This is a genomic window from Curtobacterium sp. MCBA15_005 (assembly GCF_001864855.1).
In the GTDB taxonomy this organism is placed as follows: Bacteria; Actinomycetota; Actinomycetes; order Actinomycetales; family Microbacteriaceae; genus Curtobacterium; species Curtobacterium flaccumfaciens.
Map to the genome: position 1 here is coordinate 17303 of NZ_MJGL01000001.1, position 42955 is coordinate 60257.

The window sequence follows — 42955 nt, forward strand, 5'->3', positions numbered from 1 at the left end:
GGCGACCATTCCTGCTCACGGTGCTGCCTGGGCCGGGCTCGAAGGGTCAGGACACGTCGGCTGGTGGCTGCCGTGCGGTCACGGGTCGTCGCTGCGCGACGCGGCAGGTGACGGTCCGTGACCGGTCGAGGTTCGCCAGGCGGGGTGTCGTGACCGCTCGACGTCCAACGTCACCACCGGCGGGGCTGGGCGTGACGGTCTGGAGGGCCGGCGCCGGTCTCCGGGACCCGCGCCGGGCCTCCAGGCGGTCGCGTTCTCGACCCCCGAACGGTCAGGACACGTCGGCTGGTGCCTGCCGTGCGGTCACGCGTCGTCGCTGCGCGACGCGGCAGGTGACGGTCCGTGACCGGTCGACGTTCGTCCGGCGGGGTGTCGTGACCGCTCGACGTCCGACGTCACCACCGGCGGGGCTGGGCGTGACGGTCTGGAGGGCCGGCGCCGGTCTCCGGGACGCGGGACGGGCCTCCAGACGGTCGCGTTCTCGACCCCCGAACGGTCAGGACACGTCGGCTGGTGCCCGCCGTGTGGTCACGAGTCGTCGCTGCGCGACGCCGCAGACGACGGTCTGCGACCGGTCGGCGCCCACCCGGCGGGGTGCCGTGACCGAGCGGAGACCGCGTCAGACCGTGGCGCGCCAGTCGTCGACGTCGTCGGACTCGTCGGACCCGTCGGCGTCGTCGTCCAGCACCGGGATCGGCACGGTGATCGACGAGGTCGGCGGGTTGATGAGCAGGCGCTCGTCGCGACGGTGTCGGAGCACGTCGTTGATGTAGGCGGTCGTGGCCTCGGGCAGGGAGACGGAACGCTCTTCTTGCTGGGACATGAACCAGCGGTGCTCGAGCAGCTCGTGGAACACCTCGGCGGGTTCGAGCCGGCCGCGCAGGTCGCGGGGGATCGAGCGGACGACGGGCTCGAAGACCCGTGAGACCCACTCGTGCGCCACCATCTCCTCGTCGAGTTCGTCACGGCCGTTGCGGGCACGGTACGAGTCGAGGTCGTTGAGCAGGCGCCGGGCCTGGTTCTCACCGGCGTCGAGCCCGGTGAGCCGCAGCAGTCGGCGCTGGTGGTGCCCGGCGTCGACGACCTTCGGCTGGATCCGGACCTGCGAGCCGCCCTCGGTCGTGTGGATCGAGAGCTCCTCGATGTCGAAGCCGAGCTCGTTCAGGCGCTCGACGCGGTCGTTGATGCGCCAGCGTTCCTTGATGTCGAACTGCTCGGTGCCGGTGAGCTCGGTCCAGAGCGTCCGGTACTGGGCGACGATGCGGTTCGAGACGTCGACGGGGTCGGCGTTCTCGTCGAGTCGACCGCCGGCCTCGAGGTCGAGCAGCTCGCCGGCGATGTTCACGCGGGCGACCTCGAGGTCGTTCTCGCGCTGGCCGTTCGACAGCCCGCCGGGGTAGAGCTTGCCGGTCTCGGCGTCGACCAGGTACGCGGCGAAGGCCCCGGCGTCGCGACGGAACAGCGTGTTCGACAGGGACACGTCGCCCCAGTAGAAGCCGATGACGTGCAGGCGGACGAGCAGCAGCGCGAGGGCGTCGACCAAGCGGGTGGCGGTCTCGGGGCGCAGCGTCTGCGAGTAGAGCGCGCGGTAGGGCAGGGAGAACCGCAGGTGGCGGGTCACCAGCACGGGGTGCAGTGGTTCACCGTCGGCGTCGACGCGGTTCGTGATGACCGCGACCGGGTCCACGCACGGCACGTCCATGCGCTGCAGGGTCCGGAGCATCTCGTACTCGGACCGGGCGACCTCTTCGCCGGTCTCCTTCACCGCGGCGACGTACCCGCTCAGGTGCACGAACCGCACGAGGTGCCGCGAGATGCCCTTCGGCAGCGCGACGATCGTGTCGTCGGGCCAGTCGGCGAGCGGCAGGTCCCACGGCAGGTCGAGCAGGCCGGGGTCGACGGTGGCGGCGGTGATGGACATCGAGTCGGGCACGGTGGTTCCTCTGGTGTCGGGGACAGCCGAGAGCCCGCGTCCGCCCTTGTGAGGCGGGCGCGGGCTCTCGGGGGAGTGCGCTGGTTACGCGCTGACGACGGCCTTGTCGTCGAGGCGGTCGCCCGACTCGGTGTCGAAGGCGTGGACGTGGCCCTGCTTCGGCGTGATGACGATCGTGTCACCGATCGACGGGTGCGCACGACCGTCGACACGGGCGACGATGTCGGCGCGCTGGCCGTTCACGTCGGCGTGACCGTAGAGGTAGCCGTCGGCGCCGAGCTCCTCGACGACGTCGACCGTGACGGGCAGGCCCTCGCCGGACTGCGACACGATGACGTCCTCGGGGCGGATGCCGACCGTGATCTGTGCGGCACGGGCGTTCGACAGGGTGTCGCGGTCGATCGCGTGGTTGAGCGTGCCGAACTTGATGCCGCCCTCGATGACGTCGGCGGGCAGCAGGTTCATGGCCGGCGAACCGATGAAGCCGGCGACGAACACGTTGTTCGGCTTCTCGTACAGGTCGCGCGGGGTGCCGACCTGCTGCAGGATGCCGTCCTTGAGCACCGCGATGCGGTCACCCATGGTGAGCGCCTCGGTCTGGTCGTGCGTGACGTAGACCGTGGTGACGCCGAGACGACGCTGCAGCGACGCGATCTGCGTGCGGGTCTGGACGCGGAGCTTGGCGTCGAGGTTCGACAGCGGCTCGTCCATGAGGAACACCTGCGGCTGACGGACGATCGCACGGCCCATCGCGACGCGCTGACGCTGACCACCGGAGAGCGCCTTCGGCTTGCGGCCGAGGTAGTCCTCGAGGTCGAGGAGCTTGGCGGCTTCCTGCACGCGGGTGGCGCGCTCTTCCTTGCCGACGCCGGCGATCTTGAGCGCGAAGCCCATGTTCTCGGCGACGGTCATGTGCGGGTACAGCGCGTAGTTCTGGAACACCATCGCGATGTCGCGGTCCTTCGGCGGGACGTCCGTGACGTCGCGGTCGCCGATGCGGATCTGACCGGAGTTGACCTCTTCGAGGCCGGCCAGCATGCGGAGCGAGGTGGACTTGCCGCAGCCCGAGGGGCCGACGAGGACGAGGAACTCGCCGTCGGCGACGTCCAGGTCGAGGGAGTCGACCGCGGGACGGTTGCCTCCGGGGTAGAGACGGGTTGCCTTGTCATAGGTGACGGACGCCATGAGCGTTCGGTCCTTCCTTCACCGGCAGGTACGTGCCGGACGATCCGAGTGAAGCGGTGTGCCCGTACGGGCCCCGGACAGTCGCCGTCGACTGTCGAGGTTCATACAACACGAGTTCACCCGGGTGCGCCAGTGTTTTCCCCCTTGGTCGGCGGCTTCCCAGAGCGCCCCACTACAATCGCCGGGTCCGTCCGCCGAGCAGGGGAACGCCGAGCGGACACCGATCAGGAGGACGACGCACCGATGAACAACCGCCCCGAGGGTGCCGCCCGCGCCGCGCGGAACGAGCGCCGTGAAGCCGCCCGCCAGCGAGCCCAGCGTGCCCGGACCCAGCAGAAGCGACGCCAGCGTGGTGTCCGGCTCGGCCTGCAGATCGGGCTCGGGGTCGTGCTCCTCGCCGCCGCGACGATCGTCACGCTCGTGCTGGTCGACTCCGTGAAGCCCGCCGGCCCCGGCCCGTCGACCATGTCGCAGGGCGGGATCACCATCGGGCAGGGCCTGAAGCCCGTCGCGGCGTCCGCGTCCGGATCGGCCTCCGCGTCGCCGAGCAGTGCCGCGACCGACGGCGCCGGCACCGTCCGGATCACCCTGTACGTCGACTACCTCTGCCCGGGCTGCGGCCAGTTCGAGCAGGCGAACGGCGACTACATCAAGGACCTCGTCGATTCCGGTGCAGCCACGGTCGACATCCACCCCGTCGCGATCCTGTCGAACCGCTCGCAGGGCACGAAGTACTCCCTCCGCGCCGCGAACGCCGCCGCCTGCGTGGCCGAGCACTCCCCGAACCAGTTCTACGCGGTGAACCAGGCGCTCTTCGCGAAGCAGCCGGACGAGGGCACCGCGGGCCTGACGGACGCCGAGCTCACCGACGTCGTCACGGGCGTGCAGGGGCTGCAGGAACGCAGCGCCGTCCGGAGCTGCATCGCCGACCAGGACTACGCCAAGTGGGTGGACGAGCAGACGACGGCGGTGTCCGGGGGCACGATCCCGGGCTCGACGCTCAAGGAGTTCCCCGGCACCCCGCTCGTGCTCGTGAACGGGCAGCGCTACGAGCTGACCTCCCCGGTCACGAACGACGACTTCCGCACCTTCGTGGTGACGGCCGCCGGGGCGACCGACGCGACCCCGACGCCCACGCCCAGCGCGACCCCGTCTGCCACGCCGACCAAGCGCTGACAGCCGGACGAGCGCTGACGTCAGCACGGGCACTGACGCGCTGACCACGGACGGGAGGCCCGGTGCCAGCTGGAACCGGGCCTCCCGTCCGTCACCGGTGCGGCTACAGGGCCGAACCCGGGATGCTCAGCGTGTCGCAGCTCGTCGCGCCCTGCTGGTAGCCCCGCAGGAACCAGCGCTGTCGCTGCTCGCTCGACCCGTGGGTGAACGAGTCCGGGTCGACGCGGCCGGTCGCGCGCTCCTGGATGCTGTCGTCGCCCACGGCGCTCGCCGCCGACAGGGCGTCGGTGATCTGGGAGCGGGTGATCGGTTCGAAGAAGGTCTCGCCGTTCGCGTCCTTCGTCGTGGCGGCGTCGCCGACCCAGGCTCCGGCGTAGCAGTCCGCCTGCAGCTCGACGCGGACACTGCCCGACGACGCACCCGTGCCGGAGCGGTCGGTGTTCGCGAACGACCCCTGCAGCTGCTGCACGTGGTGGCCCCACTCGTGTGCGACGACGTACATCTGCGCGAGCGGACCGCCGGACGAGCCGTACTGCGACTGCAGGTCGTCGTAGAACGCGGTGTCCAGGAAGATCGCACGGTCCGGCGGGCAGTAGAACGGGCCGGTCGCGGCCGAGGCCTGCCCGCACGAGGTGTCGGTGGAGTCCTGGAACAGGAAGAACTCCGGTGACGTGTACGAGATGCCGAGCGACCGCGCCTCGGACGTCCAGTAGGCGTCGAGCGACTCGGCCGCGCCCTCCATCCGGCACTCGACGCGCAGGTTGGCGTCGCGCCCGGTCCGGCACTCGGGGGCGGCGTCGGCGGACTCGCCCTCCTGCTGGATCGTCGTCAGGCCGGTGCCGCCGCCGACGATCCCGCTCAGGTCGAAGCCGGTGAACTGCGCGATCAGGAACACCACGATGGCGCCGACGCCCACGGCGCCTCCGCCGATCGCCGTGGTGCGACCCCGCCGCTTGACCTTGCCGCCCCGGAGTTGCGAGTCGTCGTTGAACGTCATGATCCCGAACCTACCGATCAGCACCTCCCGATCAGTGGCCCCGCGTACCGTCGGCGGCGTCGGCCACCCCGACACCCGTCGTACACCTGTCGTACAACCGGAAGGAACCGCACAATGGCCACTCCCATCAGCACCGTGATGAGCCCCGCCCGCTACGTCCAGGGCAAGGACGCGATCACCCGCGTCGGCGAGTTCATCGCCCCGATCGGCAAGCGGCCCCTGATCGTCGCCGACGACGTGGTCTGGGGCATCGTCGAGACCGCCGTCACCGAGAGCTTCCGATCCGCCGACCTGGCCGTGGAACGTGTCGGGTTCGGCCGCTTCGCCACCCCCGAGGCCGTCGACGAGCTCGTCGAGCAGATCCGCGCGAAGGACGCCGACGTCATCGTGGGGCTCGGCGGTGGCTCCGCGATCGACGCCGCGAAGGCCGCTGGGCACCTCGCCGGCATCCGGTGGGCCAGCGTGCCGACGGCCGCGTCCACCGACGCCCCGACCTCGGCGCTCGCCGTCATCTACACCGCCGAGGGCGAGTTCATCGAGTACCGCTTCTTCCCGCACAACCCGGACCTGGTGCTCATCGACACCAGGCTCGTCGCCAACGCGCCGGTGCAGTTCCTGGTCGCGGGCATCGGCGATGCGCTGGCGACCTGGGTCGAGGCCCGTGCCGCGAAGCGCGCCAACGCCGACACCATGGCCGGCGGCCTGCAGACCCAGACCGGGGTCGCGCTCGCCGAGCTGTCGTGGAAGCTCCTGCACGAGAACGCCCTGCAGGCCATCGAGGCCGTCAAGGCCAAGGTCGTCACCCCGGCGCTCGAGAAGGTCGTCGAGGCGAACACGCTGCTGTCCGGCCTGGGCTTCGAGTCCGGTGGGCTCGCCGCCGCCCACGCGATCCACAACGGGCTGACCGCGGCTCCGCAGGCGCACGGCCTGGCGCACGGGCAGAAGGTGAACATCGGGACGATCGCACAGCTGGTGCTCGAGGGTGCCCCGGCCGAGGAGATCGAGGACTTCGTCGTCTTCACCACGAAGGTCGGCCTGCCGAACACCCTGACCGAGATCGGCCTGACGGTCGACGACCGTGATGTGCTGCGCGCCGTGGCCGAGGCCGCGACGGTGGAGGGCGAGACCATCCACAACATGCCGTTCCCGGTGACGCCGGAGCTCGTGGTCGACGCCCTGGTCGCCATCGAGGGCATCGCACGCAGCATCCGCGCCGAGCACGGTCTGCCGGAGCCCGTGCTGTACGAGCACCACTGACGGGCGAGGGGTCAGGTGCGGATCAGCGGCTCCGTCGTCGCCAGGTCCGCACCGATCCCGACGTCGACGAGTTCGATCCGCCCGGCGAGGGTGGCAGCGGGTCCGGTCAGCAGGCCGGCCTTCACACCGCCGAAGGTGACGGTGACGTCGGCGTGCAGGACGTGGTCGTCCGCGACCCCGCCGGTGTCCACGTCGATGCCGCTCGGCACGTCCACCGCGACGACGAACGGCGCACGCTGGTCGCGGGCGAGTTCACGGATGGCGTCCACGACCTCGCGTGCGGGGGACCGCAGCGCGTTCGCGCCCCGTGCCCCGATGCCGAGGATGCCGTCGAGCACCAGGTCGGCCTCGAGCGCCGCCTCGGTCGCGACGTCCGCCAGGCGTTCGCCGTCGCTCCGGCCGGCGGCCCGCAGGATGTCGGCCGCTCCGCCCGAGCTCGGTCCCGAGGCGCCGGACGGGCCGTCGAGCAGACGGGCGCCGGCGTCCAGCGCCGCTGCCAAGCCGGCCTCGTGGACACGGGAGCCGACGCGCAGGACCGCCACGTGCCTCCCGGCCGCTGCCAGGCGAGCGCCCGCGAACAGGGCGTCACCGCCGTTGTCGCCGCTGCCGGCGAGCACGAGGACGGATCCCGGCCCGTCGACCGGCCGCACGGCCGGGTCGTCCAGCAGGTCGCCGACGATGCGCGCGAGCCCGTCGGCGGCGCGCTGCATCAGGGGTTCCCCCGCGTCGAGGTGGGGGCGTTCCGCCGCCCGGATCTGATCGCCGCCGTAGCCGTCCATGGCCACCACACTGCCCCGATACGCTTGAGAGGACATGTCACTCGTCCCCGAAGCGCCCCGCCCCCGGTTCGTGATGTCGCCCGACGGGCTGCGACTCGCGACCTACGACTTCGGCGACCCCGACGCCCCGGCCGTCATCGCGGTGCACGGCTTCGCGTCCGGTGCGGTGCTCAACTGGCACGCCTCGGGCTGGACGCGGCACCTGGTCCGTGCCGGGTACCGGGTCCTGGCGCTCGACCAGCGCGGGCACGGCGCGAGCGCGAAGCCGCACGACCCGGGTGCCTACTCGATGGACCTGCTCGTCGCCGACGTCACCACGGTCATCGACACGTACCTGCTCGACGACGTCGCGTTCCTCGGCTACTCGCTCGGCGCACGGGTCGGCTGGCACACCGCCGAGCGGCTGCCGGGCCGGATCTCGCGCGCGGTGTTCGGCGGGATCCCGGACGCCGACCCGATGCGTCGCGTCCGAGTCGACCAGGCGAAGGCGTACATCGCCGACGGCACCCCGATCGAGGACCGCGTCACCAACGGCTACCTGACGATGGCGGGCAACGTCGAGGGCAACGACCTCGGCGCGCTCGTGGCCATGGTCGAGGGGATGCGGAACAGCATCGAGCCGACCCCGGAGAACGCCCCGGCGCAGCCGCTCCTGATCGCCGCGGGCAGCGAGGACGGCATCCGCGACAGCGCGGTCCGGCTCGCCGAGGCCGCGCCGGACGCCACCTTCTTCGAGATCCCGGGGCGCAACCACTTCAACGCCCCGACCTCGCGGCCGTTCCGCGAAGCGGCGCTGCGGTTCCTGTCCGCCCCGCGCTGAGGGGTACTCGTGGGTCCCCTCGGTCGGACGGCACCGGGCGTACCGTCCCCGCCATGGACTACAGACTCCTCGGCAACAGCGGGACATCGGTGTCGACGCTGACCCTCGGCACCATGACGTTCGGCAGCGAAGCCGACGAACCCACCTCACACGCCATCCTCGACGCCTTCGTGGCCGCCGGTGGCACGCTCGTCGACACGGCGGACGTCTACTCCGGCAACGAGTCCGAGCGGATCATCGGCCGCTGGCTCGCAGCACACCCCACCGAGGCCGCGCAGGTCGTCCTCGCCACCAAGGGCCGGTTCCCGCAGGGCGACGGCCCGAACGACCTCGGCCTGTCCCGACGACACCTGCGCGTGGCCCTCGACGCCTCGCTCGAGCGGCTCGGCGTCGACCACATCGACCTGTACCAGATGCACGCGTGGGACGCCCTGACCCCCATCGAGGAGACCCTGCGGTTCCTCGACGACGCCGTGTCCGCCGGCAAGATCGGCTCCTACGGGTTCTCGAACTACCTCGGCTACCAGGTCACCAAGGCCGTCTACGAGGCGAAGTCGCACGGCTGGGCACCGCCCGTCACCCTGCAGCCGCAGTACAACCTGCTCGTCCGCGACATCGAGCACGAGGTCGTGCCCGCCTGCCTCGACGCCGGGATCGGCCTGCTGCCCTGGTCGCCGCTGGCCGGCGGTTGGCTCTCCGGCAAGTACCAGCGCGACGAGGCCCCGTCCGGCGCCACCCGCCTGGGCGAGAACCCGCAGCGCGGCATGGAGGCGTGGGACGCCCGCAACGGCGACGAGCGCACGTGGGAGGTGCTCGACGCCGTCTCCGAGGTGGCCGACGCCCACGACGCGTCGAAGTCGCAGGTCGCACTCGCCTGGCTGCTGGCCCGGCCCGCGGTCACGAGCGTGATCCTGGGCGTCCGCACCCTGTCGCAGCTCGAGGACAACCTCGGTGCCGCGGACCTGGTGCTCACCGACGACGAGCTCGCCCGGCTGACCGACGCCAGCGCTCCCCGCATCGACGACTACCCCTACGGCACGGCCGGCGTCGCGCAGCGGGAGCGGAAGATCACCGGCGGGCGCTGAGCCGGCGGGCGCTGACCGGACAGGACCGCTGCGCGTTCGTGCACATCGTGCGGATTTCCGCGGATGTGGGGTCCGGGTGTGGACGTGCGGGTCGGTGAGGTGTCATCCTCGTCGCACGACCGGCTGGTTACCGCGTCCAGCGCCCGGAACGCCCCCTGATCCGCGTTCCGTGTGCCGATGCCCCGGGCGAGACTTCGCCCGGGGCATCGCTTCGTCTGGGGCCGGCAGCGGGACTTGAACCCGCAACCCCCGTATTACAAGTACGGTGCGCTACCAATTGCGCCATGCCGGCTGACGCCGCTCATCCTACCGCTGAGGGCGTCCGGGGCTCACTCGCCCGACTTCTCCGAGAAGTTCAGCGAGATCGAGTTCATGCAGTACCGGTCACCCGTGGGGGTGCCGAACCCGTCCGGGAACACGTGGCCCAGGTGCGAACCGCAGTTCGCGCACCGGACCTCGGTGCGGGCCATGCCGAGGGAGTTGTCCTCGATGAGCTGCACGGCGTCCGGGTTCACCGACTCGTAGAACGACGGCCAGCCGCAGCCGGAGTCGAACTTCGTGCCGCTCTTGAACAGCTCCGCGTTGCAGGCCGCACAGGTGTAGACGCCGGCGCGCTCCTCGTCGAGGAGTTCACCGGTCCACGGTCGTTCGGTCCCCGCCTGGCGGAGGACGGCGTACTGGTCCGGGGAGAGCTCCTCGCGCCACTGGGCGTCGGACTTGTCGACGTTGTATGCCATTGGTTCCTCCTGCTTCCGGCCGGGCTCTTCCGGGCACTCCCGACCACTTCACTAAACTCGCCACGATGTCCGAGCATTCCGTGCACCACGCCCGTTGGACCCGTCTGACGACGGACGAACTGTACGGCATCGTCGTCCTGCGCAACCGCGTGTTCGCGCTCGAGCAGCGGGTCACCGCCGAGGACTTCGACGGCCGTGACCGCGAGCCCGACACCGAGCACTGGTGGTTCGGCACGGACACCGATGCGGTTGGGTACCTGCGGCTCATCCGTCCGGCGGCCGACGAGGTCCACCCCGACGGCGCGGAGCCACCGGCGTGGGTGATCGGCCGGGTCGCGACCGACCCCGGACACCGTGGGCAGGGGATCGCCGGCCGGCTCGTCGCCGCCGTCCTCGACGAACACGGGCACGACCCGTTCGTCCTGCACGCCCAGGAGTACGTCGCCGCCCTGTACGAGCGGTACGGCTTCGTGCGGTTCGGGGAGCCGTACGACGAGGCCGGCATCCGTCACGTCGGCATGCACCGGCCCGGGCGCTGATGGACACCCGCGCCCGGTACGACGCGTACGCCGACCGCGTCCAGGCCGTCTCGCCGGCGTACGCCGCCTGGGCACGGTCGCTCGACGACTCCCTCGTCGCGCTCCTCGCCGAGGTCCCCGAGCAGCAGCGGCAGCCGGAACTGTTCTTCGCGGTCGCGCGGCGGCTGGGCGCCGACCCGTCGGATCCGGATGCGCTGCGCGCGCTCGGCCTGGAGGCCCGCCCCGCGCTGATCACGGCCCTCGCCTCCGCCACGGTGCAGGCCAACGACCCGCAACGGCTCGCACCGGTCGTCCCGCTGTTCGCGGCGCTCGCCGAAGGGTCCGCGCGTCCGCTCGGCCTGGTCGACGCCGGTGCCGCCGCCGGGCTGTGCTCGATCCCGGACCGGGTGACCCTGGACTACCGGGTCGGTTCCGGGGCCGCGGTCCTCCGGATGCACACGGCGGTCGCCGATCCCTCGGTCCGGCTGGTGGCGGACGCCTCCGGGGCCGTTCCCACACCCGCGACCGTCCCGATCAGGGTCGGCGCCCGGGTGGCCCTCGACCCGAACCCGATCGACCTGTCGGTCCCCGGCGCGTTCGACCGGCTGGTCGAGGCCGTCCCGCCCGAGGCGTCGTACCGGACCGCCCTGATGCGTCAGGCTGCGCGCGCGGCGCTCGCCGTGCCTCCAGACCGGCTCGTCGGCGCCGTGCCCGGCGACCTCGACCGTGCACTGGACGCGCTGCCGGACGACGTCGAACCGGTCGTCCTGACCACCGGGACCCTGGTCTACGTGCCGGGCGCGGACCGGCAGCGGTTCGTGGACCTGATCCGTGCGCGGGGCGTGCACTGGATCGCCCTCGAACGCACCGGGATCCTGCGCGGGGTGGCGGCGACGCTGCCCGACGACGTCGACGCGGCCGACCCGGACGCGTTCGCGACGGTCTCGCTCGACGGCGTCGCGGTCGCCGTCTCCGATCCGTTCGGCACACGTGTGCGCTGGTTCCGTGCGCCGAACCTGTGACCGGTGTTCGCGACAGTCCAGCGCCGTACCAGGGTCCGGATCGACTCCACCCCTACGATGTGCGAGACCCGTTACCCGATACGTGATCGGAACCGCCGTGACCAGCCCCACCGACGAACGCAGCGTCGACCAGCGCAGCGCTGATCAGATCGGTGCTGACCAGCTCGGTGCTGACCAGCTCAGTGAGCTCGCGAAGCACGTGCTGTCGTTCGAGCAGGACCGGGCACGGCACGACCGCACGAAGGAAGCGGAGATCCGGGTGGAGTTCGAGATGTCGGCGGCGCGCTACTACCAGGTGCTGAACCGCGTGATCGACTCACCCGCGGCACTCGCGTACGACCCGCAGCTCGTGACCCGGCTGCAGCGGCTCCGTCACGCGCGCACCAGCGCCCGGGCGACGCGCAGCTTCGTCGCGCCCGGTGCAGCTCCCGAAGGACGTGAAGAGGAACGATGAGCACGAGATTCCCCCGAGACCGGTTCGACGACGTCGCCGACGGCCCGCGGGTCGGTGCGCACCGCGGGGCACAGCGTCGCGGTCGTGGCTGGATCGTCTTCGCCTGGGCGGCGCTCGCCACCGGCGTGCTCGTCGGCGTCGCGGTGCTCGCCCTCGCGGTGCTGAACGGCAGCTACTCCTTCAACGGATCCGATTCGCCCTCCACGTCCACGTCGACGTCCGCGACGGCGAAGCCCTCGGCGACGTCGAAGCCGTCCGCGTCCTCGTCCGCCGGATCGGGTTCGGCCGGGGCGGGCAGCGCCGCGGCCGCGACGCCGGCACAGCAGGGCACCACCACCGTCGTCGTGCTGAACGGCACGACCACCACGGGCCTCGCCAGCCGGGCCAGTGCGGCGCTGACCGGCGCCGGCTGGCAGGTCGCCTCCACCGGAGACGCCGGCACGACGGGCTCCACGTCGACGATCGTCTACTACCAGCAGGCGTCGCAGGCGGCGGTCGCGCAGGGCATCGCGAAGCAGCTCGGCGTCACGGCCGTGCAGCAGTCCGCGGCGTTCCCGAACGCCGACGTGAGCGTCGTCCTCGGCGCCGACTACACCGGCTGATCCCGGTTCCACCGCGTTATTCGCGCATTGTGTGACGGCTGTGTTTCGGGCACGTTGATTTCTGACGGAATCGACGTGAAACAACGTCACACCTCTTGCCTGATCGGACCGGTTCGGTCAGAGTCCCATGCAGACGACGATCACGTCGTTCCGCACTGCAGTACCAGGGAGCAAGAGATCATGGCCAACGGAACCGTGAAGTGGTTCAACGCTGAAAAGGGCTTCGGCTTCATCACCGTGGATGGAGGGGGCCAGGACGTGTTCGTGCACTACTCGGCCATCGACATGTCGGGTTACAAGGTCCTCGAGGAGGGCCAGGCCGTCGTGTTCGACGTCGGCACCGGGTCGAAGGGCCCGCAGGCAGAGTCCGTCCGCCCCGCCTGAGCACGACCACTTCCAGAACGCGCCGTCCCGTCAGGGGCGGCGCGTTCGTCGTGTGCGTGGACGGTGACCGGTGCCGGGAGCGTGACGGCGGCGGTGGTGCGGGGTCCGCCGGACGCGACGTGTCCTGGGAAGTCGTCACGAGCCTCCCGACTGTGTTGCACTCACACCCGGCGAGTGCCAGAATCGGCGTTGGCACTCGCTCACGCTGAGTGCCAGCACGACCCCCAAGACGACGTCCGGGAGGGACGAAAAACCACATGGCTAAGATCATTGCTTTCGACGAGGAGGCCCGCCGTGGCCTCGAGCGCGGCCTGAACCAGCTGGCCGACGCCGTGAAGGTGACGCTCGGCCCGCGCGGCCGCAACGTCGTCCTCGAGAAGAAGTGGGGCGCCCCCACGATCACGAACGACGGTGTCTCCATCGCCAAGGAGATCGAGCTCGACGACCCGTACGAGAAGATCGGTGCGGAGCTCGTCAAGGAGGTCGCCAAGAAGACCGACGACGTCGCCGGTGACGGAACGACCACCGCGACCGTCCTCGCCCAGGCGCTCGTCCGCGAAGGCCTCCGCAACGTCGCCGCCGGTGCCGACCCCGTGTCGCTCAAGCGCGGCATCGAGAAGGCCGTCGCCGCCGTCTCCGACCAGCTCCTCGCCAACGCGAAGGACATCGAGACCAAGGACCAGATCGCCGCGACCGCGTCGATCTCGGCCGCTGACCCGACCATCGGCGCGCTCATCGCCGAGGCCATCGACAAGGTCGGCAAGGAAGGCGTCGTCACCGTCGAGGAGTCGAACACCTTCGGCACCGAGCTCGAGCTCACCGAGGGCATGCGCTTCGACAAGGGCTACCTGTCGCAGTACTTCGTCACCGACCCCGAGCGTCAGGAAGCCGTCTTCGAGGACGCCTACATCCTGATCGTCAACTCGAAGATCTCGAACATCAAGGACCTCCTGCCGGTCGTCGACAAGGTGATCCAGGCGGGCAAGCAGCTCCTGATCATCGCCGAGGACGTCGACGGCGAGGCCCTGGCCACGCTCGTCGTCAACAAGATCCGCGGCATCTTCAAGTCCGTCGCCGTCAAGGCCCCGGGCTTCGGCGACCGCCGCAAGGCCATGCTGCAGGACATCGCGATCCTCACCGGCGGCCAGGTCATCTCGGAAGAGGTCGGCCTCAAGCTCGAGAACGCGACGCTCGACCTGCTCGGTCGTGCCCGCAAGGTCGTCATCACCAAGGACGAGACCACGATCGTCGAGGGTGCCGGCGATGCCGAGCAGATCGCCGGCCGTGTCCGCCAGATCCGTGCCGAGATCGAGGCGACCGACTCCGACTACGACCGCGAGAAGCTCCAGGAGCGCCTCGCGAAGCTCGCCGGTGGCGTCGCCGTCATCAAGGCGGGTGCCGCGACCGAGGTCGAGCTCAAGGAGCGCAAGCACCGCATCGAGGACGCCGTCCGCAACGCGAAGGCTGCCGTCGAAGAGGGCATCGTCGCCGGTGGTGGCGTCGCCCTCATCCAGGCCGGTGCCGTCGCACTCGAGGCCCTCGAGCTCGAGGGTGACGAGGCGACCGGTGCGAACATCGTCCGCGTGGCCATCGACGCGCCGCTCAAGCAGATCGCGCTGAACGCCGGTCTCGAGCCGGGTGTCGTCGCCGCCAAGGTCCGCGAGCTCGAGTCGGGTTGGGGCCTCAACGCCGCGACCGGCGAGTACGTCGACCTGATCGCCGCCGGCATCATCGACCCCGCCAAGGTCACGCGTTCGGCGCTGCAGAACGCTGCGTCGATCGCCGGTCTGTTCCTGACCACCGAGGTCGTCGTCGCCGAGAAGCCCGAGCGCACCCCTGCTGCTCCGGCTGGTGACCCGACGGGTGGCATGGACTTCTAAGTCCGTCTGACGGAAGGGCCCCGCACGCTGCGCGTGTGGGGCCCTTCTGTGTGTGTGGGGGCGGGGGCGGGTCGGGAGGTCACAACACCCCGCTCAGGTCCGCCGAGCGGTCACGAATCGTCGGCTCGGTCCGTTCCAGTCGACACATCGTGACCGTCGGGCGGTGCAGGAGCGGGGAGTCGTGGCCGGCTCGTGCGTGCGGCTTGGGCGTGTCCGGGGGTCGTCTCTCCCGCACAGGAGGCCCGGTTCACCTCGTTCTCCACAGGTTGCGAGTGCGCGTGGTCGGCTCACGTGCCCCGCGACGACCATGACGGCATGTCAGCTCCCCGTCGCCTCCCTGCTCCGTTCGACCGCACCACCTTCCGCGTGGCCGATGCGGTCGGTCACGGCATCGATCCGGAACGACTCCGGCGCACCGACCTGGCAGCCCCGGTCCACGGTGTGCGTGCTCCGATCGACTCGGTGGACTTCATCGGCGCCGTCACCCTGGTCATGCGTCCCGACCAGTTCTTCAGCCACACGACGGCTGCCGCGATCTGGGGTGTGCCACTGCCGCAGTCGGTGCGCGCGGTCGTCCCGGTGCACGTCTCGACCGCGAGGGACGGGTGCCGGATGCGTCGGCCCGGCGTGGTCGCGCACCGGCTGGACCGGCCGAGGACCGTCGAACAACGCGGCTTCCCGGTCAGTGTCCCCGCGCAGATGTGGTTCGAGTGCGCCGGCGTGGTCGATCGGGACGCGCTGGTCGCGATCGGGGACCACCTCGTCGGACCAGCCGGGCTGGCGACGGCGGACGACCTCCGTGCGTCGATCCGCCCCGGCACACGCTTCGCGCTCGCTGCTCGGCGCGCTCTGGACCTCGTCCGGGCCGGGGCCGAGTCGCCGCAGGAGACCTGGCTCCGTCTGGCAGTGGTCGAAGCGGGGTTCCCCGAGCCGGAGCTGAACGTCGACGTGCACGATGGTGCGGGTCGGTTCCTCGGCCGCGTCGACATGGCGTGGTCGGAGTTCGGCATCGCGTTGGAGTACGACGGCGATCACCACCGCGAGCGCGACACCTTCCGACACGATCAACGACGGGACAACGGGTTCGTGGTGAACGACTGGCTCGTGATCCACGCGACGGCGTCGGACGCACACCGACCCGCGGTGTTGTTCGAGCGACTCCGACAGGCGTTCGAGGTCCGAGCGGTCGGAAGTCGTCGGCTGTCGGCGTGACGGCCGTGATCGCCACGCCGAAGATCTCGTCGCCGGGCGGTCACGACATGTCGACGGCCGCTCGCCGGCCGGTCACGAACTGTCGGTCAGCGGGCGCGCAGACGACAGATCGTGACCGCTCGGCGGCGTCGGACGGGGTGTTGTGACCGCCCGGGACGCCCGCGGGACGGGACAGACGGGACACCCGGGACGCCGCGGGACGGGACACCCGGGACGCCCGCGGGACGCGAGCGGCCGGGCCGCACGGCCCGCGCGGCTCAGGCGGAGAAGTCGCGGGGGAGCAGGGGGAGCCAGACGCGGAAGGTGGCGCCGCCGCCCTCGGTGTCGAAGACCTCGACCGAGCCGTGGTGCGCCGCGACGATGCCGGACACGATGGCGAGCCCGAGGCCCGAGCCGCCGGTGTCCCGGGCGCGGGAGGTGTCCGCACGCCAGAAGCGCTGGAAGATCTTCTCGCGCAGTTGCGGCGGGATGCCCTCACCGTGGTCGATCACGTCGAGGTGTGCCATGCCGCGCTCGTCGTCCACGCCGATGCCGATCTCGATCGGGTCGTCGTTCGCCGTGAACCGCATGGCGTTGCCCATCAGGTTCGTGACGATCTGGCGGATCTTGTTCTCCTCCGCCAGGACGATCGGCGGGCGCTTCGGCAGCACGACCGTGGGCAGCGGGGTGGTCTCGTCGGTCGGCGCGGCACCGGCGTCGATGTTCATGGCGCGGGTGCGACGGGCCCGGAGTCGGGCGATGGTCTGGCGCGAGAACGCGATCGGCCCGGTGGTGTTCGCCGAGGTGGGCGACACGGGCGGTGCTTCGCCGGAGTCCGGAGAGCCGATGGACGACGACGCCGACGGACGGACGGCCTGGGGCACGCTCTCGCCGGTCAGGGAGTCCTCGACGAGGACCTGGATCTCGCGGTCGGGGTTGGACGCCATCGTGTCGAGCGCCGAGTCACGGGCGATGGCGACGAGGTCGACCGGGCCGAGCTCGAGCGGCTTCGACTCGTCGATGCGGGCGAGCTGCAGCAGGTCCTGCACGAGCAGGCCCATCCGCTGCGCTTCCTTCTCGATGCGCTCCATCGCCTGCGCGACGTCCTCTTCCTTGCGCAGGGCGCCCATCCGGTACAGCTCGGCGTACCCGCGCAGGGACACCAGCGGCGTGCGGAGCTCGTGCGAGGCGTCCCCGACGAACCGGCGCATCTGGGCGATGGTGCGCTCGCGGTCCTCGAACGCGGAGTCGATCCGCTCGAGCATGACGTTGAGGGAGCGGTTGAGGCGGCCGACCTCGGTGTTCGGGGTGTCGGCCTCGAGGCGCTGGTTGAAGTCACCCGCGGCGAACCGGGCAGCGGTGTCCTCGACGTCGCGCAGCGGGTCGAAGGTCGCGGTGACGAGCAGCCGGGTGAGCATGGCGCCGAGCAGGATCACCGAGGCCCCGAACCCGAGGAAGATCGCGGTGAACTTGCCGATCGTCTCGTCGGTGCCGGCACTGGAGACGGCGATGAGCACGTAGCCGGTCTCGGTGGTGCCGTCGGACTGGTTCTGCAGCGACGCCGGGATGATCTGGGCACGCCACTCGTGGTTGTGCTGGCTGTCGTACAGCGAGATGCGCTGGTTCGACTGCGAGGCCTCGACCAGGGTGGCTTCACGGACGTCGGGTCGGCTCGACGCCTTCGTCTGGCAGATCCGGTCACCGTCGGCGTCGTACGCGGCGACGTAGGCGCTCTGCGACACCACGACGGACAGCTTGCAGTACTGCTCGCCGTCACTGATGTTCTGACCCTCGAGCTGCTCGGTCGTCTGCTTGACCGTGTTGTCGAGCTGCTGCATGAGGTAGGTGGACAGCACCGTCATCGTGCCGAGTCCGGCGACGAGCAATCCGAGCGCGACGAGCAGCACCGTGATCCCGGTGATCTTGGTGCGCAGGGAGATCCCGTCCCACCAGTGGTTCATTCGCGTGTGCATGCTGCCCCAACGATAGACAGCGGCCGCCCGGTGAAACCGGACGACCGCCGTGAAGAGGTGATGGTGCTACGAGGCCTTGGACGCCTTCAGCATGTACCCGAAGCCGCGCTTGGTCTGGATGATCGGCTCGGCGGAGTACTGGTCGAGCTTGCGGCGCAGGTACGAGATGTAGCTCTCGACGATGCCCGCGTCACCGTTGAAGTCGTACTCCCACACGTGGTCGAGGATCTGCGCCTTCGACAGCACGCGGTTCGGGTTGAGCATCAGGTAGCGGAGCAGCTTGAACTCGGTGGGCGAGAGCTCGATCTGCGCGTCGCCGATCGTGACCTCGTGCGTGTCCTGGTCCATCGTGAGCTCGCCGGCGCGGATGATCGCGTCTTCCTCGTCGTTCATGGTGCGACGGAGGATGGCCTTGATGCGGGCGACGATCTCGTCGAGCGAGAACGGCTTGGTGACGTAGTCGTCGCCGCCGACGGTGAGGCCGGTGATCTTGTCCTCGGTGTCGTCCTTCGCCGTGAGGAACAGGATCGGCGAGGTGTAGCCCGAGGAACGCAGACGCTTGGTCACGCCGAAGCCGTTCATGTCGGGCAGCATCACGTCGAGGATGATGAGGTCCGGCTCTTCTTCCAGCACGGCGGAGATCGCCTGTGCCCCGTTGCCCACCGCACGCACGGCGAAGCCGGCGAAGCGCAACGAGGTCGTCAGGAGGTCGCGGATGTTCGGCTCGTCGTCGACGATCAGGATCTTGGGGCCATCGCTCATGGTCCTATCTTCTGACTGTTCCCTCGGGGTTTCCTGGGAGCGGTTCGTACGTCAGCCCACGGGCGTCTGGACCTGGTCGGCATCCAGGATCGTGTACGAGTAGCCCTGCTCCGCCAGGAACCGTTGCCGGTTCTGCGCGAAGTCCTGGTCGACGGTGTCCCGGGCCACGAGCGTGTAGAACGACGCGGGCAGGCCGTCCTTGTTCGGGCGGAGGAGCCGGCCGAGCCGCTGCGCCTCTTCCTGCCGGGACCCGAACGAGCCGGAGACCTGGATGGCGACGGTCGCGTCGGGCAGGTCGATCGAGAAGTTCGCGACCTTCGAGACGACGAGCACGTCGACCTCGCCGGCCCGGAACGCGTCGTACAGCCGCTCCCGTTCGTCGACCGGGGTCGCCCCCGTGATCTCCGCGGCGTCGAGCGAGGCGGCTAGTTCGTCGAGCTGGTCGATGTACTGCCCGATCACCAGGATCTGCTCACCGCGATGCTTCTCGATGAGTTCCCGCACCACGGGGGTCTTGGCCGGGGACGTCGCGGCGAGCCGGTAGCGCTCGTCGTCGCTCGACGCCGCGTACTCCAGGCGGTCCTGGTGCGGCAGGTCGATGCGGACCTCGTAGCAGGAGGCCGGCGAGATGTAGCCCTGCGCCTCGATCTCCTTCCACGGGGCGTCGTACCGCTTCGGCCCGATGAGCGAGAAGACGTCGCCCTCGCGGCCGTCCTCGCGCACGAGCGTCGCGGTGAGGCCCAGGCGACGGCGGGCCTGCAGGTCGGCGGTCAGCTTGAACACCGGCGCGGGCAGCAGGTGCACCTCGTCGTAGACGATGAGGCCCCAGTCGAGGGCGTCGAGGAGCGACAGGTGCGTGTACTCGCCCTTCCGGCGGGCGGTGAGGATCTGGTAGGTCGCGATCGTGACCGGCCGGATCTCCTTGACACTGCCCGAGTACTCGCCGATGTCCTCCGGCGTCAGGGTCGTGCGCTTGAGGAGCTCGGTGCGCCACTGCCGCGCCGAGACGGTGTTCGTCACGAGGATGAGCGTGGTCGCCTTGACGGTCGCCATCGCGCCCGCGCCGACGAGCGTCTTGCCCGCACCACAGGGCAGCACGACGACGCCGGAGCCCTGGGCGAAGAACGTGTCGACGGCCTGCTCCTGGTACGGCCGCATGTGCCACTCGGCCGTGTCCAGGTCGATCGGGTGGGGCTGGCCAGGGGTGTAGCCCGCCAGGTCCTCCGCCGGCCAGCCGAGCTTCACGAGCTCCTGCTTGATCTGTCCCCGCGCCCACGGCTGCAGCTCGACCTCGGTCGAGGACCGCATGTCACCGAGCAGCGGCTTGATGCGCTTCGACCGGATGACCTCGGCCAGCACCGACGGGTCCTCGGCGGTGAGGAGCAGGAGCGGCAGGCGCTCGAGTTCCTCGGTGGGGGAGTTCGCGATCACGGGCGCGTCGGGTCGTTCCTCGCGACGGATCACGAGCCGTCCGTAGCGCGAGACCGTGTCGCGGATGTCGACCGTGACGCTCTGCGGTACGGGGAACTTCGCGAAGCGTTCCAGGGTGTCGATCATCGCCTCGGCGTCGTGGCCCGCGGCGCGCGCGTTCCAGAGTCCGAGGCGGGTGATCCGGTAGGTGTGCACGTGCTCGGGAGCGCGTTCGAGCTCGGCGAAGGCCGCGAGCTCGTGGCGTGCGTCCTCGGCATCGGGGTGCGCGACCTCGAGGAGCACGGTGCGGTCGCTCTGCACGATCAGCGGTCCGTTCATGACCTGCCAGCCTAGCCGTCGGCACCTGCGTGCGGGTGACCGCGCGGCTCAGGCGTCGCTCTCGACCGACACGACGAGCGACAGTGGCAGGGTCCGCTCGACGTCGACGGCCGTGTCCCGCCCGCGGACGCGTCCGGCCGCGACCGAGGTCGGCACGATCGAGAACGGCCGCTCCGAGCCGTCCGGCATCCGGACGGTCACACGGATCGGCGTGCGACCGCGCACGGCCAGGTCGATCTGCCGACCGAGCCACTCCTGCTCCGGCTCCGCGTCGCCGCGCTGCGTCGTCAGACGGAGCCGTTCGACGAGTGCGTGCGCCGACTGTTCCGGCGAGCGTCCGGTGGGGCTGCGCCGGCCGGGAGGCCCGTGGTGCGCCTCGGGGCGGGCTGCGGTCGTCAGGACGGCCGGGTAGCGCTGGTCCTCGAGCGCGGTGTGCACGACGTGCGGCGGGTAGCGCGTGGTCAGCGTCGTCAGGTCGGGCCGCTCCCACGCGAGCTGCCGGAGCTCGGCGTCCACCCCGACGAGGTCGAGCTGGTCGGCGGTGCCGCGGACCTCGGTCCCGACGCCACCCGGCCCCCGGTCGACGACGATGCTGCCGTCGCGTCCGGCCACCTGGTCGATCAGGTAGGCGAGGGGCTGCGGGATCCCGGTGGCCGACAGCCGTCCGAGCAGGGACAGCAGGTCGTCGCGGGAGTGTCCGGCCCGGAACGCCGCGCGCAGGGTGTCCTCGGAGATGCGGTAGCGCGCCGCGAGGCCCGGCGCCTCGAGCACGGCGACGGTGCGCAGGGCGTCGTCGTCCACCGGCGCGAGCGGCCCCGGTGCGATGACGGTGAGGTCGTGCTGCAGGTAGACCCGCTCGACGGTGCCCGGCAGGTCGTCGGCGGCCTGCTCGGCGTCGCCGTCGAGGAGCGCCCGGCCGGTGCTCGTCACGATGCCGTCGACCGCCAGGCCGAGCGACGCCGCAGTGCCGGCGACGTCGAGCAGCAGGGCATCGAGCCAGCGGGACCCCGCCGGGTACGCCCAGCGCCCGAGCGGCACGAGGTCGCGCAGGTCCCCGTCGGCCAGGTCGAGCACCTGGTGCACGGCGGGCGGGAGCGTGTCCGACCACGCGGCCACCAGCGACACCCAGCGCTCCGGCCACCCGGCGAGCAACCAGGCGTGCCCGGCGTCGGTGACGATCCAGCGTCCGGTGTCGGGGTCGGCGAACCCGATGCCGTCGAGCAGCGCCAGGCGACCGGCGACGAGTTCGGCGTCGGTGCCGATGCGCTCGGCGAGGGTGCGGGCGAGCGGCATGCCGATCCCGCCCTTGACGAGTTCGCGGACCGCGCCGGCGTCGACCGCCCGCAGCAGTTCGGCGAGCACGGTCATCGTCGCGAACGCCTGCTCCGCACCGGTGGTGCGCGCACGCTCGAGCGCCGCGGCGTCGAGGGCGGGAGCAGCGGGGCGGACCTGCTCCGGGCCTCCAGGCTGCTCGTCGAGCGAGGTGAGGTCGGGGTGGGCGGCCACGCGAGCGGCGACCGCGTCGTCGACCGCGCCGTCCTCGTCGGCGAGGCCGAGCTCGATCGCGGGGCCGAGCGCGTCGACGGCGCCGCCGTCACGCAGTGCGAGGATCGTCGCGCGCGGCAGGTGCTCGACGGCGGCGTCCACGGCGTCGTCGCTGCGGAGTGCCTCGGCGAGGTCGAAGAAGTCGGTGATGCGCTGCGGGCCCGTCTCGGCGAGTGCAGCGGTGGGGAGTCGCCTCGCCGCGACGAGGCGCTCGAGCGCATCGTCCGGCATCGCCCGGAGTCGGGCGGCGAGGTCGGCGGTGGTCGTCATCGTCCGGTGCCAGCGTCCGGGGCGGACGTCAGCGAGCCGTCCGGTTCGCTCGTGCGCGACGTGTCCAGGTGATGCCGAGGAGCGTGAAGACCAGCACCATGGCGATCGGGAAGCCGAAGAGCGGGATCGCCATGACCACCGGCCACGGCATCGCACCCTGGGCAGCCGGTGCGGTGAGCCACATGATGATCATCGCGACGAAGCAGAGCAAGCCGAGGATGATGATCCCACCGATCATGAACGCCAGAGCGCGTTCGGTACGATTGAACGTCACCGGGGGTTCTGCGGAGTCCTGCGGGTTCCCGGTTGATCGGGTCGGCTTGGCCATCGACCCAGGATATCCGACGCACCACGGCCGTACCACGACCTCGAGGAGTCCACGCATGCCCACCGGCAAGGTCAAGTTCTACGACGACGACAAGGGCTTCGGCTTCATCACCGGAGACGACGGCGACCAGGTGTTCCTGCACGCGTCCTCGCTGCCCGACGGCGTCGTGACCGTCAAGGCCGGCACGCGGCTGGAGTACGGCGTCGTCCAGGGCAAGAAGGGGTCGCAGGCGTTGTCCGTGCGGCTGCTCGAGCCCCAGCCGTCGCTGTCGCGGATGACCCGTCGCTCCGCGGACGACATGGCCGTGATCGTCGAGGACCTGGTGAAGGAACTCGACCGGATCAGCGGAGACCTCCGCCACGGCCGCTACCCGAAGAACGGCGATCGCATCGCCGCCATCCTGCGGCACGTCGCAGACCAGTTGGAGGCGTGACCCCATGACCGAGTCCGAGACAGCAGGGGCCGAGACGGCTCCCGACGCAGCGTCGACCGACGCAGCGCCGACCGACGCAGCGTCCGTTGACGCAGCGCCCATCGACGCAGCGTCCATCGACTACACCGACCTGGCGCGCGAGGCGTTGCTCGAGGTCACCCCGGAGTCGACCGTCGGTGCACCCGTCGGCACCGTGGACGAAGGGGACGGCGTCGTGTCCGTCCTGTTCGCCAACCGGCTGCCCGGCTACCCCGGGTGGCGGTGGACCGTCAGCGTCGCCAAGGTCGGCGACGACGAACCGACCGTGCTCGAGGTCGAGCTGATGCCCGGGGACGGCTCGCTCGTCGCGCCCGAGTGGGTGCCGTGGTCCGAGCGACTGGCCGAGTACCGGGCCGCGCAGGAGCACGAGGGCGAGGACGGCGCCGAGGACGTGTCGGACGAGGACTCCGACGAGGACTCCGACGACGAGGACTACGACGACGAGTCCGACGACGACGAAGACGACGACGAGTCGGACGACGAGGACTCGGACGAGGACGACGACTACGACGACTCGGATGACGACGAGGACGACGACGAGTCGGACGACGACGACGACGATGACGACGAGTTCGACGCCGACGAGGACGACCTCGACGAATCGGACGACGATGACATCGAGGGTGTGGACGTCGATGCGCTCGCCGATGTGAGCGACAGCGACACTGATACCTCCGCCGCCGAGGACGAGGCCCCGCAACCGCCCCGTCGCCGCCGTGCCCGCCGCGTGCAGCCGTTCGAGCCCGACGCCGATCTCGAGGTCGACCAGCTCGACGCCGGCGAGGCCGACCCGGGCTTCCACCGCGCCTGACCCACCCGGACCGACGAACGGGCCCGGCACCACCGATCCGGTGGTGCCGGGCCCGTCCTCGTTCCGGCGGGTGTCCCCGAGGTCAGCGCAGGGCGTCGATCGTGAAGTCGATCGCGCGCACGAGCTTCGCGACGTCGTCCGGGTCGATCGCGGTGAACGTCGCGACGCGCAGCTGGTTGCGGCCGAGCTTCCGGTACGGCTCGGTGTCGACGATGCCGTTCGCACGCAGGGTCGCGGCCACGGCCTTGGCGTCGATCGAGTCGTCGAGGTCGATCGTGGCGACGACCTGGGAGCGAGCGGCGGGGTCGGTGACGAACGGGGTCGCCCAGTCGCTGGCCTCGGCCCAGTCGTAGATCGTCGACGACGAGGTCTTCGTGCGGAGGTCCGCCCACGCCAGGCCACCGGACTCGTTCATCCACCGCACCTGCTCGTCGAGGAGCAGCAGCGTGGAGATCGCCGGGGTGTTCAGGGTCTGGTTCAGGCGCGAGTTGTCGACGGCGTTCTTGAGCGACAGGAACTCCGGGATGTACCGGTCGGAGGCGGCGATCCGCTCGACCCGCTCGATCGCGGCGGGGGAGAGCAGCGCGAGCCACAGGCCGCCGTCCGAGGCGAAGTTCTTCTGCGGGGCGAAGTAGTAGACGTCGGTGGCGCTGACGTCGAACAGGGCGCCACCGGCGGCGCTGGTCGCGTCGACGACGGTGAGGGCGCCGGCGTCACCGGTCGCGCGGACCACCGGGGCCATGACACCCGTCGAGGTCTCGTTGTGCGGGTAGGCGTAGACGTCCACGCCCTCGACCGGTTCGAGTGCGGCGAGGGAGCCACCCGGTGCCTCGACGACGTGCGGAGCCTCGAGCCACGGGGCCGCTGCGGCCTTGGCGAACTTCGACCCGAACTCGCCGAAGGACAGGTTCTCGGCACGGCGCTCGATGAGGCCGAACGCGGCGGCGTCCCAGAACGCGGTCGAGCCGCCGTTGCCGAGGACGACCTCGTAGCCCTCGGGGATCTGGAACAGGTCGGCGAGGCCGGAGCGGACGCTGCCGACCAGGTCCTTCACGGGCTTCTGGCGGTGCGAGGTGCCGAGGATCGTGGCACCGCGCGTCACGAGGGACTCGAGCTGGGCGCCGCGGATCTTCGACGGACCGCAGCCGAAGCGACCGTCGGTGGGGAGGAGTTCGGCCGGGATGACGATGTCTGCCATGCACCGATCCTACCGACGACGATCCGCCTGCTCGAGCCCGTGTACCGGCCGGACGGGGAGGGTTCGACCCGCTCGTCCACCGCGTCGGATGACCCTTTCTCACGTGCACCCGGGCGCCGGTCGGTGTTCGTCGGTGCGAACAAGTAGTGTGGTCGGCGCTGGGCCCAGACATGAGAGGCGGACCGTGACCGATCTCGTCGACACCACGGAGATGTACCTTCGCACCATCCTCGACCTCGAGGAAGAGGCGATCGTGCCGCTGCGCGCGCGCATCTCCGAGCGCCTCGGACACTCGGGCCCGACGGTCTCGCAGACCATCGCCCGCATGGAGCGCGACGGCCTGGTCGTCGTCTCCGGTGACCGCCACCTGGAGCTCACCGACGAAGGTCGTTCCCGTGCCACCCACGTGATGCGCAAGCACCGTCTGGCCGAACGCCTGCTGGCCGACGTCATCGGACTCGACTGGGCCTTCGTGCACGATGAGGCCTGCCGGTGGGAGCACGTCATGAGCGAGCAGGTCGAGGTCCGCCTGCTCGAGATGCTCGGCAACCCGACGGAATCGCCGTACGGCAACCCGATCCCCGGACTGGCCGAGATCGGTGGCCCCGCGGCCGCCGGGTTCCTCGACGGTGTCCAGAACATCGTCGCCGCGACCGAGGGCACCGACGCCGTCACGACCGGGGTCGTCCGACGCCTGGGCGAGCCCGTGCAGTTCGAACCGGAGCTCCTGCACCAGCTCCGCACCGCCGGGGTCATGCCCGGGCGCGTGGCGAGCGTGCAGCGTGCGGGCGCCTACGTCGCGGTCCGCGTCGAGGGCGAGGACTCGGGCATCGAGCTGCCCATCGAGGTCGCGCAGCACGTCTACATCGAGCGGGACTGACCGTTCCTGGTCCTCCCTGAGAGTCTTTACCGTTTCGTTACACACGGGGCGTTTGGTCTCGACACGGTAACGACGCCTCCGTACACTCGTCCGAGTCGCCGCGCTGCCCCTGAGCCGGAGACCCGTGGCAGGACGTCTCGAACCCGTCTCCTGCCTCGATCGGAAACGATGACGAACGGATGGGGTTGCACACCGCCGGACACCCACGGCGGCGTGATGACGAGACGTTGGAGACCCACCTCTTGACGCAGACCGGTACCGCCGCGGACGACCAGACGCCCGCGAACCCGACGAACACCGAGAACGCCACCACCGCCCCGCTCACCCGGCGGGCCGTGCGCGAGACCGAGGGCCGCCCGGTCCGCAAGGTCGTGCCGGTGCGCTCCGCCCCGCTGCCCGGTGGTCGTCGTGCCGCGCAGGCCGCCGCAGCCGCGAGCACCGCGAAGGCCAGCTCGTCGTCGCGCAAGCGCAAGTTCCTCGCGCCGGTCGTCCTCACCGTGGCCGCCGGCATGTTCGGCACGGTCGCGGTCGCCCCGGCCTTCGCCGCGACGACCTCGAGCAACTCGACCGCCGCCGCCGACGCCCAGCGTCAGGTCCGTGCCACGCAGAGCCAGGAACTGTCGGTCTCCGACGCCGTGGCGCTCGCCGACACGAGCCGTGACGGCTTCGGCGCGACCTCCACCGCGACGCTCGACGCCGAGAAGGCCGCCAAGCAGGCCGCCGCCGACCAGGCCGCCGCAGCCAAGGAAGCCGCCGAGCAGGCCGAGCAGACCCAGTCCGCCCGGGCCGCGACGGCGAAGCAGTACTCCTCGTACACCGGGCCCACCGCCGCCGAGTACGCGGCCAGCTCGTCCGCCGCCGACACCCCGTTCTCGCTGCCGGCCGTGGTCGCCACCGGCAAGCAGTACATCGGCACCCCCTACGTCTTCGGTGGCGCGGACCCGTCGGGCTTCGACTGCTCGGGCTTCATCATGTTCGTGTACGCCCAGTACGGCATCAACCTCGCGCACTCGGTGCCGCTGCAGGACCAGGCCGGCACCACGATCCCCGAGTCCGAGGCGCAGCCCGGTGACGTCGTCATCTTCAACAACGAGGCGCACGACGGCTTCTACATGGGGAACGGCATGATCATGGACGCCCCGAAGCCCGGTGGCACCGTGCAGATCCGCCCGATCTGGACCAGCGACTACCACATCGTCCGTTTCGGCATCTAGCGACCACTGCCCCTCCGGCGTGTGAACTTCACCGGAACCGGCCCGCGCACCCTCGTGCCGGGCCGGTTTCTGGGTTAACCTGACGCTGCACCGGTCCGCACCGGCGCGAACAGGAGACCCTCATGTCGATGTTCCGCACGACCCGCACCATGGGTCGGCGCGCGCGCGTCGACATATGGTCGAGCACAGCCTGCGTGCACGAGCACGCCCCTGCATGACGAGAGCACTGCCCATCCGGGTGGTGCTCTTCGTGGTTCCAGGGGTGTGAACAGGTCGTCCTCACCCGTTCGCGTCGTCGGTCCGACGCACCCGCAGCGCCTGGAAGCCGTCCAGGCACGTCGGAAGGGAACCCATGCGCACTCTCGTCCTCAACGCCGGTTACGAGCCCCTCGCGGTGATCTCGTTCCGACGAGCCCTCGTGCTGGTCATGAACCAGAAGGCCGCCATCGTCGCCGCCGACGTCGAACACCCGGTCACCGGGTCGACGTCGAGCTACGACCGTCCGTCCGTCATCATCCTCACCCGCTACGTGCGCATCCCGCACTCCAGGCTCGTGCCGGTGTCCCGTCGCGGTGTGCTGCGTCGGGACGGCAACCACTGTGCCTACTGCGGCCGCCACGCCACCACGATCGACCACGTGCAGCCGCGGTCGCGCGGTGGGCAGGACTCGTGGGAGAACCTCGTCGCCTGCTGTCTGGCCTGCAACAACACCAAGGGCGACCGCACCCCGCAGGAGATGGGATGGCGCCTCCGGTTCCCGCCGAAGGTGCCGCACGGGTCCTCGTGGGTCGTGCGCGGCATCGAGCGTCCGCAGGCGGAGTGGGACGAGTACCTCGTGGCCGCGTAGCGGCCGTCTGCGCACCACGAGACGGACTGGAGGTCCGTGGCGACGCCGCCACGGGCCTCCAGTCCGTTGCCCGGCGCGACCAGTGCCCGACCCGCCCTTGGCAGGTCGCGCCGCTTCCGCCATCCTGGGCTCGACGCCAGCGGCGTCGGTCGGAGCCCCGACCGACGGACCGGCGACACGAGGGAAGAGCAACGATGCGCAGCGAGATCTCCGGAACGACCATGCCCGTCCTGACGCTCGCGCTCGACGCGGGTGAACGCATCGTGGCCGAGGGCGGTGACGTCGCCTGGCTGACCCCCGGGTTCGGCATGGACACCTCGACCGCGCACGGCGGCAGCGGCGGGTTCCTCGGGGGCCTCAAGCGTGCGCTCGGCGGCGGGCAGCTGTTCCTCACCGAGTACACGGCGTCGGCCGCGGGCGGACGGATCACGTTCGCCGCGAGCCTCCCCGGCACGATCCGCGAGATCACGGTGGACCCGGCGGACCAGTTCCTGGTGCAGTCGGGTTCGTACATGGCGAGCACCGCCGACGTCGACGTGTCCGTCGGGTTCCAGAAGCGTCTGGGAGCAGGGATCTTCGGCGGCGCGGGTGTGGTGTTCCAGGCGCTGTCGGGCTCGGGGACGGCGTGGGTGCAGCTCGCCGGCGAACTCACCGAGGTCGAGCTCGCCGCGGGGGAGTCGCTGCTGGTCCACCCGGGGCACCTGGCGATGTACCGCGCGGGCACGTCGGTCGAGTTCGCCACGGTGAAGGGCATCAAGAACAAGGTGTTCGGGGACTCGATGTTCCTGGCCGAGGTGCACGGTCCGGGTCGGATCTGGCTGCAGTCGATGACGCCGGCGGCCCTCGCGGCGGCGATCCAGCCGTACCTGCCGAAGCCGCAGGGCAGCGACCGCGACTGAGCCTGCCACGCCCGGCCGCACCCGGTCTGGCCGGAGGACGCGGCGTCCGGGCATACTTCCCCTGAGACCTGAGGGGGCTTCATGCTCCGGCCGGTGTCGTCCTGGTCCTCCGGTGCGCTGACGGCGGGCCGCCCGCAGTCCCACCGACTCGAGAGCAGGACCCGTGACCGACATCCGCAGCACCCGGACGATCCCGAAGAGGATCTGGGTTGGCCTCGCCGCCGTGGCGTTCTACGTCCTCCTCTCCGCCGTGGGCGGGAACCTCTTGAGCGCCTTCGCGCACGGTGACGACACCCTCGACTTCGTCCTCGGCCACTACATCACGGTCCCGGTCCTCATCGTGGTCGGCCTGCTCTTCACCCGGCAGGCTGGTTGGACAGCCGAGGCGTGGACCGCTCCGTCACCGTTCACGGAGCGGCGTCGGTGGTGGTTGCTCGCCATCCCGATCGTCCTCGTGGTGCAGCTGATCGGGCTCCTCGTGGAGGTGCCCTGGTCGGAGCAGACGGTCTCCGTGGTGCTCATCTACCTGGTTGGTTCGTTGCTGATCGGGTTCGGCGAGGAGCTGTACTTCCGCGGGATCCTCCGTGTCACCGTGCTCGGGCACCACCGCGAGATCACCGCGCTGCTGATCACCTCGTTCGCCTTCGGGTTCGCCCACACGGTCGGCTACCTCTTCGACGGGACCGGACTCGCCTCGATCCTCTTCAACACGCTCTACCTCGCAGTCGACGGGGCGCTCTTCTACGGTGCGCTCCGTGCGACGGGGACGCTGTGGGTGCCGATCCTCCTGCACGGGCTCGGCGACTTCGCCCGCTTCCTGCAGTCCGGCGACAACGACTCCAACCGGTCGGACATGTCCGGCGCCGACATCATCTCGTCCCTGTCGGTGTTCGTCACCGCAGCGCTCGCGATCGCCCTCGTGGTGAGCATCGCCCGGCAGGACCGGAAGACGCGACGAGCAGCGCAGCCCGGATCGGCGGACGTCGCATGACGCTCCCGATGGAGACCACCGGTCGGCGGCATCGGTGGGTGCCGGCTGACCGACGCTGGTGGGGGCTGGACCGCCGGACGGTCCTCCCCGCGGTGATCGTGCTGGCGACCGCCGCGATCATGCACTGGGGTGTGCCGTGGCTGAACGACCAGGTGTCGTTCACCGAGACGGTCCCGGCGGGGGGCACGATGTCGCTGAAGGAGGACGTCGAGTTCACGCCGCCAGCGGGGTGGGGCATCAGCGACGGTGTCCTCACCGGGGATGCCGAGGCGGGCGGCACCTACCCGGCATCCGCGACCGTGTTCGACGGCACGACGTCGATCACGCTCCGGACCGGCACGTTCGAGGGCACGCCGCGCGCACTGCTGCGGCAGATCGAGTCCACCAACGCGGCCACCGGTACCCAGGCCCTCCGGTCGACGGTGACCCCGGTCACGACGGCGTCCGGGGTGCGCGGGGTGATCAGCGAGTTCCGTGACGTCCGGAACGACGGTGCCATCGCCGCGTTCGTCGCGGACGGCGTCGGTGTCGAAGTCGTCATCAGCACACCGAACAGCACACCGTCGAGGACGGCCACCCTGATCGGACAGACCCTGTCGTCGATCACCGTCGAAGGAGCCGGATCATGAGGCTGAACCTGTTCCGACGGGGTCCCGAGCGCACCACCGGGACGGGCACGGCCTCGTCGGTGCCGACCGAGCTGGAGCAGGCACGGACGGCGGTCTTCGAACGGTCCGGGTGGGGCCTGCGGATGGAACTCTTCCAGCCGCGGAACGCCGCGTTCTGGGTGTTCTGGGGGCTGGTGATCGCCGGCGCCTGGAACGCGGTCACGATCCTGCAGTCCGCTGTGGCGCCGTTCGCCTCGGCGGTCGCCACCAACAGCCTGGCCCTGGTCCTGTACGCGGCCCTGTTCTGGTGGGCGACCCGTGCCATGGACCGGTACTCGACCCTGCCGATCAGCCTGGTGGTCCACGCGTTCCTCTGGGGTGCCACCGCGGCGACGTTCTTCATGGCGATCTACGCCAACGACGCGATCCTCGGCCTGTACGGCAAGACCTTCGGGCAACGCTGGGCCGCCGACTGGGCAGCCGGGCTCACCGCGCCCTTCACCGAAGAGGTCTCGAAGGGCATCGGTCTGGTGCTCCTGATCACCCTGGCACCGCGGATCGTCCGGACCACGTTCGACGCGTTCATCCTGGGTGCGTTCCTCGGGCTCGGGTTCCAGGTCGTCGAGGACGTGCTCTACGTCGCGCAGACCTCCGGTGCGAACTTCGGCGCGCACCCGTTCCTCGCGGGGGCGGAGACCCTCGTGGTGCGGATGGCGACCGGGGTCGCCGGGCACATCGCGTACTCCGCGATCTTCGCGACCGGGCTGTTCCTGCTCGCCGGCAGTCCCGTCCAGCGCCGACGGGTGGGGCTGGGCGTCGGGCTGATGGTCCTCGCGATGGCCATGCACGGCCTCTGGGACGACCTCGGCGCGCTCGTCGGCCCCTTGCAGGCCTTCAACCTGGTGTTCATCGCGATCCTGACGGTGATCGTCGTGTTCGTGGTGTTCCGCGTCTTCCGGTTCGCCGTCCGCCCCGAGCAGGAGGACCTCCGTACGGTGCTCGCGCCCGAGGTGGCGGCGGGGCTGCTCTCGACGGACGAACTCGACGCCGTCGTCGGCAGCCGGAAGACTCGGCGGCGGTACGTCAAGGCGGCCGGATCCCGGCAGGAGCGCCGACGACGCCGCGTGCTGCTGACCGCGATCCACGACCTCGCCGAAGCGCTCCCGCACTTCGACGACCCGGACCACATCGCGTTCACCCGACAGGAGGTCACCCGGGTGCGGAACGGCGGTCAGCAGACCGCGTAGGTCTGCCGTCTCGCGCCTGAGCGTGCCCAGCGACCGACGGGAGGCCCGTGGCGGACCCGCCACGGGCCTCCCGTCCGCTCGTCTGCCGCTTCCGGACCGGACACGATCTGACGACGCCGGGGAACGTCCGCCGAACGGCGCGTGAACGCGCGTCAGCGCCTGTCCGGACAGGTTGGCGGCGGCCGCCTCGGCGGTGTTAGCGTCCCCGTCGACAGCGCCTAGGGTTCCGGGACTCCCCGTCCGACTGGTCCGAGCGGCGCCACGGTCCGCCACCGAACGCGGGCCGTCATCTGAACGGACAAAAGCCTGGAGGACCTCGCCCGTCGCGCCGCGCGCCGGGCAGAAGGTCCTGCCGTGACACCGCTCGCCGTCCTCCTCGTCCTGTCCGCCGCGGTCGCCCACGCGGGGTGGAACGTCATCGCCCACGGGGTGAGCCGGATCGGGATGCCGTTCCTGTGGCTCGGCGCGGTGTCGAGCGTGGTGGCCTGGATCGGTGTGGTCCCGTTCACCGGGGGACTCGGCGACGCGGACCCCGGCGGGTTCGTGCTCGGCGTCGCCGCATCCGGGGTGCTGCACGTCCTGTACATGCTGGTGCTGCAGCGGGGGTACCGGGTCGGCCGGCTGTCGACGGTGTACGCCACGGCGCGGGGGACCGGGCCGACGATCAGCGTCGTCCTGGCGATCGTGCTCCTGGGTGAGCGCCCCCACTGGATCGCCCTGGTCGGCGGGCTCCTGGTGCTCGTCGGTGTGGTCGCCGTCGGGCTCGCCGACCGTGGGACGACGTCGACGGAGCTCCCGCGGAGGCGGATCGACCCAGGGCTCGTCGCGGGTCTGCTCACCGGGGTGGCGATCGCCGCGTACACGATCTGGGACGCCTACGTCGTCCGCGACCTCGGCGTCGCGCCGGTTGCGTTCATGGTCGGGTGCACGGCGGTCGAGGTCGTGTTCTTCGGACTGGCCCTCGGGTCGCGGCGGCGCGAGGTCCTGCCCGTGCTGCGGCAGCACTGGCCGCGGGTGCTCGCGTTCGGGGTGCTGTCGCCGCTGTCGTACATCCTCGTGCTGGTCGCGATCGGCATGGCGCCCGTGGCGCTCGTCGCGCCGATGCGCGAGGTGAGCGTCGTGCTCGTCAGCCTGTTCGGGGTGCTGGTGCTCCGCGAAGGCCGTGCGCTCGCCCGGGTCGGTGCCGCGGTGGTCGTGCTCGGCGGCATCGCGCTGCTCGCGCTCTGACGACGACGGCGACGGCGACGGTGATTGCTGCGACGGCGGCGACGGCGGCCTGTCCGGACAGGTGCCAACCGAGTTCACCTGCCGTCCACGCCGCGTGTACCGGGACGGAACTCCGCTCCACCGGTCGGCTGCGACAGTTGCGGTCGTCCGCACCGGACCCGCCCCCCGAACCGCCCGAAAGGTCATCATGCCCATCTCCGCACGCAAGTCGCTCGTCGCGCTGGCCGGCGCCCTGGCCCTCGTCGCCACGCTCAGCTCCTGCTCCGCAGGCTCCACCGCCGCGACCGGTGACGGCAGCCCCGCAGGCGGCTCCGACGCCGTGCAGTACGCCGCGGACGAGAACACCATCGTGTTCGGCGTGGTCCCCGACTCCGTGGACACCGAGACGAACTACCAGCCGCTGATGGACTACATCGCCAAGGAGACCGGCAAGAAGGTCGAGTACCACGAGTCGACCGACTACGCCGCGCTCATCGAGGCGTCCGTCGCGGGCAAGATCGACGTCGCGTCGTTCTCCGGGTTCACCTACGTCACGGCGAAGAACAACGGCGCGAAGATCACCCCGATCTCCTCCATCATCACCGCCGAGGGGCAGAAGCCCGGGTACTACTCCGAGGCCATCGTGCCGAAGGACAGCGACATCGACTCGCTGAAGGACTTCGCCGGCAAGAAGGTCTGCTTCGTCGACCCCTCGTCGACCTCGGGCTACCTGTTCCCGAGCTACAACCTGCTCAAGGCGGGCGTCGACCCGAAGACCGACGTCACCCCGGTGTTCGCCGGCAAGCACGACGTCAGCGTCCAGAAGGTCGCGGCGGGCACCGAGTGCGACGCCGGGTTCGCCGAGGACAGCGAGGTCGAGAAGAACGACGACGTGCGCGTCATCGCGAAGACGATGGTCCCCGGCGCCCCGATCGTCGTCTCCGACACCCTGCCGTCGGCCGAGAAGGAGACGCTGACGAAGGCACTGTCCGACGTCACCATCGACCAGATCATCGACGCCGGTGTCACCAGCGCCGACAGCGACGGCTTCCGCAGCGTCTTCTACGGCACCAAGCCCGTCGACGACGAGTACTACGACCTGATCCGCGACATCTGCAAGACGACGAAGTCGACCACCTGCCAGGCCTGACCCGGCGACCCCGAGACGGCAGCCCGAGGAGCACCATGACGAACCACGCACCGGTCGGCACCCCGGCCGTCGAGATCACCGGCCTGACGAAGCGCTTCGGCGACACGACGGCGTTGCGCGACGTGTCGCTGCGCGTCGGGCAGGGCGAGGTCGTCGTGCTGCTCGGGCTGTCGGGCTCCGGCAAGAGCACCCTGCTCCGGCACGTCGACGCGCTCGAGCTCCCGACGTCCGGCAGCGTCCGGGTGAACGGCCCCGAGGTGCACCGCCTGACCGGGCGTCGTCTGCGCGAGCTGCGGAGTCGCGTCGGGTTCGTGTTCCAGCAGTTCGAACTCGTGCCGGCGCTCACCGTGCTCGAGAACGTGCTCACCGGAGCACTCGCGACCCTCCGCGGCCCGCGGCTCGGCCTCTGGTCGTACCCGCGCGGCCTCCGTCGCACCGCACTCGGGCACCTCGACCGCGTCGGACTGCTCGACCGCGCCTACCAGCGGGCCGACACCCTGTCGGGCGGGCAGCAGCAGCGCGTCGCGATCGCCCGGGCCCTCATGCAGGACCCGACGGTGCTCCTGGCCGACGAACCGGTCGCCTCGCTCGACCCGGAGTCCAGCGGGCAGGTCATGCGCCTCATCCGCGAGATCGCAGCCGACCGTGGGCTGACGGTGCTCTGCAGCCTGCACCAGGTCGACCTGGCCCTGTCGTGGGCGGACCGGATCATCGGGCTCCGGCACGGCGAGGTCGTGCTGGACACCAGGACCGACGGCCTCGGCAAGGCGGAGGTCATGGAGATCTACGGGCAGGTCGCGACGAGCACCGACGAGTTCGCCACCATCGAGGCCGAGCTGCACGCACTCGACGCGGGGGAGCGGACCTCGTGACGACGCTCGACACCCGACCCGGAACCGCGGCGGCGCTCGCCGAGGACGTGGCCCGTCGGGCACCCCGCCGCCGGGTCTCGCCGGAGCGCACCGCTGCGGTGCTGACCCTCGTCGCCCTCGGCGTACTGGCGTGCGTCGCGGTCGCGCGGGTCGACATCTCGATCCCGAACATCATCGCGTCGTGGTCGAACGCCGAGCACTTCTTCCAGCGTGTGGGGACCATCCGGTTCCCGGACGCCCCGGTGCTGCTGCAGCAGACCGCGCTCACCGTCGGGCTCGTCCTGCTCGGCACCCTGCTCGCCGCCGCGCTGAGCGTTCCCGTGGCGTACCTGGCGGCAGCGAACACCAGCCCGGGCCGCGGGTGGGTGGCCGCCGCGCGGTTCGTGAGCGTCCTGACGCGGGCCGTGCCGGACGTCGTCCTCGCGATGGTGTTCGTCCTGGTCTTCACGATCGGTCCGCTGCCCGGGATCCTGGCGATCGGCATCCACTCCGTCGGGATGATCTCGAAGCTCTTCGCCGACGCCATCGAGCAGATCGACGAAGGGCCGCGCAACGCGATCCGGGCAGCCGGGGGGAGCCGTGCGCAGCAGTTCACCGCCGGGGTGCTCCCGCAGGTGCTGCCGTCGTGGGTCGCGACGATCCTGCACCGCAACGACATCAACCTGCGCGGGTCGGTCATCCTCGGGTACGTCGGCATCGTCGGCCTCGGCCGCGAGATGTCCTTCGCGTTCAAGTCGCTCGACTACTCACTCGGCATCGGGTACGCCATCGTCATCTTCGGCCTGTGCGTCCTGATGGAGATCGTCTCCAGCTCGGTTCGCGCCGCCATGCTCGGTGTGGCCCCGGCCGGGCGCGGCATCGGTGCCACGGCTGCCCGTCGGTGGATGCGTCGGCGGGACCGCCAGCGAGCCGAGGCCGTACCGGCCACGCAGCGACCGGTCGCCGCGACGGTCGAGGGCACCCTCCGTCGTCCGTGGACCCCCGTCCGGGTCCGGAACGCGATCTGGTGCTGGGTCGCCCTGGCCGTCGTCGTCGGCAGTGTCGTGGTCTGCGACATCGCCTGGGGTGACCTGGTCACCGTGTGGGGCAAGATCCCCGCCGTCGCCGTGCAGTTCTGGCCGCCGTCCTTCGGCAGCTACGGCGCCGGCATCATGTTCGGCGCGATGTTCGACACCGTCGCGATCGGCCTCGCCGCGACCGTCCTCGCGCTGCTGCTCTCGCTCGTCATCGGGTCCCTCGCTGCCCGCAACGTCGCTCCTGGGCGCGGGGTCCGGGGCGGCGCACGGCTGCTGCTCGTCGTCGTCCGCGGGATCCCGGAGACGATCCTCGCGGTCGTGCTCATCGTCGTGACGGGGCTCGGTGCGCAGGCGGGGACCCTCGCCCTGGCCTTCGGCGGCATCGGGCTCCTCGGCAAGCTGATCGCGGACTCGCTCGAAGAGGTCGCTCCCGGGCCCGAGCGCGCCGTCACGGCCACCGGCGCGGGTCGCCTGCAGCGCTACGCCTCGGCGACGGTGCCGCAGGGGTTCCGCGCGATGCTCGGGCACACCTTCTACCTGCTCGACACGAACATCCGTGCGGCGACGATCCTCGGCATCGTCGGAGGTGGCGGCATCGGCTACTACCTCCTCAATGCAGCGCAGGGATCGAACTACGCGTCCGTCACCGCGATCGTCCTGCTCATCCTGGTCACGGTGCTCGTCACCGAGGGCCTGGCCATGTGGCTGCGGCGGGTGTTCCGGTGAGCGCGACGGAACGGTACGACGTCGTCGTGGTCGGCGCGGGCATCGTCGGGCTCGGCATGGCCTACGAGGCACTCCGGCAGGGCGCCCGCGTCGCGGTGGTCGACCGTGCGGCCGCGGTCGTCGGTGCGAGTGTCCGGAACTTCGGGCACGCCTGCGTCACCCCGCAGACCGGGGAGGCAGCCGGCTACGCGCAGGAGGCACGCCGCCGCTGGCTCGCACTCGCGCAGCTCGCCGGGTTCACGGCGCGCGAACGCGGTGCACACGTCGTCACCCGTCGCCCCGAGGAGCTGGCGGTGCTCGAGGAGTACCGCGACTCCGGCGCGGACCTGCGGCTGGCCGACGCGGCCGAGATCGCCGCGGCGGTGCCGGTCGATCCCGCTACGGCCCTCGGCGGCGCGCACCTCGCGCACGACCTGCAGGTCGACCCCCGGGAGGCGGCACCCGCGATCGCGCGCTGGCTCGCCGGGCAGGGGGTCACCTTCCACTGGCGCACCCCCGCGCTCGAGGTCACCACCGGCGCCGTCCGCACCGGTCGTGGCGTCGTGGAGGGGACCCGGATCGTCGTCTGCACCAACCACGACCTCGACCAGCTCTTCCCGGAGCTCGCCGAGTCGATCGGTCTGGTCCGCTGCCGGCTCCACATGCTGCGTGCGACGATCCCGCTCGCCTTCCCGCTCGCCACACCGCTGCTGACCGGGTGGTCGCTGCTGCGCTACTCGGGGTTCGCCGCGATGCCCGGAGCGGGTGCCCTGCGGGACCGGCTCGCCGCCGACCTGCCCGAGGGGATCCGCTGGGACCTCAACCAGATGTACACGTCGCCGCCGGACGGCAGCGTCATCGTCGGGGACACCCACGAGCGCGAGGTCGACGCGCCACCGTTCCAGGACGAGGACGGCTTCCGGCTGCTCGTCACCGAGACCGAGCGGCTGTTCGGTGCGCCGGTCTCCGTGGTCGACCGGTGGCAGGGCGTCTACGCCTCGGCCCCGGGGCGGGAGTTCCTCATCGACCGGCCGGTCCCGGGCGTCGACGTCGTGACGGTCACCACGGGCATCGGTATGACGACCGGCCTCGGCATCGCGCCGACGGTCCTCGGCTGACCCCGGCGGTCCTCGGCTGACCCCGGTGGTCTTCGGCGGGGGAGACCGTCAGTCGCGGAACAGCCGCTGCCGGCCGTCGCGCCAGACACCGACCACACGGTCCTCGCGCACGGCGACGAAGTCCGCACGGCGACCCGGTGCCAGGAGCCCCCGGTCCGGAAGCCCGACGTGTTCCGCGGGGTTCCGGGTGACCGTCGCGACGAGCTCGGCGAACGGTGCGACCCCGGCGGTGGCGGCCGCTCGCAGCCCCGGCAGCAGCGACCCGAGCTGGTAGTCCGACGCCACCACGTCGGCCCGACCGGCCGCGATCGCCGCGCGAGCGGACAGCCCGGAGCCGTGCGACCCGCCCCGCCAGAGGTTCGGGGCACCGACGACGACCCCGAGCCCGGCGTCGATCGCCGCGGCCGCAGCGCGCTCGGTGACCGGGAACTCCGAGATCCGGGCGCCGAGCCGCCTGGCCTCGAGGACGGCCTCGGGCGTCTCGTCGTCGTGTGCTGCGATGACGACACCGGCCCGGTTCGCGAGTTCGGCGATGGCCGCTCGTCGGCGGCCGATGCCCTCGGCACCGGCGTGGAACGCCGCAAGGCGGGCATCGAGCACCTCGTCGTCGGCGCGGTCGAGTGCGCGGTAGGCCCGTCTCCAGGCGGCGACGGTCGAGTACTGGCCGCGTCCGGGGGTGTGGTCCATGTACGAGACCAGGGTGACCCGATCCGGATGCGCCGCCACGAGCCTCCCGGCCGCCGCCACGGCGTCGTCGTGGGTGACGTCGACGCGCAGGTGCACGCGGACGTCGACCGGCAGGTCGGACGCGGCGACCGCGTCGAGGACGGCGGCGGCGTGCTCGGCGCTGCGCGCCGGAGCCGTCGCGTGCTCCACCGAGCAGCACAGCAGGGCGGTCGTCACGCCGGCGAGCAGGGCGTCGGCGGCGAAGGACTCGAGCGCGTGCCTGAGCGGCACCGGGACGCCGGGGCGCGGCTGCTCGAAGCGGGACAGCGAGTCGGCGTGCAGGTCGACCAGACCCGGCAGGACGTCGACGTCGCCGAGGTCGACCACCGGTCCGTCCGATGCCTCGACGACCACGCCGTCGCGCACGGCGAAGGACGAACCCGGGGTCCCGCCGTCGCCCCGGTGGACACGGGCAGCGGTGAAGGTCGTCACGCAGCCATCACACCACGGCGACCGCGGGGTCGACCCCGCGGCGCAGGAACCCGTCCGACGGCGGTGTCGTGACGGCGTGCCCGACCGCGTCGAGGCCGACCGACCGCTCGACCAGGTCCGCGAAGGGCAGCTCGCTGCGCGCGAGGAAGGCCACCGCGGTCGCGAGGTGCCGGGGCGCGTAGTTGTGGACCCCGACGATCCGGTTCAGCCGCCGCACGATCTGCTCCGGGTCGATGGTCACCGCACGGCTGGTCGAGACCGCGCCGACGAGCACGGCGACACCGTCGACGTCGAGGGAGTCCACCGCCGCCTCGACCGCATCGGGGTGGCCGGACAGCTCGACCGCGACGTCGAAGGACCCGATCGCGTCACCCGGGGCGACGGCCCGCGCCGCACCGAAGCAGACCGCCCGGGCACGTCGGCCCGCGTTCGGGTCGGAGACGGTCACGGTGGCACCCGCGTCGACGGCCATCGCGACGGCGGTGATCCCGAGCATGCCGGCACCGGTGACCAGGACCCGCGCGCCGTCGAGCGGTCGCTGTACCGCGTCGAGAGCCGCGGCCACCGTAGCCGTGGCGCAGGCCGCCGGCGCGGCGACGGCCGCCGGCACGTGCGCGGGGACGACCGCGATCGCCGTGCCGGGGAGCAGGACGCAGTGCGTGGCGAAGCCGCCGTTCAGCGTCCAGTCCGCGGTGACGGCCTCGTGACCGTACTTTCGCAGGGAGCGGCACTTCTGCGGGATGCCCGACACGCACCGGTCGCAGTCGCCGCACGACGCGGCGACCGACCACACGACGCGGTCACCGACCCGGACCGGCTGTCCCTGGACGGTGGTCGGCGGCACGGCGTCGACCGCGACGACGCGGCCGACCTGTTCGTGGCCGAGGACACTCGGTGTCGGACCCGGACGGTGGCCGAGCGCGGTGTGCAGGTCGCTGCCGCACACGGTGGCCAGCTCGACCTCGACGAGCACACCGCCGTCCGGCAGCGTCGTCGACGGCAGCGACTCGACGGTGACCGGGGCGCCGACGCCGTGCCACAGGGCGTACCGGGCGTCGGCGCGCACCGGCGTCACGCCAGGACCCGGGCGGCGTCCTCGACCTCGGCGAGCACCGACGGCACCTCGGTGACCGAGTCGAGGACATGGGTGTGCTGGACGGTCGCGAAGTCGGCATCCTGGTGCGTCCCGGTCCGCACGCCCGCCACGACGGAGGCGCCGGCACGGTGTCCCGTGAGCAGGTCGGCGACGGTGTCCCCGACGACCGCCACGTCACGGACGTCGTCGGTGCCGGTCCGGAGCACGGCGGCGAGCACCATGTCCGGGTACGGGCGCCCGCGGCCGGCGTCGGCGGGGGAGAGCGCGAGGTCGATCAGCGGCCGCCAGCCGAGCAGGTCGAGCACCGCGTCGCGCGTCGCGGGCGAGAACCCGGTGGTCAGCGCGATCCGCCGCCCCGCTGCGCGGAGTGCGACGAGCGTCTCGACGGCGCCGTCCACCGGCCGCACGCCGCGGTCGAGGGTGCGGGCGTACGCGCGCTCGAACGCGGTGTTCGCAGCCTCGGCACGGTCGCCGTCCCCGTCGAAGAGTGCCGTGAACACGGCGATCTTCGACTGGCCCATGGTGTCGACCGCGTACTGCACCGCACGGTCGTGCTCCGAGCTCCCGTGCTCGAGGCCGACGTCGGTGAGCGCGGTGCGGAAGGCGTCGAGGACGACGCCGCCGTCGTCGACGGTGGTTCCTGCCATGTCGAGGCAGACGAGCGAGATCATGGGACTCCTGGGTTCGTGCCGTCACGCCGGGACCGGCGCGGTCCGACCAGCGTCGGAGCGCCCCGTGGCGGGCAGACGGTGCGCAGGTGTCCGCCAGGTGAACGACGCCGGGAGGCTCGTCACGGCCTGTCCGGACAGGCATGCGGTCCGCCAGGGGGACCGGCTACAGTCCGAGCGTGCCGGAGACCCGATACCTCGACATCGCCGCCGCCCTGGAGGGCGAGCTGGCCGATCTGCCGATCGGCTCGCGGGTGGCCAGCGAGGCTGAGCTGGCGGCGCGCTTCGGCGTCGGGCGGTCCGCCGCCCGGGCAGCGCTGCAGCACCTGCAGCGGCGCAACCGCATCCGCCGGGTGAAGGGCGTCGGCAGCTTCGTCGCACGCCGCATCGACTACCTGATCGGTTCGCGGGCGGCACCGTCGTGGAGCCACACCGTCCGCGCCGCCGGTGGCAAGCCGTCGAGCGTGACGCTGTCGTGTGCACTCGTCCCCGTCCCACCGCGCATCGCCGAGTCCCTCGACCTGCAACCAGGCGCGCCCGTGCACCGCCTGACCCGGCGCTCACTGGTCGACGGGCTGCCGGCTGCGTGGGGCGTGGAGTGGGTCCCGCCGGCGATCGTGCCCGAGCTCGCCGAGGCGCTGCAGGTCAGGGACTCGCTGTACGAGGTGCTCCGGCAGGTGGGACGATCCACGCCGCACCGCCGATGGGTCCGTGCGACCGCCGACGTGGTGTCCGAGGACGTCGCCCGGCACCTGGACCTCGACGAGGTCACGCTCGGCTGGTTCATCGAGAGCCTGACGTCGGACCGCGACGACGAGCGACCGTTGTGCCTGAGCGAGCGGTGGATCCGGGCGGACGCCATCCGGGTGTTGTTCGAGGCCGGTCGGGACGCACCGCTGACCTGATCGGCTGCGGTCTTCCGTTCGTCGGTGGCGCTGACTAGCGTCGCCGACATGGGCGAGACACCGCACATCGAGGACGCGACCATCGACGACCTGCGCGCTCGGCTGCGTGCCACGCGCTGGCCGGACGCGCCCGCCGGGGTCGGCTGGTCGCTCGGCGTGGACCTCGACGTCCTGCGCCCGCTCGTCGAGTACTGGGCCGACGGGTTCGACTTCGACGCACACCGTGCCGAGCTCGCCGCGCTGCCCTCGCGCCGTGTCGTCATCGATGGCATCGGCGTCCACGTGCTGCACGCCCGTGCCGAGCGGTCCGACGCCCTGCCGGTCCTGCTCGCGCACGGCTGGCCGGACTCCGGGTGGCGGTACCGCAAGGTGCTGCCGATGCTCGTCGCCGCCGGGTACGACGTCGTCGTGCCGGACATGCCCGGCTACGGATTCTCGGATGCACCGCCGCAGGTGCTCGACGCCCGGCAGGTGGCCGGCATGTGGGCGACGCTGATGACGGACCTGGGGTACGAGCGGTTCGCGGTGTCCGGAGGCGACATCGGCACGCACGTCGCCCGCTACCTGGCACTCGACCACCCCGACCGGGTGGTCGCGGTGCACCGCATCGACGGCGGGCTCGCCTGGCCGGGCCTCGATGCGTCGACGTTGTCCGCCGCCGAGCGGGAGTTCGTCGCCGCGACCGATCGGTGGCGCACCGCCGAGGGTGCCTACGCGATGCTGCACCGCACGAAGCCGCAGACCGCCGCCGTCGGGCTGAACGACTCGCCCGCGGGTCTCGCCGCCTGGATCCTCGAGAAGCTCCGGGCGTGGAGCGACTGCGACGGGGACCCGTGGTCGGTCTACACGCGCGACGAGGTGCTAGCGCTGCTCACCGAGTACTGGGCCACGGGCACGATCGGCTCGGCGATGCGGATGTACCACGCGAACGCGGCGATCCCGGCGGAGCAGCTGGAGCGACGGGTCGAGGTGCCGTCCGGGTTCTCGATCTTCCCCGGCGACATCGTGCGGGCGCCGCGCGAGTGGCTCGAGCGAACCACGAACCTCGTGTTCCACCACGAACTCGACCGCGGCGGGCACTTCGCGCCGTTCGAACAGCCCGACCTGTTCGTCGACGAACTGCACGCGTTCCTGCAGGGCTTCCGCCGCTAGAGTGGACGAGCCAGCCTCTGTAGCTCAATGGAAGAGCAGTTCCGTCCTAAGGAAACGGTTGGGGGTTCGAGTCCCTCCAGGGGCACCAGCAGGTC

General features: G+C 71.2%; 41 protein-coding genes and 2 tRNA genes. 28 read left to right on the forward strand and 15 right to left on the reverse strand.

What is annotated here, in order from left to right:
* Window positions 1-619 precede the first annotated feature (619 nt).
* Window positions 620-1933: a DUF4032 domain-containing protein gene (locus BIU89_RS00090; protein ID WP_139178705.1), complete on the reverse strand. Its 1314-nt coding sequence runs from the start codon at window positions 1931-1933 to the stop codon at window positions 620-622.
* Window positions 1934-2017: 84 nt separating this feature from the next.
* Window positions 2018-3118 (reverse strand): ABC transporter ATP-binding protein, encoded by a 1101-nt coding sequence (locus BIU89_RS00095; protein WP_071244017.1) that lies wholly within the window; start codon window positions 3116-3118, stop codon window positions 2018-2020.
* A gap of 243 nt (window positions 3119-3361) precedes the next feature.
* Between BIU89_RS00095 and BIU89_RS00100 the strand changes: the two genes are divergently transcribed.
* Window positions 3362-4294: a DsbA family protein gene (locus BIU89_RS00100; RefSeq protein WP_071244019.1), complete on the forward strand. Its 933-nt coding sequence runs from the start codon at window positions 3362-3364 to the stop codon at window positions 4292-4294.
* Between the two features lie 103 nt (window positions 4295-4397).
* On the opposite strand, the gene ypfJ is transcribed toward BIU89_RS00100, so the two are convergent.
* Window positions 4398-5291: a KPN_02809 family neutral zinc metallopeptidase gene (gene ypfJ / locus BIU89_RS00105; RefSeq protein WP_071244142.1), complete on the reverse strand. Its 894-nt coding sequence runs from the start codon at window positions 5289-5291 to the stop codon at window positions 4398-4400.
* A gap of 114 nt (window positions 5292-5405) precedes the next feature.
* On the opposite strand from ypfJ, the gene BIU89_RS00110 reads away from it, so the two are divergent.
* Window positions 5406-6548 carry a glycerol dehydrogenase gene (locus tag BIU89_RS00110; RefSeq protein WP_071244021.1) on the forward strand — a complete coding sequence of 381 codons (1143 nt, stop codon included), beginning with the start codon at window positions 5406-5408 and terminating at the stop codon, window positions 6546-6548.
* Window positions 6549-6559: 11 nt separating this feature from the next.
* Here BIU89_RS00110 and BIU89_RS00115 read toward each other — a convergent pair whose 3' ends face one another.
* Window positions 6560-7327 carry an NAD(P)H-hydrate epimerase gene (locus BIU89_RS00115; protein WP_139178707.1) on the reverse strand — a complete coding sequence of 256 codons (768 nt, stop codon included), beginning with the start codon at window positions 7325-7327 and terminating at the stop codon, window positions 6560-6562.
* A gap of 34 nt (window positions 7328-7361) precedes the next feature.
* Between BIU89_RS00115 and BIU89_RS00120 the strand changes: the two genes are divergently transcribed.
* Complete coding sequence (locus BIU89_RS00120; protein WP_071244025.1) at window positions 7362-8147, forward strand: alpha/beta fold hydrolase; 786 nt, start codon at window positions 7362-7364, stop codon at window positions 8145-8147.
* A gap of 53 nt (window positions 8148-8200) precedes the next feature.
* Entirely contained in the window at window positions 8201-9232 is a 1032-nt protein-coding gene (locus BIU89_RS00125) for an aldo/keto reductase (RefSeq protein WP_071244026.1), read from the forward strand.
* 216 nt (window positions 9233-9448) lie between these two features.
* Here BIU89_RS00125 and BIU89_RS00130 read toward each other — a convergent pair.
* Window positions 9449-9524 (reverse strand) — tRNA-Thr (locus BIU89_RS00130).
* A 37-nt stretch (window positions 9525-9561) separates the two neighbouring features.
* Window positions 9562-9969, reverse strand: a complete 408-nt coding sequence (gene msrB / locus BIU89_RS00135) for a peptide-methionine (R)-S-oxide reductase MsrB (RefSeq protein ID WP_027466599.1) — start codon at window positions 9967-9969, stop codon at window positions 9562-9564.
* 65 nt (window positions 9970-10034) lie between these two features.
* On the opposite strand from msrB, the gene BIU89_RS00140 reads away from it, so the two are divergent.
* From BIU89_RS00140 to BIU89_RS00170, 7 genes are all read left to right on the forward strand, one after another.
* On the forward strand, window positions 10035-10508 hold the full coding sequence (locus BIU89_RS00140; RefSeq protein WP_071244028.1) for a GNAT family N-acetyltransferase: 474 nt from the start codon (window positions 10035-10037) through the stop codon (window positions 10506-10508).
* A complete protein-coding gene (locus BIU89_RS00145; RefSeq protein ID WP_071244030.1) occupies window positions 10508-11509 on the forward strand; it encodes a DUF2332 family protein in 1002 nt (333 codons plus the stop codon). Before BIU89_RS00140 ends, BIU89_RS00145 begins: the two co-directional genes overlap by 1 nt.
* A gap of 97 nt (window positions 11510-11606) precedes the next feature.
* Window positions 11607-11963: a DUF3263 domain-containing protein gene (locus BIU89_RS00150; protein WP_071244144.1), complete on the forward strand. Its 357-nt coding sequence runs from the start codon at window positions 11607-11609 to the stop codon at window positions 11961-11963.
* A complete protein-coding gene (locus BIU89_RS00155) occupies window positions 11960-12565 on the forward strand; it encodes a LytR C-terminal domain-containing protein (protein WP_027466596.1) in 606 nt (201 codons plus the stop codon). Before BIU89_RS00150 ends, BIU89_RS00155 begins: the two co-directional genes overlap by 4 nt.
* Before the next feature lie 180 nt (window positions 12566-12745).
* Entirely contained in the window at window positions 12746-12949 is a 204-nt protein-coding gene (locus BIU89_RS00160; RefSeq protein WP_017888049.1) for a cold-shock protein, read from the forward strand.
* 257 nt (window positions 12950-13206) lie between these two features.
* Window positions 13207-14829: a chaperonin GroEL gene (gene groL / locus BIU89_RS00165; RefSeq protein WP_017888048.1), complete on the forward strand. Its 1623-nt coding sequence runs from the start codon at window positions 13207-13209 to the stop codon at window positions 14827-14829.
* 315 nt (window positions 14830-15144) lie between these two features.
* Window positions 15145-16041 carry a hypothetical protein gene (locus BIU89_RS00170; protein WP_071244031.1) on the forward strand — a complete coding sequence of 299 codons (897 nt, stop codon included), beginning with the start codon at window positions 15145-15147 and terminating at the stop codon, window positions 16039-16041.
* A gap of 257 nt (window positions 16042-16298) precedes the next feature.
* On the opposite strand, the gene BIU89_RS00175 is transcribed toward BIU89_RS00170, so the two are convergent.
* The 5 genes from BIU89_RS00175 to BIU89_RS00195 form a co-directional block, all read right to left on the reverse strand.
* Window positions 16299-17993 carry a sensor histidine kinase gene (locus BIU89_RS00175; protein WP_071244033.1) on the reverse strand — a complete coding sequence of 565 codons (1695 nt, stop codon included), beginning with the start codon at window positions 17991-17993 and terminating at the stop codon, window positions 16299-16301.
* A 66-nt stretch (window positions 17994-18059) separates the two neighbouring features.
* Complete coding sequence (locus BIU89_RS00180) at window positions 18060-18755, reverse strand: response regulator transcription factor (RefSeq protein WP_017888045.1); 696 nt, start codon at window positions 18753-18755, stop codon at window positions 18060-18062.
* A 51-nt stretch (window positions 18756-18806) separates the two neighbouring features.
* On the reverse strand, window positions 18807-20504 hold the full coding sequence (locus BIU89_RS00185; protein ID WP_071244035.1) for a DNA repair helicase XPB: 1698 nt from the start codon (window positions 20502-20504) through the stop codon (window positions 18807-18809).
* A 48-nt stretch (window positions 20505-20552) separates the two neighbouring features.
* On the reverse strand, window positions 20553-22319 hold the full coding sequence (locus BIU89_RS00190; protein ID WP_071244037.1) for a helicase-associated domain-containing protein: 1767 nt from the start codon (window positions 22317-22319) through the stop codon (window positions 20553-20555).
* Window positions 22320-22347: 28 nt separating this feature from the next.
* On the reverse strand, window positions 22348-22647 hold the full coding sequence (locus BIU89_RS00195) for a hypothetical protein (protein WP_071244038.1): 300 nt from the start codon (window positions 22645-22647) through the stop codon (window positions 22348-22350).
* Between the two features lie 55 nt (window positions 22648-22702).
* On the opposite strand from BIU89_RS00195, the gene BIU89_RS00200 reads away from it, so the two are divergent.
* Window positions 22703-23080: a cold-shock protein gene (locus BIU89_RS00200; protein WP_017888041.1), complete on the forward strand. Its 378-nt coding sequence runs from the start codon at window positions 22703-22705 to the stop codon at window positions 23078-23080.
* Window positions 23081-23084: 4 nt separating this feature from the next.
* Window positions 23085-23930 (forward strand): DUF3027 domain-containing protein, encoded by an 846-nt coding sequence (locus BIU89_RS00205; protein WP_071244040.1) that lies wholly within the window; start codon window positions 23085-23087, stop codon window positions 23928-23930.
* Between the two features lie 82 nt (window positions 23931-24012).
* On the opposite strand, the gene serC is transcribed toward BIU89_RS00205, so the two are convergent.
* Window positions 24013-25128, reverse strand: coding sequence for a phosphoserine transaminase (gene serC, locus BIU89_RS00210; protein WP_071244042.1), 1116 nt, complete (start codon window positions 25126-25128; stop codon window positions 24013-24015).
* A 184-nt stretch (window positions 25129-25312) separates the two neighbouring features.
* Here serC and BIU89_RS00215 point away from each other — a divergent pair, with 184 nt between their 5' ends.
* From BIU89_RS00215 to BIU89_RS00270, 12 genes are all read left to right on the forward strand, one after another.
* On the forward strand, window positions 25313-26008 hold the full coding sequence (locus BIU89_RS00215; RefSeq protein WP_071244044.1) for a metal-dependent transcriptional regulator: 696 nt from the start codon (window positions 25313-25315) through the stop codon (window positions 26006-26008).
* 227 nt (window positions 26009-26235) lie between these two features.
* Entirely contained in the window at window positions 26236-27222 is a 987-nt protein-coding gene (locus BIU89_RS19010; RefSeq protein ID WP_176709426.1) for a C40 family peptidase, read from the forward strand.
* Window positions 27223-27574: 352 nt separating this feature from the next.
* A complete protein-coding gene (locus BIU89_RS00225; RefSeq protein ID WP_027466591.1) occupies window positions 27575-28069 on the forward strand; it encodes an HNH endonuclease in 495 nt (164 codons plus the stop codon).
* A gap of 194 nt (window positions 28070-28263) precedes the next feature.
* Window positions 28264-28968, forward strand: coding sequence for an AIM24 family protein (locus BIU89_RS00230; protein ID WP_071244046.1), 705 nt, complete (start codon window positions 28264-28266; stop codon window positions 28966-28968).
* A 163-nt stretch (window positions 28969-29131) separates the two neighbouring features.
* Window positions 29132-29959, forward strand: coding sequence for a CPBP family intramembrane glutamic endopeptidase (locus tag BIU89_RS00235; protein WP_071244048.1), 828 nt, complete (start codon window positions 29132-29134; stop codon window positions 29957-29959).
* Window positions 29956-30588, forward strand: coding sequence for a hypothetical protein (locus BIU89_RS00240; protein WP_071244050.1), 633 nt, complete (start codon window positions 29956-29958; stop codon window positions 30586-30588). Before BIU89_RS00235 ends, BIU89_RS00240 begins: the two co-directional genes overlap by 4 nt.
* Window positions 30585-31814, forward strand: coding sequence for a PrsW family intramembrane metalloprotease (locus BIU89_RS00245; RefSeq protein ID WP_083404077.1), 1230 nt, complete (start codon window positions 30585-30587; stop codon window positions 31812-31814). Before BIU89_RS00240 ends, BIU89_RS00245 begins: the two co-directional genes overlap by 4 nt.
* A 354-nt stretch (window positions 31815-32168) precedes the next feature.
* Entirely contained in the window at window positions 32169-33041 is an 873-nt protein-coding gene (locus tag BIU89_RS00250) for an EamA family transporter (RefSeq protein WP_071244051.1), read from the forward strand.
* Window positions 33042-33228: 187 nt separating this feature from the next.
* Complete coding sequence (locus BIU89_RS00255) at window positions 33229-34170, forward strand: phosphate/phosphite/phosphonate ABC transporter substrate-binding protein (protein WP_071244054.1); 942 nt, start codon at window positions 33229-33231, stop codon at window positions 34168-34170.
* Between the two features lie 35 nt (window positions 34171-34205).
* A complete protein-coding gene (gene phnC, locus BIU89_RS00260) occupies window positions 34206-35042 on the forward strand; it encodes a phosphonate ABC transporter ATP-binding protein (RefSeq protein ID WP_071244056.1) in 837 nt (278 codons plus the stop codon).
* A complete protein-coding gene (locus BIU89_RS00265) occupies window positions 35039-36784 on the forward strand; it encodes a PhnE/PtxC family ABC transporter permease (protein WP_083404078.1) in 1746 nt (581 codons plus the stop codon). The genes phnC and BIU89_RS00265 overlap by 4 nt, the downstream gene beginning before the upstream one ends.
* A complete protein-coding gene (locus BIU89_RS00270) occupies window positions 36781-37881 on the forward strand; it encodes a TIGR03364 family FAD-dependent oxidoreductase (protein ID WP_071244057.1) in 1101 nt (366 codons plus the stop codon). The genes BIU89_RS00265 and BIU89_RS00270 overlap by 4 nt, the downstream gene beginning before the upstream one ends.
* 48 nt (window positions 37882-37929) lie before the next feature.
* Here BIU89_RS00270 and BIU89_RS00275 read toward each other — a convergent pair whose 3' ends face one another.
* The 3 genes from BIU89_RS00275 to BIU89_RS00285 are packed head-to-tail and all read right to left on the reverse strand — an operon-like array spanning window position 37930 to window position 40806.
* Entirely contained in the window at window positions 37930-39039 is a 1110-nt protein-coding gene (locus BIU89_RS00275) for an alpha-D-ribose 1-methylphosphonate 5-triphosphate diphosphatase (protein WP_071244059.1), read from the reverse strand.
* A 7-nt stretch (window positions 39040-39046) separates the two neighbouring features.
* Window positions 39047-40114 (reverse strand): alcohol dehydrogenase catalytic domain-containing protein, encoded by a 1068-nt coding sequence (locus BIU89_RS00280; RefSeq protein WP_071244060.1) that lies wholly within the window; start codon window positions 40112-40114, stop codon window positions 39047-39049.
* Complete coding sequence (locus tag BIU89_RS00285; RefSeq protein ID WP_071244062.1) at window positions 40111-40806, reverse strand: HAD family hydrolase; 696 nt, start codon at window positions 40804-40806, stop codon at window positions 40111-40113. Before BIU89_RS00285 ends, BIU89_RS00280 begins: the two co-directional genes overlap by 4 nt.
* Before the next feature lie 176 nt (window positions 40807-40982).
* Between BIU89_RS00285 and BIU89_RS00290 the strand changes: the two genes are divergently transcribed.
* From BIU89_RS00290 to BIU89_RS00300, 3 genes are all read left to right on the forward strand, one after another.
* Window positions 40983-41708: a GntR family transcriptional regulator gene (locus BIU89_RS00290; protein ID WP_217642806.1), complete on the forward strand. Its 726-nt coding sequence runs from the start codon at window positions 40983-40985 to the stop codon at window positions 41706-41708.
* Window positions 41709-41756: 48 nt separating this feature from the next.
* Entirely contained in the window at window positions 41757-42860 is a 1104-nt protein-coding gene (locus BIU89_RS00295) for an epoxide hydrolase family protein (RefSeq protein ID WP_071244069.1), read from the forward strand.
* Window positions 42861-42873: 13 nt separating this feature from the next.
* A tRNA-Arg gene (locus BIU89_RS00300) sits at window positions 42874-42948 on the forward strand.
* The last annotated feature ends 7 nt before the right edge of the window (window positions 42949-42955 follow it).

Bases quoted from the DNA above. Each gene is read 5' to 3' on its own strand.
- BIU89_RS00095 (WP_071244017.1), bottom strand. From the start codon at position 3,118: ATGGCGTCCGTCACCTATGACAAGGCAACCCGTCTCTACCCCGGAGGC.
- BIU89_RS00100 (WP_071244019.1), top strand. From the start codon at position 3,362: ATGAACAACCGCCCCGAGGGTGCCGCCCGCGCCGCGCGGAACGAGCGC.
- ypfJ (WP_071244142.1), bottom strand. From the start codon at position 5,291: ATGACGTTCAACGACGACTCGCAACTCCGGGGCGGCAAGGTCAAGCGG.
- BIU89_RS00110 (WP_071244021.1), top strand. From the start codon at position 5,406: ATGGCCACTCCCATCAGCACCGTGATGAGCCCCGCCCGCTACGTCCAG.
- BIU89_RS00115 (WP_139178707.1), bottom strand. From the start codon at position 7,327: ATGGACGGCTACGGCGGCGATCAGATCCGGGCGGCGGAACGCCCCCAC.
- BIU89_RS00120 (WP_071244025.1), top strand. From the start codon at position 7,362: ATGTCACTCGTCCCCGAAGCGCCCCGCCCCCGGTTCGTGATGTCGCCC.
- BIU89_RS00125 (WP_071244026.1), top strand. From the start codon at position 8,201: ATGGACTACAGACTCCTCGGCAACAGCGGGACATCGGTGTCGACGCTG.
- msrB (WP_027466599.1), bottom strand. From the start codon at position 9,969: ATGGCATACAACGTCGACAAGTCCGACGCCCAGTGGCGCGAGGAGCTC.
- BIU89_RS00140 (WP_071244028.1), top strand. From the start codon at position 10,035: ATGTCCGAGCATTCCGTGCACCACGCCCGTTGGACCCGTCTGACGACG.
- BIU89_RS00145 (WP_071244030.1), top strand. From the start codon at position 10,508: ATGGACACCCGCGCCCGGTACGACGCGTACGCCGACCGCGTCCAGGCC.
- BIU89_RS00155 (WP_027466596.1), top strand. From the start codon at position 11,960: ATGAGCACGAGATTCCCCCGAGACCGGTTCGACGACGTCGCCGACGGC.
- BIU89_RS00160 (WP_017888049.1), top strand. From the start codon at position 12,746: ATGGCCAACGGAACCGTGAAGTGGTTCAACGCTGAAAAGGGCTTCGGC.
- groL (WP_017888048.1), top strand. From the start codon at position 13,207: ATGGCTAAGATCATTGCTTTCGACGAGGAGGCCCGCCGTGGCCTCGAG.
- BIU89_RS00170 (WP_071244031.1), top strand. From the start codon at position 15,145: ATGTCAGCTCCCCGTCGCCTCCCTGCTCCGTTCGACCGCACCACCTTC.
- BIU89_RS00175 (WP_071244033.1), bottom strand. From the start codon at position 17,993: ATGCACACGCGAATGAACCACTGGTGGGACGGGATCTCCCTGCGCACC.
- BIU89_RS00180 (WP_017888045.1), bottom strand. From the start codon at position 18,755: ATGAGCGATGGCCCCAAGATCCTGATCGTCGACGACGAGCCGAACATC.
- BIU89_RS00185 (WP_071244035.1), bottom strand. From the start codon at position 20,504: ATGAACGGACCGCTGATCGTGCAGAGCGACCGCACCGTGCTCCTCGAG.
- BIU89_RS00190 (WP_071244037.1), bottom strand. From the start codon at position 22,319: ATGACGACCACCGCCGACCTCGCCGCCCGACTCCGGGCGATGCCGGAC.
- BIU89_RS00195 (WP_071244038.1), bottom strand. From the start codon at position 22,647: ATGGCCAAGCCGACCCGATCAACCGGGAACCCGCAGGACTCCGCAGAA.
- BIU89_RS00200 (WP_017888041.1), top strand. From the start codon at position 22,703: ATGCCCACCGGCAAGGTCAAGTTCTACGACGACGACAAGGGCTTCGGC.
- BIU89_RS00205 (WP_071244040.1), top strand. From the start codon at position 23,085: ATGACCGAGTCCGAGACAGCAGGGGCCGAGACGGCTCCCGACGCAGCG.
- serC (WP_071244042.1), bottom strand. From the start codon at position 25,128: ATGGCAGACATCGTCATCCCGGCCGAACTCCTCCCCACCGACGGTCGC.
- BIU89_RS00225 (WP_027466591.1), top strand. From the start codon at position 27,575: ATGCGCACTCTCGTCCTCAACGCCGGTTACGAGCCCCTCGCGGTGATC.
- BIU89_RS00230 (WP_071244046.1), top strand. From the start codon at position 28,264: ATGCGCAGCGAGATCTCCGGAACGACCATGCCCGTCCTGACGCTCGCG.
- BIU89_RS00240 (WP_071244050.1), top strand. From the start codon at position 29,956: ATGACGCTCCCGATGGAGACCACCGGTCGGCGGCATCGGTGGGTGCCG.
- BIU89_RS00245 (WP_083404077.1), top strand. From the start codon at position 30,585: ATGAGGCTGAACCTGTTCCGACGGGGTCCCGAGCGCACCACCGGGACG.
- BIU89_RS00255 (WP_071244054.1), top strand. From the start codon at position 33,229: ATGCCCATCTCCGCACGCAAGTCGCTCGTCGCGCTGGCCGGCGCCCTG.
- phnC (WP_071244056.1), top strand. From the start codon at position 34,206: ATGACGAACCACGCACCGGTCGGCACCCCGGCCGTCGAGATCACCGGC.
- BIU89_RS00285 (WP_071244062.1), bottom strand. From the start codon at position 40,806: ATGATCTCGCTCGTCTGCCTCGACATGGCAGGAACCACCGTCGACGAC.
- BIU89_RS00295 (WP_071244069.1), top strand. From the start codon at position 41,757: ATGGGCGAGACACCGCACATCGAGGACGCGACCATCGACGACCTGCGC.